A 57,671-nucleotide genomic window follows, 5' to 3' on the forward strand; every position below is an offset into this window, starting at 1 on the left:
GAATTACAATGATCTACATTTTGTATGTAAATACGACCAGTAGAAGTTCTCTCTTGCATAATTAAAGAGAATAAATCAATCGCTTTGATATTTTTTTTTCTTATAGCTTTATTTTTTTCATATTGAATATATATTGATTGAAATTTTTTTTGATCAGAAAAGAAAGCTTCATATAATTCTGGGACATCAGAAGGGCTAAATAATGTGATATCTTCCCCTAATAACATTCTTTGATACATTAATTTATTGATTTGAACAGCATAATCGAGATGACGAACTCTATTTTCTTCAATACCCCGATTGTTTTTTAAAACTAATAAATTTTCAATTTCAAGATGCCATATTGGGTAAAATACTGTTGCTGCACCGCCTCTAACACCTCCTTGTGAGCAAGATTTAACAGCACTTTGAAAATGTTTATAAAAAGGAATACATCCTGTATGAAATGCCTCTCCATTTCTAATTGAACTCCCTAAAGCTCTAATTTGACCAGCGTTAATTCCAATTCCTGCTCTTTGTGAAACATACTTGACAATGCAACTTGTTGTTGCATTAATAGAATTTAAATTATCTGCACATTCAATTAAAACACAAGAACTAAATTGACGAGTTGGCGTTCTTACACCTGACATTATTGGTGTAGGTAATGAAATTTTAAAAGTAGAAATAGCATTGTAAAAACGTTGAATATAATTCATTCGAATATTTTTAGGGTATTTAGAAAATAAACATGCAGATATTAAAATATATAAAAATTGTGCACTTTCATAAATTTTTCCAGTAATACGATTTTGTAATAAGTATTTTCCTTCTAATTGTTTTACAGCAGCGTAAGAGAAATTCATATCACGATGATGATCAACAAAAGAATTCATTATTTCATATTCTTTAAAAGAATAATCTCTTAATAAATTTTTATCGTATTTCCCTAAATTTACTAATTTTTTTACATGGTTGTATAGCATTGGTGGTTCAAATTGACCGTAAGCTTTTTTTCTAAGATGGAAAATGGCAAGTCTTGCAGCCATATATTGATAGTCAGGTGTTTCTTGAGATATTAAATCTGCTGCTGCTTTAATAATTGTTTCATGTATATTAACGGTCGTTATGTTGTCATAAAATTGGATGCGTGAGCATAACTCTACTTGAGAAACAGATATATCTTCTAACCCCTTAGCAGCCCAATTTAAAACTTTATGAATTTTATCTAAGTTTATTTTTTCTTTTTTTCCATTTCGTTTAGTCACAAATAGACTATTTTTCATATTTACTTAACCTGTTTTCACAAACACAATTTTATATAAAAATTTTTAAATTTTTAACATAAAATATCACTTTTTTATAATTTTTTTATTATCAATACATTATATTGCGCAATTTACTGTGTAGCTTATATAATTGGCTCTACAATTCTTTGTAAAGCAACAACTTTTTCATTTTTTGATGTTCTTATTAAAATTACACCTTGTGTATTTCTTTTTAACACTCCTATTTCAGAAACTCTAATTCTAACTAATGTTCCTGCGTTAGTAATCATCATAATTTGATCTTTTTCTACTACTTGTATAGCTCCAATAATTTTCCCTTTTTTTTTCGTTATTTTTATTGAAATAACACCTTGTGTTGCACGTGATTTAATTGGAAAATCAGAGATTTTTGTACGTTTTCCGTACCCATTATTAGTTGCTATTAAAATACTTTCTTTTTCGCTTGGTACAATTAATGAAACTACTTTATCGTTTTTTAAGATTTTTATTCCTCTTACCCCAGAAGCTGTTCTTCCCATCGTTCTTACACTGTTTTCTGAAAATTGAACCACCTTTCCATTTTGAGTAAATAACATAATATTATTATTTCCATTAGTCAGTGCAACTCCAATTAATTCATCATTAGATCTTAAATTAATAGCTATAATTCCAGTAGATCTAGGTTTTTGAAAATTTTTTAAAGAACTTTTTTTTACTACGCCTTGAGCTGTGGCCATAAAAATATTAAGGTTATCTTTATATTCGTGAAAAGGTAAAATAGCGGTAATTCTTTCTTTTCTAGTTAATGGTAATAAGTTCACTATAGGTCTACCTTTTGCATGTCTACTAGATTCTGGCAAATGATATACCTTCATCCAGTATAAAATGCCTCGACTAGAAAAACATAAGATAGTATCATGCGTATTTGCAATAACTAAATTTTGTATAAAATCTTCTTCTTTGGTTTTAGCAGCTAATTTTCCCTTTCCTCCTCTTTTTTGGGCATTATAATCAGAAATAGGCTGATATTTAACATATCCTGAATGAGACAATGTAACTACTACATCTTCCTGGTTAATTAAATCTTCAATGTTAATATCAGTGTGACGTTCAATTATTTCTGTTTTTCTTTTATCATGAAAGTTGTGTTGCACTAATAATAATTCTGATTTAATTACTGAAAGCATGCGATTTGGATTTTTTAAGATTTCTTCAAGTTCTATAGTTTTTTTTACTAAATTATTATATTCTAGAATAATTTTATCTTTTTCTAAATTAGTCAATCTTTGTAATTTTAAATCTAAAATTGATTGTACTTGTTTTTCACTAAAGTAGTAATAATTCTTTTTTTGATTTTTTTCTTTTGTTTCTATAGTTTTTTGATTATTATTTTTTATACTTTTATTTGTCCATTTTTTTTCTATAATAAGTTTTTTAGCTTCTATTGAATTTCTAGAGTTCTTTATCAAGTCAATAATCACATGAATATTCATTAAAGCAACATTTAGCCCTTCAAGAATATGAGTGCGTTTTAGTGTTTTTTTTAATTCAAAAATACTACGACGTGTTACAATTTCTTTTCTATGCAATATGAAATGTTTAATTATTTCTTTTAAAGATAAAGTTTTTGGTTGTCCTCGGTATAATGCAACCATATTTATCCCAAAAGATATTTGTAATTGAGTAAGAGCATATAATTGGTTTAAAATTATTTCTGATAAAGTTTCTTTTTTAATTTCAATTACAATTCTCATCCCATCTTTATCAGATTCATCACGTAAAGCTGTAATGCCATCAATTTTTTTATCTTTTACTAGTTCTGCTATTTTTTCTATTAAACGTGATTTGTTAACTTGATAAGGAATTTCATAAAAAATAATACTTTCTTTGTTGTTTTTTTGATTTCTTTCAATTTTATTGCGTGCTCGAATATAAATTTTGCCTTTTCCAGTACGATACGCTTCTTCAATTCCTTTTTTTCCATTAATAATTCCTGCAGTTGGAAAATCTGGACCCGGAATATGTTTTATTAACTCTTTTAAGGTGATATCTTTGTTTTCTATATATGCTAAACATCCATTAATTACTTCATATAAATTATGAGGAGGAATGTTTGTTGCCATTCCAACAGCTATTCCAGATGATCCATTAATTAAAAGATTCGGTATTTTAGATGGCAATATTTCAGGGATATATTCAGTTCCATCATAATTAGGTATGAACTCAACAGTATCTTTTTCAAGATCTGATAACAGCTCATGAGCAATTTTAGACATACGAATCTCTGTATATCGCATTGCTGCTGCCGCATCTCCATCTACTGATCCGAAATTTCCTTGACCATCTATTAACATATACCTTAATGAAAAATTTTGAGCCATTCGAACTATTGAATCATAAACTGCAGAATCTCCGTGTGGATGGTATTTCCCAATTACATCACCTACAATTCTAGCAGATTTTTTATATGACTTATTCCAATCATTGTTTAATATGTACATTGCAAAAAGTATTCTTCGATGCACGGGTTTCAGACCATCTCGAACATCAGGTAAAGCTCTTCCAACTATAACAGACATCGCATAGTCTAAATAAGAACTTTTTAATTCTTCTTCAATATTAACTTGTATGATTTCTCGTGCAAGTTCTTTCATAGTAACTATTTTCTCTTTTAAATTTGATGAAATTAAGTGAAAATTATAACATAATTAAAATATTAGATGCATTGAAAGAAATAAATTCTAAATTTAAAATATTTTTATTTAATTATTAATATGTTAAAAATATATTTTATATTGTTTATTTCAAATGAAAGTATTAAAATAATAGCTTATTAAAATTATTTTATTAATATTTATCAATATTAAAAATAATATTTTTTAAGTATAATTAAATATGAGATTTTTTTATGAAAGATGCAGAAAAAAAATTAATAGAAAATTTATTTTGTCGTTTAAAAAAAACTGAATTAAATTCTTTTGAACGAGATACTGAAGCAAATAGTTTAATTCAAGATTTAGTAAAAAATCAACCATATTCTTCTTATTACATGACACAAACAATTTTGATTCAAGAAACAGCAATAAAAAAACTAAGTTTAAAAGTTGAAGAATTAAATAAAAAGATATCAGATTTAAAATTAAATCAACCGAATAAAAAATCAAGTTTCTTATCTAATTTGTTTAAAAAAGAATCAATTCCTTCAGAAAGGTCTAACAATGTTTGGAAAAGTAATCAAAATATTACAGGATCGTATAATCCTTTACCAGTATCTCCTTCAACTATGAGTAATAGTGCAAGTAACAGTGGTGGTGCTAGCAATGGTTTTCTTAAAAATGCTTTGCAAACAGCAACTGGTGTAGCAGGAGGAATGGTTTTAGGTAATATGTTGATGAATATTTTTAATCATAGCAAACCTGAAGAAGAGGTATTTGATACCATTAATGAATCTTCTATATCTAATATAGAAGACAGTGAATTTCATAGCAATATTGAACACAATTTAGTTGATTATAACAATAATGATGAAAGCTCTTTTGATATCTCTGAAAATACATCTAATTTTAACGATGAGTATATTGATGAAATAAGCAATTCAGAAGGAAATAGTGATATAAATAATGATATAATAAGCGATATAAATGATGATAATTTTATTTAATTGTTAAAATATTTTACGTAGAAATTATTTTGCATTCAATAATTTAAATAAAGCCAGCATATTTTTTGCTGACTTTAAAATAAAAAATAATTTTTAAGAAAAATGTTTGTCTAAATATGAAGAAATTCCTTTTAAAGAAGTAGTTATTCCATCTTTTCCTGGTTCCCAATTCGCAGGACATACTTCTCCATATTTATTATGAAATTCTATAGCGTCTATCATTCGTATGATTTCATTTATATTGCGTCCAAATGGAAGATCATTAACAACCTGATGACGTATTGTCCAATTTGCATCGATTAAGAATGAAGCTCTTAGTGCTATATTAAATGTTGGATGTTCAATTCCATAAGCTTTTTGAATTTCATGTTTAATATCAGATATCATTGGAAATTTAATCTTTCCAATTCCACCATTTTTAGGCGCGGTGTTTTGCCATGCTTGATGAACAAAAACACTGTCAATAGAAACACCTACAATTTTTACATTTCGTTTATGAAATTCTTCATAAGATTTATTAAATTCCATGATTTCAGAAGGACATACAAAAGTAAAATCCATAGGCCAAAAAAACAATATCACTGATTGACCGTTAGAATATTTTTTAAAATCAAAAGTATTTGTGATTTCACCGTTACCTAAAATTGCTGGAGCTATAAAATTTGGTGCTTTTTTTGTGACTAAAACCATTTTTTTCTCCTTTTATTTTGAAATATAATTAAATTTCTACTTTTTTAAAAAATATTTTATTTAATTAATTGATAAAAGAGTTATTTATGAATACTAGTTTAACTTGGAAAGATATTTTATCTCAAGAAAAAAAAAAATATTTTTTTGATATGATTAATTACATTAAAAAAGAACGTTTAAAAAAAATAATATATCCTTCTTCAAAAGATATGTTTAATGCTTTTTTATTAACTTCTTTTGATGAAATTAAAGTAGTTATTATTGGTCAAGATCCTTATTTCTCAAAAAATCAAGCGCATGGTTTAGCATTTTCAGTGCCTAAAAATAAAAATATACCACCTTCTTTAAAAAATATATATAAAGAATTAAATAATGATTTTAAAAAAAGATATATATTTCACCATGGTTGTCTTGAGAATTGGGCAAAACAAGGAGTTTTTTTGTTAAATACTATTTTGACGGTTGAGTCAGGAAAACCAAAATCTCATAATAATATAGGATGGGAAATATTTACTAATAAAGTAATTTCTTGTATTAGCCAATATAAAAAATCTATTGTTTTCTTACTTTGGGGGGGCAATGCTCATAAAAAATATAACTTAATTGATATAAATAAACATTATATTTTAAAATCATCCCACCCATCTCCATTATCAGCTAATCGAGGTTTTTTTGGGTGCAAACATTTTTCTAAAACTAATAAAATATTAACTAAATGTAAAAAAAAAGAAATTAATTGGTTTGATATTTAGATTTATATGTAAAAATAGAAAAAATTTAAAAATTTTTTCTATTTTTTATCTTAAATAGTGTAATTTTTTTAATTAGAAATATAAATTTTTTAAATTTTAGAAATTTTTACTAATGCTTTTCGAATAACAATATTATTAAAGCTTAAACCTATTCGTTTTATTGAAATAATACGATCAGGTTGTATTTCTGTTGAATTTTCGGTTAATATAATATTATGAATTTTTGGATTAAAAATTTCATTTTTTTTGCCTTCTTTTTTTACTCCAAATTTATATATTATTTTAAATAAAGACTCTAATATTAATTTTATTCCTTGTACTAATGGTTTTTCATCTAAATTTAATTTCTTAGATAAAGATAAAGTATCTTCTAGCGCATCAATGATAGGAACAATTTTTTTAAAAAATTCTTCTTTTTTTATGTTTTTGATATTTTTTATTTTTATTTCAGCATCTTTTTTAATGTTTTCTATATGAGCTAAATGTCTTAATTGTATATCATGTATTTTTTTTTGATTATTAAATATCTTTTCTTTTAATTCGCTTAATTGATTTGTATTATTTTTTTCAACTTCAGAAGTATCATGTATTTTTTTTTCAATTTCTTTTTTTATGTCTTTTTTTTCGATATTTTTATTTTTTGGTTGTTTTTCTTCAGTATCCATAATATCACCGTTTTGAACATTACTGATTAGTTAAATATAGATTTATTGATATGTCTTTTAAGTTGATTCATGTATTAATTATATATATTCATTAGGAATTTTAATTTAATGAAACAATATTTTAATTGTATCGGTATTGTTGGACGCCCTCGTCATTCTAATGCATTAAAAACACATGAGATGCTTTATAGATGGCTAATTAAAAGAGGTTATAAAGTTTTTATTGAATATAATATTTCCAAAAAATTAAAGTTAAAAAACCCAAAAACTGCTACATTAATAGAAATTGGTCAACTTTGCGATTTAGCTATAGTAATTGGTGGAGATGGAAATTTATTATGTACTGCTAGAATTTTATCATATTTTAATATTAAAATCATTGGTATTAATCGAGGCAATTTAGGTTTTTTAACAGATTTAAATCCTGATAATCGATTTAAAAAATTATCAGAAGTTTTGTCTGGAAATTATTTTATAGAACATCGTTTCTTATTAGATGTAAAAATTTATAATAAAAAAAAGCTTTATAAATCTAGTATAGCTGTTAATGAGGTTGTTTTACATCCTAAACATGTAGCTCATATGATAGAATTTGAAGTTTATATTGACGAAAAATTTGCTTTTTCACAACGTTCAGATGGTTTAATTATTTCAACTCCTACTGGTTCTACGGGTTACTCGCTTTCTGCGGGAGGACCAATTATAGTAACTTCTTTAGAAGCAATATTATTAACACCCATGTTTCCTCATACTTTGTCAGCTCGACCATTAGTTATTAGCAGTGATAGTATAATTTGTTTAAAGTTTTCTGATTTAGAGAAAGGTTTAAAAATTAGTTGTGATAGTCAAATAGTTTTTCCGATCAATAAAAATGAATATGTTTTACTTCAAAAAAGCAATTATTATTTAAGTTTTGTGCATCCTAAAAGTTATAACTATTTTAAAACTTTAACTTCAAAACTAAATTGGTCTAAAAAATTTTTTTAAGAATTATATAATATTTTTAACATATGGAACATATAAAAATAATTTAATAAAAAATTTTTAATTATATTTTGTACAACAGCGTTACTATAAAAGTTTTAGTTGAAAATATTCGATATGAAATATTAGGAAATAATTGATTAATGAATATACAAGTTTCTATAATTAAAATATTATTAATAATTTTTTTGCTGACTAGTTGTTCATTTTTTGGCAATAAAAGTTATAATTCTAATAATATAGATGCATTATACTTAAATCTAAGCGAATTTAAAAAAAATTATAAAGGTATGACGAGAGAGCAAATAATTTATATTTTTGGTGATCCGATAGTTTCTGATTCTTTTGACAATGCTTATCATTATATTTTTTGTCAACGATTTAAAAAAAATATATGTAAAAAAATTGTATTAAATATTTTTTTTGAAAACGATAAAGTTTGTTATTTTAATCTAGAACAATTTAAATAATTTTAAAATTTTAAAATTTTGGAGCTGGCGGGATTTGAACCCGCGTCCAAAATTTCTATAAATAAAGATACTACATGCTTATTTTTTCTTGGTATTAAGTTCTTTTCCTAATTTAGAAAAACACAATTTTAGGAATATATCTTAAAAATATTTTTTCGTGTTATTATTAAGATTTATTTCACGTTTTCTCTTTAATCAATAAACCTTTAATAATTTCTCGTTATAAAAGAGATAATATTGAGAATAAAGGGCATTAGAACAGTTTTTTAAGCTGCTAATGCGTAGTTTTGTTTGTTATTTGCAGCTATTTTTTACGGCTTTTTACGAGGCAAACCGTTCCTCGGCATGCACTTTATTTTTTTGATAATTTTGTCGAATCCAGAACAGCCCCATATAATGAATACCATAAAATACTAACATAAATATGTATAAAGCATTAACCATCTAAGTATTACAAAAAAAAATAAACTTGTCTATAAAATATTTTAAAAAGCATTTAAACTTTGAAAGTTATTTTAATATTTTTTAGATTTATGAATTTTAAAATGGAGCAACGCGTGGATATCATTAAAAAAATAGAAAATCAAATCAAAAAAAACATTATTTTAATATATATGAAAGGAACGCCAGAAGCTCCTAGCTGCGGATTTTCTGCTCAAGCTGTGCAAGCTTTATCGGTATGTGGAGAAAAATTTGCATATGTAGATATTTTGGAAAATGAAGATATTAGGAGAGAATTACCTAAGTATGCGAATTGGCCTACATTTCCTCAGTTATGGGTAGATGGTGAACTTATAGGAGGTTGTAGTATTATAATGGAAATGTTGCAAGATGGAGAGTTACAGAAGATAATATCTAAAGCAGTTAACAAGCATAAAAATAATGTTTAATTTATCCTATTAGCTTAATAAAAGATATGATATCTAATAATAGATTTATTATTAATATCATATCTTTTGATAATTTTTAAAGATTATTATGATTTTGAGAAGAGCTATTTTTTTTATTCACCGGCCACCCACCTAAGTATTTCCAACGATTAACTAGCTCACAAAAAAGATTTGCAGTTTGTAACGTATCGTAGAGAGCAGAATGAGCTTGGTTATTATCAAATTTTAATCCAATGGCTTTACATGCCTTTGCTAAAACTGTTTCTCCAACTACTAACGCGCTTAATGTTGCAGTATCAAATGTAACAAATGGATGAAAAGGGTTTTGTTTAATTTGAACTCTTTGTATTGCAGACATTAGAAAATTATGATCAAAACTAGCATTATGCGCAACTACAATACCTTTTTTGCAGCCTTCTATTTTTATTCCTTTGTTTACTACATCTAATATTGATTTAATAGCTAATTTTTCACTAATAGCACCACGTAATGGATTAAATGGATCAATTTTATTAAACGCAATCGCATCAGAATTAATAATAGAGCCTTTAAAAGGTATAATATGAAAGTGAAGTGTATTTTCTATATGTAACCATCCTAATTTATCCATTTTTAATGTTATTAATGCAATTTCTAATAATGCATCAGTTTTTGGATTAAAACCAGCTGTTTCAATATCAATAACAACAGGATAAAAATTACGAAACCGATTACTTAATAAATTAAATTCTTGCGTTATAGACATTTACATCTCATTTAAAAAAACTGTTATTTTTATTGAAAAAAATTGATTTTTTAATTTTTATATTTTTAAAATACCATTTTATATATTTATTATCATTCTTGTTTATTACGCAATAATTGTACTATAATTTAATACAAAATTTAAAATGAAATTTTTTAATTTAATTTTTATATAAACTATACGTTACAATAGGAAAAAAAAATGACTTATCTTTTACCTTCTATGCCTTATTCATATGATGCATTAGAGCCTTATTTTGATGAGGAAACAATGAAAATTCATCACACAAAACATCATCAAAATTACATTAACAACACTAATGCTATTTTAGAAAATACAGCTTTTTCTTCTCTTTCAATTGAAGAGCTAATGTCTATATTTAATGAAATCAGTTTAGAAAATAAAATCGTATTGCGTAATAATGCTGGCGGACATATAAATCATTGTTTTTTTTGGGAATCTTTAAAAGCTAATACATTATTAAATAGAAATATAAAATTAGAATTAGAAAAAAGTTTTGGAACTTTTGAATCTTTTAAAAAGCAATTTGAAGAAATTGCTATGAAACATTTTGGTTCAGGTTGGGTTTGGTTAGTGAATCAAGATGGAAAGTTAAATATAGTATCTACTTCTAATCAAGATAATCCATTAATGGGAAAGTTAATATCTAATACTTATGGTGATCCTATTTTAGGTTTAGATATTTGGGAGCATGCATATTATTTAAAATATCAAAACAGAAAACTAGATTATGTTAAAGCATTTTGGAATGTAGTCAATTGGGATAAAATAGATAGTCGTTTACAAAGATAAAATTTTTATTAATTACGTTTTTTAACAAATAAAATATTTAAATTTATATTTTAAAACATATAATATTCAATATTATATGTTTTAATAAAATATTAAAGGATTATTTTTTGAGTATTATTAAAATGATTACAGGGTTATCTAATCCTAAAAATAAATATCATAATACACGTCACAACCTAGGTTCTTGGTATATTTATGCTTTAGCAAAAAAATTAAATATATTATTAAAAGAAGAAAAAAAATTTTTTGGTTTTATTGCTTCTGTCAATATACACTCTAATAATATTCGTTTGTTTATACCTAATATTTTTATGAATTTTAATGGTAGCGCGATATATAAAGTAGCTTCTTTTTATAATATTAATTTAAATGAAATATTAGTAGCGCATGATGATTTGGATTTAGAGTGTGGAAAATCAAAGATGAAATATAGTTATGGGCATAGTGGTCATAATGGTTTAAGAAGTGTTATCAATTATTTTAACAAAAAAATAAATTTTTATAGATTTAGAATTGGTATTAGTCGACCAAAAAATAAAAAAGAAATATCATCTTTTGTGCTTTCAGACCCTACAATTGAAGAAGTGAATTTAATTGATATATCTATTCAGTATGCTGTAAGAGAAACACTGATATTATTAAATAATATTTCTAATTAGATAAAAAATTTTTTATTATTTGCATCTAGAATAAAATTATTTATTTTAAGGTATATAAAAGTATGGGTTTTAAATGTGGTATTATAGGGCTTCCAAATGTAGGTAAATCTACTTTATTTAATGCTTTAACTAAAGGGAATTCTGCTGTTGCAAATTTTCCATTTTGTACTATTAAACCAAATATTGGAATAGTTTCAGTACCCGATACTCGTATCCATGAGCTTTCTAAAATTATTTCCGCAAAAAAGATAGTACATGCATATATAGAATTTGTAGACATTGCTGGTTTAGTTAAAGGAGCATCTAAAGGTGAAGGTTTAGGAAATCAATTTTTAAGTAATATTCGAGATACTCAAGCTATTGCACATGTCGTGCGTTGTTTTAAAGACGACAATATTAGTCATGTTTATAATGATGTTAAACCTAAAAATGATGTAGATATAATTAATTCTGAACTGATATTATCTGACTTTAATACTTGTGAAAGATCTATATTAAGACTAAAAAAGAATTTAAAATACAATACTAAAGAAACAGAAAAAAAATTAATTGTTTTAAATAAATGTATGAATCATTTAAAAAATTTTTTAATGTTAAAAACTTTGAAATTAAATGAAACAGAAAAAAACATAATTAATGATTTTCGTTTTTTAACTTTAAAACCAACGATGTATATTGCAAATATTAATGAAGATAAAAAATCTTTAACTTTTTTAAATGAATTAAATGAAATAGCAAAACAAGATAATTCTTTAGTTATTCCAATTTTTTCTAATTTAGAATTAGATTTAATTAAAATGAATAAAAAAGATCAAAAAGATTTTATGAAAGCTTTTAATATAGTAGATTTAGGATTAAATAAAATCATTAACTGTGGTTATAAAATACTTGATTTAATAACTTTTTTTACAGTTGGTACCAAAGAAATTCATGCTTGGCCTATATCTAATGGTAGCACAAGTATTCAGGCTGCTCATAAAATTCACAGTGACTTTAGTAAAGGTTTTATTCGTGCTCAAATTATTCAGTATTTAGATTTTATTCAATATAAAAGCGAAGTAAAAGTTAAAGAAGTAGGTAAATTTAGGATCGAAGGAAAAGATTATAAAATTCAAGATGGAGATATTGTTAATTTTTTATTTAATGTTTAAAACAATTTAATCATTTGCAAAGCTTATGATATTTTTCAATTTATTTTTTTCTTTAGAGAGGAAAATTATCCTCTCTAACTCTTTATTTTTTCAATAAAAATTTTTTCAATTTATTAAAATCTGGATTTATATTGTGAGATAATAATGGTAAATTAACTCTATATTTAATTTCATCTGGTAAGGTAATATTATTTTTTAAAATTTTTTCAACAGTATCTTTAAATTTAGATGGATGAGCTGTTCCTAAAAATAAACCGTATTCATCTTTTTCTAGTTGGTTGTTTAACAAGCGATATGCAATTGCAGCATGTGGTTCAGAGGTGTATCCTAATTTGAAAAGTTCTTTTATTGCTTCTTTAGTACTATGATCTGAAACGCTTCCAAATCTTAAATCATTTAAATTCCAATTGTTTCTACGAAATAATTCTTCTATTCTTGGCCAATTATTTGGCTGGCTAATATCCATGGCATTAGAAATCGTAGATATAGTTTTCTTAGGTTTCCATTGTTTACTTTTTAAAAATCTTGGAACAGTATCATTTTCATTGGTACACGCTATAAAAGATTTAATTGGTAAACCAAGAGATTTTGCCAATAGTCCCGCTGTTAAATTTCCAAAATTTCCACATGGAACAGCGATAACTAAATTTTTTCGTTGTGTTTCTGAAATCAATGAAAAAGCTTCAAAATAATAACATATTTGTGCTAATAATCGACTTATATTGATAGAATTAGCAGAATTTAAACCTATTAATTCTTTTAATTTTTTATCATCAAAAGCTTTTTTTACTAAATCTTGACAATCGTCAAAGCTTCCATTAATCGATATAGTTGTTATATTTTCACCTAATGTACAAAATAATTGCTCTTGTAATAGACTGATTTTCCCCTTTGGGTATAAAATAATTACTCGAATATTTTTCATTTTATAAAACGCATGAGCAACTGCAGCACCAGTATCTCCTGACGTTGCAGTTAAAATAGTAAAAGATTCGTTTTCTTTTTTTAAAGAAAATATCATTTGAGCCATAAAACGGGCTCCAAAATCTTTAAATGCTAATGTTGGACCGTGAAATAATTCAAAGCAACTTATATTTTTTTTAATTGAGACTTTTAATGGTGTTTTAAATGAAAATGCTTTTTTTACATTTTTATATAATTTTGTTTTAGATATTTCACCATCAATAAACTTAGAAAGTATTTCGGTACTTCTTGTAATAAAATTCATTTTCAGAATTTCTGATAATTCAAAAGGTGTAATTTTTGGTATTTTTACTGGAAAAAACAATCCTTGCTGTTGTCCTAGACCAAGTTTTATAGCAGTTTCAAAATTAACTTGTTCATTGTGATTTTTTAAGTTATAAAGTTTCATTTATTATCCTATTTTTCGAACACCTTTTGCATCTATATAACAAATATAAACAAATCCTGTGTTGTTTTGTAGGTAGTTTCTTTCCAGCCATAAAGATATTTTTTTAGCAATTTCAATATCTTCTGAAATTGCAAAAATAGTTGGTCCCGAACCAGATATACCACAACTGATAGCTCCTAATTTTTTAATTTTTTCTTTGTTTTTAAAAAAATTAGGTAGTAATTTGCTGCGATATGGTTCCGCTATAAACTCTTTCATAGATCTTGCTGCTAAATTAGACTGTTCAGTATATGAGGCATGAATAAAACTAGCTAAACAACGACTATTTTTAACGCAAATATCTCTTGTATATTTTTTAGGTAAAATTTTTCTTGCTTCTGCAGTAGATAATTTTATTCCTGGCCAAGCCACTATCCATAACCAATTTTTAAAGTTTGGTATTTTTTGACTAATTATATCAGTATCTTCTAGTATTAATTGAAGGCCTCCAAAATAAGATGGTGCTACATTATCATAATGAATACTTCCCGATATTTCCCCTTCTACTTCGCCCATTAGCAATAGTAGATCTTTTGAATTTAATGGATTATTACAAGCTTCATTAATCGCAACTAAGGTAGCAACAACAGAGCAAGCACTAGATCCTAGTCCTGATCCAATTGGTAAATTTTTTTCTAGAATGATAGAAACTGGAATATTTTTTTTTATTACATTACAAAATTTAGACCAACATTTCCAGACAATATTTTGTTCATTATTTACCGGTAATTGATTGGAAAAAATTCCTTTATTAAACAGTTGAAATTCTTCTGATAGTTTTATTGTTATGCAATCACCTAATAAATCACCATTTATTGGTTTGATAGCTGCACCTAAAATATCAAATCCAACTCCAATATTACCAATAGAAGCTGGTGCGTAAATTTTAATCATTACTGTGCTCCACACTGACGTTTATAGTATTGTACGTAGTAGGTCGGAAAATACTCCAGAAGCAGTAACATTGTTACCAGCACCATATCCTCTTAATACAAGAGGAATCGGTTGATAATAATTTGTATAAAATGTCAGTGCATTTTCGCCATTTTTAACTTTATATAATGGATGATTGCTATTTATTGCTTCGATTTTTACTGAGCATTTCCCTCCTTGTTCTATTGTTCCAACAAAACGTAACACTTTGCCTAAGTTTCTTGCTTTTTTTACTTTTTCCGAAAAAGTAGAATCTATTTCTTTTAGTTTATATAAAAATTCTTCAGTATTTTTATATTTTTTAAAATACTCAGGTAATATCGGTTCTATTTCAATATCTTCTAGCTCTATTTCATATCCCACTTCGCGTGCTAAAATTAACAACTTTCTAGCAACATCAATACCTGATAAATCATCGTATGGATTTGGTTCTGTAAAACCTAAATCTTTAGCTTTTTTAGTAGCATCTGATAATAAAACATTCTCTTCTAATTTACCAAATATAAAAGATAGAGACCCAGATAATACACCTTTAAAACAGATCAAATTATCACCTGTATAAAATAAATTTTGTAATGTTTGTATAACAGGTAATCCTGCTCCAACATTAGTTTCATATAAAAATTTTTTATTTTCTTGTAATGTAGTAGCTCTAATTTCATTATAATATTTTAATGAACTAGTATTAGCTTTTTTATTTGATGTAACAACATGAAATCCTTTCGAAAGAAAGTTAGTGTATTCTTTAGATAACATTTCATCAGAAGTACAATCAATTACAATAGAATTTACAAAATAATTATTTTTTAATAATTTATTTAAAATTTCAAGATTAAACTTTTCTTTTGATGCTTTAAAATATTTTTTCCAATTTTTTAATTCAATTGAATCATTTAAAAACAATATTTTTTTAGAGTTTGCAATAGCACGAATTTTAATTTCTATATTTTTATTTTTTAAAAAATTTTTTTGTTTTAATATTTGCGCAATTAATGATTTACCTACTCCGCCAATGCCAATTAAAAAAGCATTTATAATTTGTTTATTATGAAATAATTCATCATGAATAGTTTGTATACTTTGTAAAACGTTCTTTCTTTTGATTACTACTGACATAGAATGCGTTGAAGATCGTTGAGCAATGCCAAGAATGTTAATTTTAGATTTTCCTAAAGATGAAAAAATTTTTGAGGTAATATTATATTTTTGAAAAATATTTGAACCAACTATAGATAATATAGATAAATTTTTAATTATATTGATATCGCTGAACGATTTATCTTTTGATTCTAATTGATATAATTTATTTAGTAATAATAACGCTTTTCGTGTATCTTTTTCTGAAATACAAAAATTAAAATTATTTTTTGATGATTGAGTAATTAATATAATGTTAATATTTTCTTTTTTAAATAAATTTAATATAATTGAAATTAGATTGTCATTCTGTTGCGTCAAGTTACTAGGTATGGCAAACATTACAATGTCATCTAGATTAGTTATGCCCTTAAGAATATTTACGTCATAATTGTTTTTTTTACAAATTAATGTACCTTTAGATTTAATATTAAAAGTATTTTTAATAATACATGGTATATTAAAATCTTTAAGCGGCTTAATGGTACGTGGATGCAATACCTTTGCTCCAAAATAAGATAGTTCTATTGCTTCCTCATATGATATTGATTTTAATAAACAAGTATTAAATATTTTTTTCGGATCTGAAGTAAAAACACCGTCAACATCTGTCCATATTTCACATAAATTTGCATTTAAACAACAAGCTAATATTGCTGCAGAATAATCTGATCCATTACGCCCTAATATTACTAATTCGCCTTTCTCATTTCCTGCAATAAAACCTGCCATTAAAATAATGTGATTATTTTTTATATTTATTTTACTAATACATTTTTTAGATTTTTGTATATCAACTGTAGAATTTAAAAAACTTCCTTTAGCTATAATATTTTTAACAGGATCTATAATATCCACTAAATGAGATCGTGATATTAATATATTTTTCATAATCTCAATGGAAAGTATTTCTCCACGAGACATTATAATGGATTGTATATGTTCAGGGTATTTCTTTAATGATGTGAAATTATATATAATTTTTCTTAATTGATTAAATTCTTTTTTAATTATTTCTTTTGTTTCTTCATATAAAAAGCAAGATTGTATTTTTTTGATATTTTTTATAATGTTAATAAATATATTTTCTGCAAGTTCAGTTTGTTCTAATACTTGATTGATGTTAATATCGTTTTCGACAATATTCACTAGATAGTTGGTTATTTTAGCTGGAGCAGAAAGAACTATTGCAACTTGCTCATGATTTTTATTTTTTTCTATAATATCAGATGCATATAAAAATTTTTCTGCATCAGCTAATGAAGTTCCGCCGAATTTTAATAGTTTCATATTTTATGAATCCTTAAATTTATTTCATAAAAAATTTATATTATTTATAATTAATTTTTTATTAAAATATATTACTCCTAAATTATATATAAGTTCATTTATAGCAAACTAGAATAGTGATTCTATTAAGATAAGATTATAAATAGATATTAATATTCTCCTGTAATACCTTAAAAGGTAAAATTAATAAATGTTCAAAGTAATTTAATTGTTTTATTAGGTAGTTTTTAATAAGAATTAGATTTGTAATTGAAAATATATTTAAATTTTTTATTGTTAGTATAACTTATATGTTTTTAATTTTATCATAAATTTAGTTTATTTTTTTTAAATAATATTAGATAAATAATTTATCATTATGAATTTTTTTTATTTATGATCTTATTCTGAATAATAATGTTTTTATTAAGGATTTATATTGATGTTTTAAAAGTGTTTATTTTAAAATGTAGAATAAAATAAAATAATTATATGTAGTATTATTAGTATTATAATAATTTTTATAACATAATGATTATTATCATTGCAATAGTTAAAAAATAAATATTTAATTTTCAATTTCATATTGAAATCTTTTATTATAAATACTTTTATTTTAAATACAGATCAATTATTTGATTTTTAGTATAATAAAATTTAATTTAAATTAAAAACTTAGTTAATATTATGAAACATACTATTAAAGTAATTTTTTCTAAAGAAGAATTAGGTGTTCGTGTACGTGAATTAGGAGAAGAAATTACGAAAAAATACAGAAATAGTGAAAATAAAATGATATTAATTGCTTTATTGCGTGGTTCATTTGTGTTTATAGCAGATTTGTGTCGCAATATTCAAATTGAGCATGAAGTTGATTTTATGACTACTTCTAGTTATGGACGTGGAATTGTATCTAGTGGAGATGTGAAAATTATAAAAGATTTAGATGAAGATATTTACAATAAAAATGTATTAATTGTTGAAGATATTATTGACTCTGGAAAAACTTTGAGTAAAGTGTTAGGCATTTTAAAATTAAGAAATCCAAAATCTTTATCAATTTGCACACTTTTAGATAAACCTGAATGTCGCGAGGTAAACATTCATGTTGATTTTATAGGTTTCTCTATACCTGATGAATTTATGGTTGGATATGGAATAGATTATGCTCAATGTTATCGTTATTTACCATATATTGGAAAAGTAGTATTTCAGAAATAAAAAAATTTTTTAATTCAGTAATATAAACTTTTCATTATCAATGAGTCGAGTTTTACCTAACCACACAGACGCAAGAATGATGTTATTTTTGCTTTTTTTAGAGAAAACATCTAACGTTTCAGAATTGTATACATCAAATATATCAACTAGAAATCCTTTTTTCCTCAGAGATATTTTTGAAGAACAAATTATTTCATATATTTTTTTACCATTATTTTGTATAATAATATTGATTGTTTTTTTTATAATTTTGTATAAAAAAGGTGCTTTCTTGAATTCTAAATCATTTAAATGTTTATTTCTCGAGCTAAAAGCTAATCCGTTTTCCAAGCGAACTGTAGGTACGCTAATTATATTTATTGGATAATTTAATTCTTTAACAAGAGTTTTTACGATCAATAATTGTTGATAATCTTTTTCTCCAAAAAATGAAAAGTGTGGCTGTATTAAGTTAAATAGTTTCCCAATTATTGTTGTTACCCCTGTAAAATGTCCAGGTCGTGATTTTCCTTCAATAGTTTTAGATAGCTTAGGAACGTCTATATATGTATGCATTTTTATACCATCTGGATAAACTTCAGATATATCAGGTGCGAATAAAATATCTATTTTTTCTTTCTTCAATATTAGACAATCTTCTAGAAAAGTTTGAGGATATTTTTTTAAATCTAATGCACTATCAAATTGTATAGGATTAACAAAAATACTTACAATAACAATATCCGCATATTTTTTAGCTAGTAAAATTAATTTTATATGGCCTTTATGTAAATTGCCCATAGTAGGAACTAATCCTATTTTCTTTTGTTTTTTTTTAAAAAATTGAATTTTTTTATATAAAGAATCTATTGTTTTTATTATGTGCATAATGCTCTCATTTCTTAATATTTGAACTTTTTAAAAACTATGTTTTTTATCAGGGAAAATACCTTGTTTAACGGAATGAATATACGCCTTAATTGCATTTTGAATACTGCCGTTATTTAAAAGAAAATTTTTTGTGAATTTTAATTTTTTTCCTTCAGTAATTCCTAATAAATCCTGCATTACTAGTATTTGTCCGTCGGTGTGATTTCCAGCTCCTATTCCAATTACAGGGATAGATAATCTTTCGGTTATTTTTTTTGATAATATTGCAGGCACGCATTCTAATACTAGCATTTTAATTCCTGCTTCTTCCAGTGATAAAGCTTCTTCTATAATTTTGTTTGCACCTTTTTCAGTTTTTCCTTGAATTTTATACCCACTCAAAAAGTTTATATATTGCGGTGTTAGCCCTATATGTCCGCATACTAATATTGAATGATTCGATAATTCTTTAACAATATGAACTAAATTTTTTCCGCCTTCTATTTTAACCATATTAGCACCGGATTGAATAATTTTAGAAGTATTTTTTAGTGCTTGGCTAATTTCATAATAAGACATAAATGGTAAATCAGATATTAAAAAAACATTTGGCGCACCTTTTCTAACTGCTTTTGTATGGTATTCGATGTTTTTAACTGTAACAGGTATTGTTGAATCATGACCTTGAATTGTCATACCAAGAGAATCTCCGACAAGTATAACTGGAATTCCTGCGTTTTCAAATAATCTAGCAAAGCTAAAGTCATATGCTGTGATTGCTGCGAATTTATTTTTTTTGTTTTTCCAGTTTTGTAATGTAGAAATATTAATATATGTCATATTAGACCTAAGTTTTAAAAGTAAATGTAAATATAAATAAATTGAAAAGGATACTCGAGATAATTTGATATATCAATCGAATATCCTATTCTATATATACTAACCAGCCATTTGTTTTTCTCTGATTTCTGCCAATGTTTTACAATCAATACATAAACTTGCAGTTGGTCTGGCTTCTAATCGACGTATTCCAATCTCAATTCCGCAAGAATTGCAATAACCAAAATCATTATTTTTTATTTTTTTTAAAGTAATTTCAATTTTTTTAATCAATTTTCGACTTCTATCTCGGTTTCGTAATTCTAAGCTAAATTCTTCTTCTTGCGCTGCTCTATCAATAGGATCTGGAAAATTAGTCGATTTATCTTGTATATAAAGTAAAGTATGATTAACTTCAAATTTTAATTGATGTTTCCATGTTTCAAGAATTTTTTTAAAGTGTAACATTTGACTTTTATTCATATATTGTTCATCTGTTTTTTTTTGATAAGGTTTTAGCCCAGCGATAGAAAGAACATTCAAAGAAGATTTTTTTTTTTGTTTTTCTTTTTCCATAATTTTTTCCAATTAAAAATTTTAGTTTAAAATGCAAAAGATATTATTCTTTTTTTCAGTAAGTATATATTATAAATAATTTATAAATATTTTATATGTAATATGTTTTATTTTTTTGTAAATGTTTTTTTAATAAGTAGAATATTTTTTAGAAATTATTTAATCTTGATTTTAACACAAACTTTAATTAAACATCTTTTTATAAAATTATAGATTTATAGATTAAAATTTACTTGAACTACTGATATATGAAAAGGATGATTTCAAATGATAGAGAAAGAAATAAAAAAATTTGCTTTAGGAGTAGAATATGATGGAGAATATTACCATGGTTGGCAACGTCAAAAAAATTGTGATTCTGTCCAAGAAGAGATAGAGCGGTGTTTATCTAAAATTGCGAATCATAAAGTACATGTTGTTTGTGCTGGAAGAACTGACGCTGGTGTGCACAGCATAGGACAAGTTATTCATTTTGAAACTGTTTCTATTAGAAGCAAACATGCTTGGACAGTAGGGGTGAATACTTATTTGTCTAAAAATATTTCAATAAAATGGGCTTTAGAAGTTCCTAGTCATTTTCATGCTCGCCATAGCGCTATTAAACGAAGTTATCGATATTTAATTTATAATTCTATTTGCCGTTCTAGTATTTTATATAAAAAATCGAGTCATGTTTATAAAAAGTTAAACATTTTGAAAATGCACTCTGAAGCACAGTGTTTATTAGGTAATCATAATTTTTCTTCTTTTCGAGCATTAGGTTGTCAATCTGATTCAGCTCAAAGAGAAATTAAAAAAATTAATGTTTATTCTGTTAATGATTTTGTTGTTATTGATATCACAGCAAATTCTTTTTTATATCATATGGTTCGCAATATTGTTGGTTCTTTAATACAAATTAACTTCATAAAAAAAGAAAATATGATGAAAAACTTATTAAAAAAAAAAAATCGAAGTTATGCGGGACCTACTGCTCCAGCTAAAGGTTTATATTTATTATCCGTTCAGTATCCAGACTATTTTAATTTACCAAAATTTAAAGATTTTTTATTAAAATATAATAATGATTTCTAAAGTAAAATATACTTGTAAAATTTGTATTAATTTTAAAAAATATATTTTTTAATATAAAATATTTAAATCAATAAAATTTTTAATATGCATGAATAAAAAAATAAAATCATCAAAAAATTTTCATTCTAACGTTGATTTTAATCATTTTTTGTGGTTTTTTTATACATTAAAATCAATTATTTGATAAATGTTAAAGTATAGAATTTTCCTGCTTTAATATATAGTTGAATAATAAATTTAGAACCAGGCAGTTTATTTTTTCAAAAAACTAAAATTTTTCTACAAAGTACAATATATAAAAAAGTTAATAGAATTATGTTACTTTTTGAATACAGTGTAAAAGATAAAAATATAGAATTTATATATCGTTTTTTAATTTGATAGATATTAATAAAAACGAACTTTATATAAGATTAGTTTTTAATAAAAATTCTTTATTAAAAACTCAAAATATTGAAAATAATGGTGATTTTAATTTTTTTCGATTAGAGCTAAAATTAATTAGCATACTAAACTCCTCTAAAAGGAATAACGTATTGTTCTTCGATTAAATATTATTCTATGGTGTTAATTGAAACGTTATTAGCAATTGAAGATAGAAATTTTTATAACAATGACGGTATTAATACATCATCTATTATGAGTTCTATATTAGTTAGTATTGTAGCAAAAAAATATAAAAAGGTGGTACTGTAAACCAACCGTTAGTTAAAATCTTTTTTTGACAAATGCTTGTTCGGTATGGAGAAAAATAAACGAAATGTATATGGTGTTAATTTTAGATTCGTTTTATAAGAAAGATTGTATTTTAGAGTCATATTTAAATGCAGTCTATTTATGGCAAGATGGTGATGAACAGATTCAAGGTTTTTCACTTGCTAGTCTTTATTGTTGTGGCCTACCAATTGATAAATTAAATTTGGATCAATATGTTTTAATAGTTGATATGGTTAAAAGTGCTTCTTTATATATTTCTTGGCGCAATCTAAAACTAGATTTGAATAGAAGAAATTTAGTTTTATTAAATTTTTATCATCAAGACGTAATTGAAAAAAAAACTTATTTACAATTGTTTAAAAGACCTTTAAAATTTTTTATTTTAGAAAATTCAAACTTTTTACAACTTTTTCAAATAGAAGTAAAAGAAAAATTAAAAAATCAAGATAAAACCTTATCAGATTTAAGAATATTCACTACTTTAGAGAATTTATTTCACAATTTCTTTGGAAAAACTACAAAGGTAAGCATACCTGAATTAAAAAAGAAAAAAAAATTAAAAGATTTCGAGATTAAAACAATTATAGTAGATAAATCTATCGTTGATATCAATGCTCTAGTTAGTAGTTTTTATTTAATGCTATACGCTTATAAATGTGTTTTAAAAGTTCGTCGTTTTATTGATTTTTTATATAAACCATTGATTTACTTAAAATTTTTATTTAATCATAAAAAATATCATTTGAATATCTGGGTATCTAATTATCCTGTTTCAATTAATCTAGAAGATGATACATATTGTACACCTAAAAATAATAATTATCAGTTTAATAAACGAGTTTTTCTTTTAGATTCATTAACTCATTATATCAATATACCCATAGTTAATTTCATTTTATACAAAGGTTTAGATTCGTTGATAGAAAATTGGATTCATTTAGATTTTTCTAAGAAATATTTAAATCGTCTTTCTTCTATCTCACTAGGATCTATTAATTTAACACCTATTAAAAGCGCTCAAGATTTTCAAATTTCTTCAAACCAAGAATATAAGTCATTCTCATCTTTAGTAAGATTTATCATTTTTGATGATAAAAAGATACTATATCAAAGTTTAGTGCAATCTAAAAAAACAGTCTCTTCTAAAGCGTTATATTTAACAGTATATGCTATGCAAAAATTTATCACTTTTCGAACAGATAAATTTTTAGATGATTTATTTGAAAATTTATCTTTAACTAGAAAAACTGGTATTACAAATAATTTAGTAAATAGTTGGTTTGTATGAATAATAATAAAAAATTATTCCACAAAAAACGATAAACATACAGAATCGAGACCAATATGGTTTTAAATACTCAGAATTTACATAATAAAAACATACTTAATAATACTAGGAAAATAGTAAGTATAAAAAAATTTTTTGTTTTAAATAAAATTATTTTTTATATACATTTACTTGTAATTTTTTTCAATTAATAAATATAGAATTTAATGAATGTTTTAAAATACATAAATTTATTTATTATAAATTATATAAAAATTGCTAAATTAAAATAAAAATATAATTTGAGAAATATAATATGTTAATTAAATTTTTAAAGAAAATTTTTGGAAATTATAATGATCGTATTTTAAAAAAATACAATAAAATTGTTTCTGAAATTAATTATTTAGAAAAAACTTTCGAAAAATTTTCTGATATTCAGCTTAAAGAGAATACAAAATTATTTCAATTGCGATTAAAAAAAGGAGAATCTTTAAATAATTTATTAGTAGAATCTTTTGCTACTGTTCGAGAAGCAAGTAAACGTGTTTTCAACATGCGCCATTTTGACGTTCAAATTCTTGGCGGAATAGTTTTAAATAAACAATGTGTTGCAGAAATGCGAACAGGAGAAGGAAAGACTTTAACATCAACGCTTCCAGCTTATTTAAATGCTTTGTCTAAGAAAGGTGTACATATAGTTACGATGAATGATTATTTGGCGGAACGAGATGCTAAAAAAAACTCTTTATTATTTGAATTTCTTGGATTAACAGTAGGTTTAAATTTATCTGATATGTCTTTTTCTCAAAAAAAATACGCCTATTCTTGCGATATTACTTATGGTACAAATAATGAATATGGATTTGATTATTTGCGAGATAACATGGTTTTCTCTAATGAAGAGAGAGTTCAACGTAAATTGAATTATGCATTAATAGATGAAGTAGATTCTATTTTAATAGATGAAGCTAGAACACCTTTAATTATCTCAGGACCTTCAGAAGATAGTTCATTTTTATATCAAGAAATTAATAAAATAGTGCCATTATTAATTGCTCAAAAAAAAGAAGATTCTGATGATTTTCAAGGACAAGGTCACTTTTCAGTAGATGAAAAAGAAAAACAAATTTACTTAACTGAGAGGGGGTTAATTAAAATTGAAAAATTATTAATCAACAAAAAATTAATGAAGAGCAGTGAATCATTATATTCCTCTAATAACATCATACTAATGCATCATGTTATATCAGCTTTACGTGCTCATACATTATTTATTAGAGATGTAGATTATCTTGTAAAAAATCAAAGTGTCATAATCGTAGATGAACATACAGGAAGAACTATGCCAGGAAGGAGATGGTCAGATGGATTGCATCAAGCAATAGAAGCTAAAGAACAAGTTAATATAAAAAACGAAAATCAAACTTTAGCATCTATTACATTTCAAAATTATTTTCGTTTATACAAAAAAATAGCAGGTATGACAGGTACTGCAGAAACCGAAGCATTTGAATTCAGCTCTATTTATAATTTAGATACAATTGTTATACCTACGAATAAACCAATGATTAGGAAGGATATGCCTGATTCAGTTTATATGACTGAGAAAGAAAAAATACATGCTATTTTAAAAGATATTCAGATATGTGTTCAAAATAATCAGCCTGTTTTAGTCGGAACAGTATCTATTGAGAAATCTGAAATTATCTCGAAAAAGCTAAAGGATTTAAAAATTAAACATAATGTATTAAATGCAAAATTTCATGCAAAAGAAGCTGAAATTATAGCTCAGGCTGGAAAAGCTAAATCGGTTACGATTGCTACTAATATGGCTGGAAGAGGTACTGATATAGTTTTAGGTGGTAGTATAGATTTTCAATTGAACAAAAAAATGTCTTTGCAAGAAGTTAAAAAAGCACAAATAAGATGGAAAAAAGAACATGACTTAGTTGTATCGTCTGGTGGTTTACATATTATTGGTACTGAGCGCCATGAATCACGTCGCATTGATAATCAATTAAGAGGGCGATCCGGTCGACAAGGAGATAGTGGTTCTTCTCGTTTTTATTTATCTATGGAAGATTCGTTAATGAGAATTTTTATATCCGAAAAAATTATTAATATGATGCGGAAATTAGGACTTTCTAAAAATGAGGCTATCGAACATCCTTGGGTTACTAAAGCAATTGAAAATGCTCAAAAAAAAGTAGAAAACAGAAATTTTGATATCAGAAAACAATTATTAGAATATGATGATGTTTATAATGAACAACGTCGTATAATTTATGCTCAACGTAATAAGTTAATTAATTCAGAAAATATAAAAAGGATTATTAATGATATTTTAATAGATGTATTAAGTTCTATTATAAAAAAACACATTAATAAAAAAGTTGGGAAAAATAATTGGAAAGTTTTGGATTTAGAAAATAAATTAAACATTGAATTCAATATATATATATCTATTTCAGATTGGATAAACAAAGACTCTAATTTAACTGTCGATAGCATTATAGAGAAAGTTGTCAACATTGCGAAAAAAAATTATGAAGATAAAGAAATTTTAATAGGCGGTTCTAATGTTAGAATTATAGAAAAAGCTATTATGTTGGAAACGTTAGATGATCTTTGGAAAGATCATTTATCAGCCATGAATTATTTAAGACAAGGAATTCATCTTCGTGGTTATGCGCAAAAAGATCCTAAACAAGAATATAAAAGAGAATCTTTTAATATGTTTTCTAGCATGTTAGAATTTCTTAAATATGAAGTTATATCTTTTCTTAGTAAATTAAATGTATCCGATGCAAAAAAATATTTTAATTTTAAAAAAAATTCAGATAAATCATTAGATGATGTTAAAATTGGAAGGAATACATTATGTTTTTGTGGTTCTAATAAAAAGTATAAATATTGTCATGGTATTATATAATTGTATAATATAGATATATTATTTTAATTTATATTATATTTTATGAATTATAAAAAAGTAGCAATTGGAATTATTTTAAAAAAAAAAATTTATATTACTAAAGCAAATAAAATGAAATATAAGAAAAATATTTGGGAATTTCCCGGTGGAAAAATAAAAAAAAATGAAAATATTATATGCGGGTTAAAACGTGAATTATTAGAAGAAGTAGGAATAAAAATATTAAAATTTCAACTTTTTCAAGTCAAAAAACTTTTTTTTAAGAAAATTAAATTATATTTTTTTATAATTAAAAAATGGCAAGGTAGACCATTTAGCCAAGAAGGTTATAATTATATCTGGATTGATTTGAAAAGATTAAAATTTAAAAAGTTTCCAACTGCTAATTTTATTGTAATAAAAAAATTAAAAACACTGAGTAAATATTGATATTAACTAGTATAATTTAGTTAAATAATTTTTCTTAAAAATTGGTGTTTTATAATTTTTTAGTTTATATTTATTAAATAAATATGTATAAAAATAGTTTAAATAATAAACATATTGATCCAACGTTTTTATGTTTTTATTCCCATTTAAAATAATATCATCTGAAATTAAAATTCTTTTATTTCTATTAGTTTGTTGGTAAATTATTTTTTTTGCTTGATATAAGCTAATTTTATCTCTTATCATTATGCGTTTTATTTGAGTTTTTACAGGTGCATCAACTAAAAGAACTCGATCTGCTATTTTATCTAGTTTCTTTTCAATCAGCAATGGAACGACCCATAAACACCAAATGGAATTTACAGATTTTATTTGTTTTTTGCTTTCTTTATAAATTTCAGGAATTAATATATTTTCTAACCATAATTTAGTTTGTTTATCGTGAAAAACATATTTTCTAAGTAGTTTTCGATTTATTGACTGATTTGAATTTAATATGCTATTTCCAAATTTTTTTTTAATAGAATTAAATATTTTTATATTTTTTTCTATTATTTTTTTTCCAATAATATCAGTATCAATGATATTTATACCTATTTTTTTGAAGCTATTAGAAATAGTAGTTTTTCCGCTACCAATGCCTCCAGTAAGTGCTACAATATAAGTCATAATTATTTTTTATTTAAATTATTTTTAGTATATAAAATATTTATTATTTTAATTAAAATATACAATATTTCAATAATAACATCTAATATTTAACAATATTATGTTATATGTTCTATACATAATGATTTTTAGGAAATCAATTAAATGCGCATAGAAGAAGATATTAAATTAGGTTTTAAGGATGTTTTAATCAGACCTAAGCGGTCTATTTTAAAAAGTCGTTCTGAAGTTGATCTTATTCGCTCTTTTACTTTTAAGTATGCTCATAATAAATGGTCTGGTATTCCGATTATCGCTGCAAATATGGATACAATTGGAACATTTGAAATGGCTTTTTCTTTGTCAAGTTTTAAGATTTTAACTGCGATACATAAATATTATTCCTTTGATGAATGGAAAGTGTTTGTGAGTAAATCAACAGAAAAAACACTTGAACATGTCATTGTATCAATTGGAACATCTGATTTAGATTTTTTAAAAATTCAAAAAATTTTATCATTATCTTCTAAATTGAAATATATTTGTATTGATGTTGCTAATGGTTATTCTGAATACTTTGTTTCTTTTTTAAAAAAAGTAAGAGATGCATATCCCAATGCAATTATTTGTGCTGGAAATGTCGTTACTGGAGAAATGGTTGAAGAACTAATTTTATCCGGAGCCGATATAGTTAAAGTTGGTATTGGACCAGGATCAGTTTGTACTACAAGAATAAAAACAGGTGTAGGTTATCCTCAACTTTCAGCCATTATAGAGTGTGCGGATGCTGCACATGGATTGAATGGTCAAATTATTAGTGACGGTGGATGTATTGTTTCTGGTGACATTGCAAAAGCTTTTGGAGGTGGATCAGATTTTGTAATGTTGGGAGGTATGTTATCAGGACATTATCAATGTGCAGGAAAAATTATTAAAGAAAATTTAAAAAAATTCATGTTGTTTTATGGTATGAGTTCTACTTCAGCCATGAAGCGTTATTCAGGGAAGATAAGAGGATATCGTGCTTCAGAAGGTAAAATAGTGAAAATACCTTTTCGTGGAAATGTTGATATAACTGTACGAGATATTTTAGGGGGCCTTCGATCTGCTTGTACTTATGTAGGTGCTCAAAAATTAAAAGAGTTAACTAAGAGAACTACTTTTATAAGAGTAAATGAGCAAGAAAACCGTGTTTTTAATGATTTTACATATTGATATCAATTATATATCATTTTAAAAAATTTAAAATAATAAAATCAATAAAATTAATTATTTATAGTTGATTTTGTTGATTTTTTTTATAAATTAATAATTCATTACTTGTAAAATAGACAAAATTTTTTTTAGAAAAATTTTATTATGTCTTCAGTAATAATTCATTTAATATTTTTAATTTAAATTTTATTATTAAAAATAATATATAAGGAACTTGTACCATGTCAGAAAATTTATATGATGACGTGGATCCAATTGAAACTAATGATTGGGTACAATCAATTGAATCTGTTATCCAAAAAGAAGGTATTAGAAGAGCTCGTTTTTTAATTGAAAAAATTTTAGAACGATCTCAAATAAATAAATCAGATTTTTTTAAATGTTTTTTTACTAGTAATTATATTAATACTATAAACGAGCAAGATGAAATTGAATACCCCGGGGATTTAATTCTAGAAAAAAAAATTCGTTCTGCCATTCGATGGAATGCTATTATGATGGTATTGCGTGCATCAAAAAAAAATTTAGAATTAGGCGGTCATTTATCGTCTTTTCAATCATCCGCTACTATATACGAAGTTTGTTTTAATCATTTTTTTCGCGCTAAAAATCATTATGATGGAGGTGATTTAGTATATTTTCAAGGTCATATTTCTCCTGGAATTTATGCACGATCATTTTTAGAAGGACGTTTATCTATAAAACAAATTGATAATTTTAGACAAGAAGTTGATGGAAATGGATTATCTTCTTATCCTCATCCTAAATTAATGCCTAATTTTTGGCAATTTCCCACTGTTTCCATGGGACTTGGTCCTTTATTTTCTATTTACCAAGCTAAATTTTTAAAATATCTTCATAATCGAGATTTAAAAAATACTTCTAAACAAACAGTTTATGCTTTTTTAGGTGATGGTGAAATGGATGAACCAGAATCTAAAGGAGCTATCTCTATTGCGGCTCGTGAAAAACTAGACAATTTAATTTTTATAATTAATTGTAATTTACAAAGATTAGATGGACCAGTTGTAGGAAATGGTAAAATTATAAATGAATTAGAAAGTTTTTTTTATGGAGCAGGATGGAAAGTAATCAAGGTAATTTGGGGTGGGAAATGGGACATTTTATTAAAAAAAGATAAAACTGGAAAGTTAATTCAATTAATGAATGAAACAATAGATGGTGATTATCAAACATTTAAATCTAAAAATGGCGCTTATGTTAGAAAGTATTTTTTTGGAAAATATAAAGAGACATTAGAATTAGTTGAAAATATGACAGATGAAGAGATATGGAGTTTAAATCGAGGTGGTCATGATCCTAAAAAAATGTTTAATGCAATAGTACAAGCAAAAAAAACTAAAGGAAAACCTACAGTTATTTTAGCGCATACTATAAAAGGGTATGGTATGGGCATGATTGCTGAGGGTAAAAATATTGCGCATCAAATAAAAAAGATAAATATGAATGGGATTATGTATATTAGAAATCGTTTTCACATTCCTATATCTGATAAAGAAGTAGAAAAATTACCTTATATTACTTTTGAAAAAAATTCTAAAGAATATTGCTATATGCAGAATCAAAGAAAAAAATTAGGCGGTTATATTCCTTTTCGTTTATCTAGATTTACTCAAAAATTAAATCTTCCAGATTTAACAGATTTTAAATCGTTGTTAGAAGAACAAAATAAACACATTTCCACTACAATAGCTTTTGTTCGAGTCTTGAATTTAATTTTAAAAAATGATTCTATTAAACATTTAATTGTACCTATTATTGCTGATGAAGCGCGTACTTTTGGAATGGAAGGTTTATTTAGAAAAATTGGAATTTATAGTCCTAATGGACAAAAATATGTTCCCCAAGATCGTGAACAATTAGCATATTATAAAGAAGAGAAAAAAGGACAAATATTGCAAGAGGGAATTAATGAATTAGGAGCCGCTTCATCTTGGCTTGCTGCTGCAACTTCCTATAGTACTAATGATTTTCCTATGATTCCTTTTTATATTTATTATTCAATATTTGGTTTTCAACGAATTGGTGATCTTTTTTGGGCTGCAGGTGATCAACAAGCAAGAGGTTTTTTAATCGGTGGCACATCTGGAAGAACAACTTTAAATGGTGAAGGTTTACAACATGAAGATGGCCATAGTCATATACAGTCTTTAACAATACCAAATTGTATTTCTTATGATCCTTCTTTTGCTTATGAGGTTGCAGTTATTATACAAGACGGGTTACGAAGAATGTACGGACCTATACAAGAAAATATATATTATTATATTACTACAATCAATGAAAATTATTACATGCCAGCTATGCCTAAAGGAATAGAAAAAGGAATTTGCAAAGGAATTTATAAATTAAAAACATTATATTCTACTCAATTAAAAATACAATTAATGGGTTCTGGAGCTATTTTACGTTGTATATGTGAAGCTGCTGAAATTTTATCTAATGATTATTCTATTACTACTGATATTTATAGTGTAACTTCTTTTACCGAATTAGCTAGAGATGGAGAAGAGTGTTTAAGGTGGAATATGTTGCATCCGAAAAAAGAAAAGAAAATTGCCTATATAAAAAAAGTTATGAATTCCGCTCCTGCTGTTGCAGCCACTGATTATATGAAATTGTTTGCAGAGCAAATACGTAATTATATTCCTTCAAAAGAGTATTTTGTATTAGGTACAGATGGTTTTGGGCGATCAGATAGCCGTGAAAAACTACGCAATCACTTTGAAGTTAGCGCCCATTATATAGTTTTAGCTGCTTTAAGTTTATTAGTAAAATCAAATCAAATGAATCAACAGGTAGTAGAAGATGCAATTATTAAATTTAATATCAATGCAGATAAAATTAATCCACGTTTAGCCTAAGAGGTGAGATAAAGTGCATATTGAAGTTAAAATGCCTGATGTTGGTTTAGATGAAGTAGAAGTAACAGAAATATTAGTGAAATTAGATGAAGAGGTAAAAATAGAACAAGGATTAATTACTGTTGAAGGTGATAAATCTTCTATGGAAATACCTTCTCCGATATCTGGAATTATAAAAAAAATAGATGTAAAAGTTGGAGATAAAGTTTCTACTGGTTCAGTTATAATGATTTTTATGACTAATCAAACAAATTCTATTAATCAAGAAAAAGAAAGTGTTGATACTTTTGAAATTAAAAAATCAACTATTAAAAAAGATATAATACATGCAACACCGTCTGTAAGAAGATTGGCACGTGAATTAAATATTAATTTAAGTGATGTTTTAGGTTCCGGAAGAAAAAATCGAATTTTAAAAGAAGATCTTGAATCCTACACAAAAAAATTTTTTCATGATGAATACAAATTAAAAGTGGAAAAGATCGAAATAAATCATTTACAAAGGAACGTTGGAAAAAATTTGTCTAATAATTGGATAAATATACCTCATGTCACGCAATTTGACGAAGTAAATATTACTACATTAGAAGAATTTCGTCAAAACTATAATAATGAAGAATGTAAAAAAAATATTGATTATAAGAACGTTACTATATTAGTTTTTGTTATAAAAGCAGTATCGCACGCACTATTAAAGTTTCCAATTTTTAATAGTTCTTTATCAAAAGATAAAAAAACAATTATTCTTAAAAAATACGTGAATATTGGTGTTGCTGTAGATGTTTCAAATGGATTACTAGTTCCGGTATTAAAAAATGTTAATAAAAAAAGTATTGTTCATTTATCATCTGAATTAATATTGATTTCTGACAAAGCTCGTAAAAATAAATTAGATCGATTAGATATAAAAGACAGTTGTTTTACAATTTCAAATTTAGGAAGTGTTGGAGGTTATTGGTTTACACCAATTATTAATTCTCCTGAAGTTGCAATTCTTGGAGTTTCAAGAGCAGTAATTAAACCAACTTGGGATGGCAAAAATTTTATTCCATCTTTAACCTTACCTTTATCTCTATCTTATGATCACCGCGTTATTAATGGGGTAGAGGCAGCTCGTTTTATTTGTTTTCTAAAAAAATTATTGTCTGATGTACGATTTTTAATTATGTAATTTTGTATAAATGAAGTATTTTTTTGCAACATTCATTATCAAAAGAGGTTTATATGCATCAAAAAATTCAAACAGAAGTAGTTGTTATAGGTTCAGGACCTGCTGGTTATTCCGCGGCTTTTAGATGTTCTGATTTGGGATTAGATACAGTTTTAATAGAACGTTATGACAAATTAGGTGGTGTTTGTTTAAATGTGGGATGTATTCCTTCAAAGTCTTTATTACATATAGCAAAAATTATTAAAGGCGCAAAAGATTTATCTAAATCAGGAATTTTTTTTAATGAACCTTCCATTGATATTAAAAAAATTCAAGATTGGAAAAAAAGTATTGTTAATAAACTTACAACTAGTTTGTATAATATAAGTAAAAAAAGAAATGTAAGATTTATTCAAGGTTTAGCTCATTTTGAAAGTGATCACAATATCATTGTAGAAAATAATGAGAATCAATTTGATATTTCTTTTAAAAATGCCATTATTGCTACTGGTTCGAACTCAATTAAAATGTCTTCATTAACAATACAAGATCATAGGATTTGGAATTCTACAGATGCTTTATTGTTAAGAAATATTCCAGATCGTTTTTTGATTATAGGAGGAGGAATTATTGGTTTAGAAATGGCTACAATATATAGTGCATTGGGATCAAATGTAGACATTGTAGATCGTTTTGATACCTTTTTGCCTTCAGTGGATAAAGACATCTCTGAAATGTATACAAAATCGATTAATAAAAGATTTAATCTATTTTTAAATACACATGTTACAAACGTAGAGCCTAAAGAAAATGGTTTAATTACTTCTATGTTAGTCAATAATATAAGTCATGATATTCGTTATGACAATATCCTAGTAGCGATCGGACGAAAACCTAACATTAAAAATTTAGCATTAAATAAAATTGGCATAAAATTGAATGATTTTGGTTTTATTGAAATAAATAACCAATTAAGAACTAATATACCTAATATTTATGCGATTGGTGATGTTACAGGTTTTCCAATGTTAGCTCATAAAGCTATTCACGAGTCACATATCGTTTCTGAAGTTATTGCTGGTAAAAATCATTTTTATGAACCTAAAGTAATACCATCTGTAGCTTATACTGATCCTGAAATTGCTTGGGTAGGTTTTAGCGAAAAAGATGCCATAAAGTCAGAAATAGATTATGAGGCTTCTGTTTTTCCTTGGAACTCTTCTGGAAGAGCACATGCATCAAATTGCACAATAGGCATGACAAAATTAATTTTTAATAAAAAAAATAAACAGTTAATTGGAGGTGCCATAGTAGGTGAAAATGCTGGCGAGTTAATCAATGAAATTACATTAGCAATTGAGATGGGATGTGATGCAGAGGATCTTTCCTTGACTATTCATGCTCATCCGACTTTAAGTGAATCAATTTGTTTAGCATCCGAAATTTTTCAAGGTACAATAACAGATTTATTAAATGTCAAAAAAAACAATTTTATATAATATTTAATATAATTCTTTTAGAACAAGAAAAGATTATAGAAATTATATTTCTATAATCTTTTCTTGTTCTAAAAGAATTATATTAAATATTAATTTTTTAGAAATGTATAAAATTGTTTTAATTTTATACTAGTTATATTACTGGAATATTTCTTCCATGATATATTTCTCTCATTTCTTTCCATAATAAATCTTCAATATATGAATGTTCTTTTTTTGATAAATCTTTAATACTAGTATTAAATAGATAATTTTGTAAATGAAATTCTCTTAATAGCATTCGAGTGTGAAAAATGTTTTCTTGATATACATTTACATCAACCATTTCATACATAGATTTAATATGATCAGACATAAAATTTTGAATAGAATTGATTTTATGATCAATAAAATGTTTCACTCCATCAACATCTCTAGTAAATCCTCTAACACGATATTCAATTGTTACTATATCTGATTCTAACTGATTAATGAGATAATTTAATGCATTAAGTGGAGATATTATACCACAGGTTGAAACTTCAATATCTGCTCGAAAAGTACAAATTCCGCTTTGGGGGTGGCTTTCTGGGTATGTATGGACACAGATATGACTTTTGTCTAGATGAGCTAAAACAGAAGACGAAATAATATTATTATTTTTTTTTTCAATATTGACTGTATCTAGATTTATCGGTTCCTCACATACTAATATAGTTACACTAGCGCCTTGTGGATCATAATCTTGATGAAATATATTTAGCACATTAGCACCAATAATTGAACATGTTTTTTTTAATATCTTTGTCAATCGGATAGCATTATATTGTTCATCAATATATGCAATATAGCTATTTCTTGAATTATTAGTATTTGCATAACAAATATCATAGATACAAAAACTTAGGCTTTTTGTTAAATTATTAAAGCCATATAATTTTAGTTTTTGCAATTTAATTACTCTCCTATGAAAGTATTTCTAACTTTCATCTAACGTATTGATTATATATTGAGGCAAAACAAAGCTGCTTATGTGTATTTGAGGGCTGTAATAATTAAAAATTAATTTTGTTTTTTTTATGCGAAATTTTAATTTTTCAAGATCAATCAAGCGTAGCTCTATATTATCAGACCCCCATGCAAATATCATTATCCCTCCATAATAACTAGGAATTGCTGCTTGATAGAAACTAGTATCATAAAAATATTTTTTTAAATTTTTATGAGTTGAAATAATTTCATTTTTTTGAAAAAAGGGAATGCCGTTTTGTGATACAAAAATTCCATTTTTTTTAAGAATTTTTTTACAATATAAATAAAACTTTGAAATAAATAAGTTTTTTCCAGGTCCAACTGGATCAGTTGAATCAGATATAATTAGATCAAATTTTTCATTAGTTTTTTTTACGAAAGATAAGCCGTCATCAATAATTAGTTTTAAACGAGGGTCTTCATATGCATTATTGCTATGTTTCGGAAAATATTTTTTACATAAATTAACAATGTTAACGTCAATTTCTACCATGGTAATATTTTTAATATTTTTATGCTTACATATTTCTCGTAATATACCTCCATCGCCCCCACCTATTATCAATACATCTTTTATATTTCCATGAGAAAATATAGGAACATGACTTAACATTTCATGATATATAAATTCATCTTTTTCTGTTGTTTGGACAATGTCATCTATAGTCATTATGTTGCCCATAACTGAATTATTAAATATTTTAATATCATGGTGTTTATTTTTTTTCTGATATAACATTGTATCAATTAAAAAATATTGCCCAAGATGACAATGAAGTTTTTCATGCCATATTTTGTTATTAATCATGGTATTTTTTACCTTTAAATATATTAATAATAAATTATTTAGTAATTGATTTTAAGTGTATTGAAATAATAGAATTTATTTTTAGATTTTTTAAAGAAGGATAATGATTTTTTTTAAATATTTTAAGTATTGCATCATGGATTACTATTTAAAAATATTTTAATTTAGTAAAGATTACCAAAAATATTAAAACAATGCTATTATTTATTCAATAGATTTATACAACTGTGTATTTTCTAATATTAATTGAACTAAATTAAAAGATTGTAATGATGCAAGAGATATATTTTTTTTAAAATTTGATGTAGCCTGTGTATCAGATAAATCAGATATTGATTTTATAACAATCAATGGAGTGTTAAATTGATAACATACTTGAGCTATTGCTGTAGATTCCATTTCCACTGCAATAGCACGAGAAAATTTAAATTTTAGTTTCTCAATGAAATCTTTCCCTCTAACAAATGAATCCCCAGTGATAATTAGCCCTGTATAAAATTTAACATTGAATTTTACAGCAGTTTCTATAAGTATATGATATAAAAATTTATTTATTTTAAAATTTTTTGGATATTGAGGTATTTGACCTATAAAATACCCAAAATTTGTTAAATTTACATCATAATAGCATAATTTGTTAGGAATAATGATATCTCCTATAGCTATCTTAGGATCTAAACTCCCTGCTGAACCGCTGTTAATAATGATATCAATTTGAAATATGTTTATAAGTAGCATTGCTGCAATACTGGCTGAAACTTTTCCAATTCCTGATTTTATTAAAAAAATATTATTTTTTTTAAATTTTCCTATGTAAATTTTAAATTTTCCAATATTTTTTGTTTCTTGATAATGTATAATCTTTTTAAATATTTTAATTTCTTGATCTATAGCTCCAACAATTCCAATATTTATATTCATATTAATTAATTTTTATTATTTTCAAATATTAAATGACGAACCGCATCCACATGTATTTTTTGCATTGGGATTATGTACTACAAACTTTGATCCTTCTAAATTTTCTATATAATCTATTTGACCACCATCTAAGTATTGCAAACTAATAGGATCTATAATTAAATAAACATCTTCTTTACGAATTAATATATCATCTTTATTTATTTTTTCTTCAAAAACAAATTGATATTGAAAACCACTACATCCGCCACCAAGAATGTATATTCTTAGTTTTAAATTTTTATTTTTTTTTATTAAAGTAAAATTTTTAATTTTTTTAACAGCATTTTTTGTTAATTTAATATGATTATTAATAACTTTTTTCACTGTAGATATATTCTCAAAACATTTAGATGTTGTTTAAAATAATATGCTATATTTTATCATAAAATAAATAATTTAAAGAAATTAATAAAAATTAATTGTCAACAACTTATTTTATTCCTTGCGCCGATAGGATATTTTTTTATTGGCGCAGGTTAATTATATAATAAAAAATATAAAAAGTAATATAATTAAATTATATTTTTAGTGAATTTTTTTATTTAAACAATTAATCAGATCTTTTTCTAAGAAATGCAGGAATATCTAAATATTCTGGTTCTTTGCGTTTTGCATGCTCTGTTTCTTTGACTTCATTTTTTATATGTTTTTTATCTATTGTAGTAGAAGAGCTATTTAAATATTGATAGCGATAATCCATTAATGTTTCTTTAGAAGATTTTTTTTTAATTTGATTAATATCTGAGTATTTTTCCATTCCAATACCAGTTGCTACTACTGTGACTCGAAGTGTATCATTCATATCAGGATCTAAAGATGTTCCTATTACAACTGTTGCATTATCTGAAGCAAAAGATCTAATAGTGTTTCCTACAGTTTCAAATTCATCTAATTTTAAATCAAAACCAGCAGTAATGTTCACTAAAACACCTCTAGCTCCTGATAAATCTATATCTTCTAGTAAAGGGCTAGATATTGCTATTTCTGCAGCCTCCTCAGCGCGATTTTCTCCTGAAGATATTCCTGTTCCCATCATCGCATATCCCATCTCTACCATAACAGTTCGAACATCAGCAAAATCTACATTCATAAGACCAGGTCTTGTAATTAGCTCAGCAATACCCTGTACAGCGCCTTTTAAGACATTGTTTGCAGCTCCGAAAGCATCTAACAAGGAAATACCTCGACTGAGTACTTTAAGTAATTTATCGTTCGGTATCGTAATTAAAGAATCAACATACTTAGATAACTCAATAACACCTTGGTCAGCTACAATCATTCTTTTTTTACCTTCAAAATTAAAAGGTTTTGTTACTACAGCAACAGTTAGAATACCTAACTCTTTTGCGATCTCTGCTACTACTGGTGCAGCTCCAGTTCCAGTTCCTCCTCCCATTCCAGCGGCTATAAATACCATATCGGAACCATCTAGTGCTGATTTTAGTAATTCTTTATCTTCTTCTGCTGAGTTTCGTCCAATTTCCGGATTTGCTCCAGCTCCGAGTCCTTTAGTAATATTATTTCCTATTTGAATAGTTTGTCCTACTTCTATTTTTCTTAAAGCTTGGGCATCAGTGTTAATGGCAAAAAATTCTACACCTTCAATGCGCTCTCTAACCATATATTCAACTGCATTTCCACCGCCTCCACCTACTCCAACTACTTTAATTATTGCATTGTTACTTAATTCTACAGGTTCAAACATAATTTAATTCCATTGTATATCTTGAATTTTAGAGATGTGTAAAATTGATTTAAAATTCTTTTTTAAACCAATTATTAATTTGTTTAAACCATTTTTCAATAAAAGAACTTTCTTTTTTCAAATTTTGAGATTGTAAGTAAAATTCTTTTCCATAGTGTAATAAGCCCACTACTGTTGAATAATGTGGTTCATTTATATTTTCTGTCAACCCTGAAATATTTATAGGTTTAGCAATGCGAATTTTATTTCTAAAAATTTTTTCTGCGCATTTTTTTATTAATGAAATACTTGAAGCGCCTCCTGTTAATACTATACCACTTGATAACTGATTTCTTCTTCCTTCTTTATAAAGTTTCTTTTGTATATAAATAATTCTATTGTTAATCAAAGTTAACAATTCATTATACCTTGATTCAATTACTTCTGATACAGCACCAAACTGTATGTTTTGAAATAAGTTCTGATGCTTTTCAGATAATTCAATATTACTTGATGACTCTATATTTGTTTTTAATGCCGATTCATAGTTTATTTTTATAATCTCTGAATCAGAATAAGAAGTATTGAAAGCATATGAAATATCTTTAGTAACAATATTTCCTGCATATGGAATAACTTGGCTATCTTGTATAAATCCATCGATATATGTAGTGAAATCTATCGTTCCCCCCCCTATATCAATCATACATACACCTAATTTACACTCTTCTTTACTTAATACAGATTTACTAGATGCTAAACCTGAGAAAATAACTTGATCAACCTTTATATTACATGTTTCTACTGCTTTGATAATATTTTTAGCTATATTTTGATGACATGTAATTAGATGAACTCTTACTTGCATTCTTGTTCCCGATAAACCTATTGGATTTTTTATTCCAGATTGTTGATCAATTGAATATTCCTGCGGAATAACATGTAATATATGATGTTCGTTAAGAATTTTAACTGATTTAGCAGTATGTATTACGTTTTCTATGTCTTCTTTTGTAACTTCGTCTTCAGAAATAGGAACTATTCCAATTTCATTTTGACAATTAATATATTTGCTAGATAAAGAGAGATACACGGAAGTAATATTGCAATTAGCCATGGTTTCAGCTTGATAAATAGATTTTTGTATACATGAAACAACTGAATCTAAATTATTAATTCTTCCTTTATCTATGCCTTTTGATTTACAAATTCCAACTCCAATTATTTTTATTTTACTATCTATTGAAATTTCGCCCACTAAAGTCACTACTTTAGTAGTTCCTACTTCTAGTCCTACTACCAATTTTTTATTTGTTGATATAATCATTCTTTCTTAGCCTATACTATATTTTTTAAATTATTAATTTTTATTCTAAATTAGAATTTCGCATATTTTATATTATAGTTATTTGACATCAACAATGTTTTTAAAATTTTTTATTTAGACAGAAATAAGTTTTAAAAATCTAATTTTTTAAAAATTTTTTGTATCAGATGCATTTTAAAAAAAAGTAAATTTTTAAATTTATAAATATCATTAAAACAACATTCTTAATTGATTATACTTTATAAGTAATAAAATATTGATTTAAATAAATTTTTTAAGTAAAAATAAATATTTTACGTTACTTTGATATCTTAAATATATTTGAAAATTGTAATATTAATAATTTTTTTAACTAGATGAGATAATAGTTTTATTTAGAATTTTTAGCACCAGTTCATCAAATGATATACCTATAGTATTTGCAGATATTGGAAGTAAACTACGATTTGTCATCCCAGGAATAGTATTTATTTCTAATAACCAAAATTTGTTGTTACTATCTAATATTATATCGATTCTACCACATCCATTACATCCTATTGTATTCCAGGCTTTTTTTGCTATTTTTTTTAATTTTTCTTCCTGTTTTAAATCTAATTCGCTTGGGCATAAATATTTAGTAGAAGATAGCTTATATTTTGCAGTGTAATCATAAAAATTATTTTTTGTAAGAATTTGAATAGAAGGTAATATTTTTTCACCAAGAATTGAAACTGTATATTCTGTTCCTTTTATAAATTTTTCCACTAAAATGTTATTACTATAATTAAATGCTATTTTAATTGCATTCTTTAATTGATCTTTTGAGTGAACTAATGTAATACCTATACTTGAACCTTGATTATTTGGCTTGACTAAAATGGGATATTCTAATTTATAAAATTTTCTTATTAAGAAGATATCTAAATTTTTCAAAATATCTTCTTTTTGAATATATATATCTGGTAACACAGAAAGACCAGCAGATTTCCATAATAATTTGGTTTTTTTCTTATCGAAAGCAATAGAGGACGCCATAATTCCACTGCCAGTGTAAGGAATATTTAAATATTCTAAAATCCCTTGAATACTACCATCCTCTCCTCCTTTTCCGTGAAGCGCTATATATGCAATATCAAATTTTTGTCGTTTTAGATGCATAATAGGAAAGTCACGTGTATCAAATGGATGCGCGTTAATACCAGATCGAATTAAACTCTTTAAAATAGCACGTCCTGATGCTATTGATATCTTTCTTTCTTCAGAGTTACCGCCTAACAATACTGCTACTTTTTTTTTCATATTGTCACTTTCTTATTTTTTAATGAAAATTTTATTAGCTATTTGTTCTATATCTCCAGCGCCTTGTATCAAAATAATATCATTTCCCTTTAAATAAGGAATAATTACATTTAATATTATTTTATAATTTTTGATTAAAATTATATCCATGTTTTTTTTTTTTTTTATATCACTTAAAAGTGATTCACTATCTGCTCCAGAAATAACATTTTCATTTGCAGAATAAACATCTAATATTAATAATGTATCTACTTGTGATAAAATTTTAACAAAGTCATCATATAAATTATATGTTCTTGTATATCGATGAGGTTGAAATATCATTATTAAATTTTTTTTAGGCCAACTAGTTCTTATTGTTTTAATATTCTCGGATAGTTCAGTAGGATGATGACCATAGTCATCTATTAACATAATATTTTTTTTTAAAATGTTATTTTTTTTAATTGATATTTTTCCAAGATACTCAAACCTTCTACAAGTACCTTGAAAATTTTTTAGTGATTTTAAAATTGTTTGATCAGATAGTTTTTGATATGTAGCGACAGCTATTGCAGCTGCTGCGTTTAGAGCATTATGTTTTCCTGCCATTTTTAAAGTTACCTCTAAATTCAATTCTTTCTTCCGAGATAAAGTAAAATGTGATATGAAGTTATTTTGTTTATAGCAAGAAATATAAAATTCAGAATTTTTATTGAATCCATACGTAATTATTTTGCATTTTATTTTTGGAATTATTTCTTGTATAGCAATATTATCTAGACATACTATAGCAGTACCATCTGACGGGATTGCGTTGATAAATTTTAAGAATGAGTATTTTAATAGATTAAAATCGTTATTGTAATAATCCATATGATCAGGTTCAATATTTGTTACAATAATAATTTTTGGAGTTAAGTAAAGAAATGAACTATCACTTTCATCTGCTTCTGCAATAAGGTAATTAGAATATCCTAATTTAGAATAAGAATTAATTGATTTAATTAAACCCCCATTGACAATAGTAGGATCTAATTTATTTTCATTAAATATATCAAAAATCATTGCAGTAGTAGTTGTTTTTCCATGTGTTCCAGAGACAGCTATTCCAAATTTGTCTTGCATTAAAATTTCCAGCATTTCTGCTCTTAATAATATCGGAATGTTTTTTTTTTGCCTTCTACAATTTCTGGGTTAGTCGATGGGATTGAGCTAGATATGACAATCAAGTCAACATTGTTAATATTTTTTTTAGCATGATTCAAATAAATCACTACACCTAATTTTTTTAATTTTTCTGTAATTTCGCTTTTTAGTATATCTGAACCGCTAATTTTATATCCTAATTGTAACAAAATCGAAGCAATTCCATTCATTCCAGAGCCTCCAATTCCTATGAAATGAATTTTATTAAATTTTTTGTTTTTTAAGAAGTTGTTTTTTTTTATATGTATAATGTTCATTTTATATATTTAATTGTTAAAAATTTATTTTTCAGAAATATTTTTAATTATTTTAAAAATTTTTTTTGTAGAATCTTTAACTCGGAAAGAAAGCGCTTTCTCTGCCATTGTGAGCAATTTTTTTCTATTTAAAGAACTTAATATTTGTAATATTAAATTTATATTAAATTTAGATTGATCAATAATTTTTGCAGCACCATTTTTTTCCAAGTCTTTTGCGTTTAATAATTGTTGTTGATCTTTATGTGGATATGGTATAAAGATTGCCCCAATTCCTACAGTAGTTATTTCACTTATAGTTAATGCACCAGAACGAGATATAATGATATCAGCCCATTTATATGCAGAAGCTATATCTTCGATAAAAGCATTAACTGTATGTTGGTGTGATCCGTATTTTTGATATTTTTTTTTTGTTGTTTCTAGTTCATTTTTTCCTGTTTGATGCCAAATAATAACTTTTGATTTTAAAAAAAATGATATTTTAGGTAAAATACTATTAAAAATAGATGCACCTTGACTCCCTCCAATAATTAATATTCGTAGAGGACCAGATCTATTTTTAAAACGATAAATAGGTGGTGGAATATTTATAATATCTTCGCGTATTGGGTTTCCTACCACTTCAGCATTCGGCAAAGAACCTGGAAAAGCTTGCATGTTTTTTGTTGATATTTTAGATAATAATCGATTTGTAATACCTGGAATTTTATTTTGTTCATGTAAAATAAAAGGGATATTTGAAGTCCAAGCTGCTAATCCACCAGGACCAGATACATACCCACCCATTCCTAATATAATATTTGGTAAATAATTTTTAATAATTTTCTTTATTTTTAAATAAGATTTAAATATATGTATTGGAGAAGAAATTAATGTTTTTAAATTAGCATTTCTTAATCCGTTTACGTGAATAAAATGCATCTTAATGTTATATTTTGGAACAATATCTGATTCTATCTTATTTTTTGTTCCTATCCATTTTACATGCCATCCATGTTTAATTAAATGTTTTGCTATAGAAATACCTGGAAATACATGCCCACCGCTTCCTCCTGCTATAATTATAATTTTTTTAGAAATCATTTAATCTTCCTTAGGTAGAGCTTGATTTTGACTTAATCTTAATTCAAAATCAATTCTTAATAAAATACAAATAGCAATTAAATTTACAATTAAACTTGAACCTCCATAGCTTATTAATGGCAAGGTTAGTCCCTTGGTTGGTAATATCCCAGTAACAGCGCCAATGTTAATTAATGTTTGAAAACTAAACCATAATCCAATAGAACAAGCTAAAAAACCTGGAAAAATTTCTTTTTTCTCTAAAGATTTTTGTCCAATGTACATAGCTCGAAAAGCAATAATAAAAATACCTAATAGTATTAAAAAACAACCTACATAACCTAATTCTTCCCCTATAATAGAAAATATAAAATCACTATGAGCTTCTGGTAAGTAGTTTAATTTTTGTATCGAATTCCCTAAACCCTGCCCAAAAAAATGACCTCTTCCTAAAGCGATTAATGATTGTGTTAATTGATATCCATTACCAAAAGGATCTTTCCAAGGATTCCAGAATGATAATATTCTATTAATACGATATGGTTTTGTTAATATTAAAGATATTATTATTATTAAAACTATCACAATAATTGAAAAAAATTGTTTTATTTTTGCTCCAGAAAGAAATAAAATTGACAAAGTAGTAAGAAACAAAACAACTACAGTTCCTAAGTCAGGTTCTGCTAATAAAAGAGCTGATTGCACAGTAATAATACCCATGGGTTTAAAAAACCCCCAAAAATTGTTATTTACTTCTTTAATTTTTCTTGAAAGATAATTAGAAATATAAAGAAAAGAAGAAATTTTGCATATTTCAGAAGGTTGTATATGCAATATACCTATACTTATCCATCTATACGATCCATGTACTGATTTTCCTAATAATAGTACAAAGATGAGCGATAAAGTTGACAATATTAGTATAAAATTACTATATTTTTTCCAAAAAACAACAGGAATTCTCAAAAAAAATAGAGATAATAAAAATATCGAAATAAAATAAAATACTTCCCTTTTCGCAAAAAAAAATGGGTCTTTATATAAACTTTGCCCTATTGGTATAGATGTAGATATTACCATTATTAATCCAGTAACACATAAAGCTAAAGTTAACCATACTAATAATCTATCATATAATATAATATTTTTTTTTGTATTTTTTTTTTAGAAACATTAACTTATTTCCTTTAATAATTTTATAAAAAGATTACCTCTTTCTTCAAAATTTTTAAATTGATCTTTACTACTACAACCAGGCGATAAAAGTATTACATCATTTTGTTTTGCTTGTTTTGAAATTAAAATAATTGCGTCTTTTAAATTTTCAACATAAATAGATTTTTTTTGAAATATTTGAGCTATATTTATACCGTCTTTTCCAAAACAATAGATTTTAATTTTTAACTGTTCTAAATAATTTTTTAAGATATTAAAGTCAGCGGATTTTTTATCCCCCCCTAATAACAACCATATTGTTCCTTGAGTTGAAATATTTTTTAAAGCTATTTCAGTACTGCTAACATTAGTAGATTTTGAATCATTAATCCAAGATATATTATTATGTTTATGTACTATTTGGAATCGATGTGGTAAGTTTTTAAAATTTTTAAGCACATTTTTAACTACATCTCGGGGAAATTTCATAGCATCTGAAATTGCTAACGCAACTAAAGCATTTTCATAATTTTGATATCCATATAGTAAAGTTTTTGATGCATTAATTATTTTTTCTTTTTCATGACACAAAAAATTGTTACCTTGTATATTTTTAATACAATAATTACTGTTGCTTGTTCCAAAAGTAATATATTTTTTTTGTTTATTTTTAAAAAAGCAATTTTTTTCTTTTAGATTTACTAAGCATATTTCTGTATTTTTATAAATAGATAATTTAATTTTTTTATACTGCTTAAATCCTTTTGGATATCTATCTAAATGATCCTCATTAATATTAAGTACTACAGCTATTTTTGATTTTAAGCTAAATATATTTTCAAGCTGAAAACTAGATAATTCTAGTATATATAAATCAGCTTTTTTTGATAATATATTTAAGACTGGAAATCCAATATTACCTATTAAATAAGTTTTATATCCTGATTTTTTTGCAATTTCTTTCACCATTGTTGCTACAGTACTTTTTCCATTAGTACCGGTAATAGAAATAATTGGAGATTCTACTTCTCTAGCAAATAATTCAATATCACTAATGATTTCAATACCTAGCATACGAGCTTCTATCAAAATAGGTTTATACGAAGAGATACCAGGGCTTATAACAATTAAATCTGATTCTAAAATCCATTTTTTTTCCAAACCTCCTAACTTATATTGAATATTTTTAGGAACTTTGTTTAAATAATTAGGTTTTTCAGATTCATCAATTATTTTAGGAATTGCTCCTTTTTTTAAAAAAAAATTAATGCAAGATATACCAGTTAATCCTATACCTAAAATTAATATTTTCTTTTCTGAATACTTATATGGCATTATGCATCCTTAAAGATATAATTCCTATCAGTAACAATATAAAAGATATTATCCAAAATCTAATAGTAATCAAAGTTTCTGATAAACCTTTTATTTCGTAATGGTGATGAATTGGAGCCATTTTAAATATTCTTTTTTTTTTAAATTTAAAGTAGAAAATTTGCAATATTACAGATATAGTTTCCATAACAAAAATGCCACCCATGATTATTAATAATAACTCCTGATGTAATAATATAGATATAATTCCTAATGCACCACCTAACGACAAAGAACCAACATCGCCCATGAATATTTTAGCAGGATAAGTATTAAACCATAAAAAACCTAGTCCAGAACCAACAATTGATGCGCATAAAACACTTAGTTCATTTGCTTGTTTTGAGTAAAAAACATTTATATAGTTAGATAAATAAATTTCAGAACTAAGAAAAGAAATTAAACCCAACCCGAATGATATTAGGATTACTGGCATAATCGCTAGCCCATCTAATCCATCTGTTAAATTTACACTGTTACTTGTTCCTACCATAACAAAATAAGATAAAAATATATAAAAATAATTTATTTTTACTATTGCTTTTCTATAAAAAGGAATTATTAACTCAATATTAATTTTGTTTTCTCTATTGATATACATAATATAAATAATTAATATAGCAATGATTGATAACCAAAAAAATTTATATAATATTTTTAATCCACTTGAGTTGTTAAACTTAATTTTTTTATAATCATCTAAAAATCCGATTAAACCATACCCTAATATAATAGACATAACATACCAAATATATATATTACATAAATCACAATAAAGAAAAACAGATAAACATATTGATATTATAATTAATATCCCTCCCATAGTAGGGGTTTTATTTTTTTTTAAATGTTCAATGGGCCCGTTAGTTCTTATGATTTGAAATTTTTGTAATTTTTTAAAATAAGATATAATATATGGGCCAATAAATAAATTTACAAAAAATGATGTTAGCAAACTAAACATTATGCGGTAAGAAATAAAATTAAATATTTTAAAATTTAAATATTTGTTAATTAAAAATATCATTTTTTTTATACTCTTTTATTAAATATTTTATAATTGTTTCCATTTTCATATTACGTGATCCTTTAATTAGAATTGTAGTTATATTTTTTTTTGCAATCTTTTCTTTTAATTTTTTCTTTAATATATGTTTTTGTTTTTCTGAAAAATGTTTTCCATTTTTACATATTTTAAAGATTTCACGACTATACTTTCCTAAGCTTAAAATATGATCAATATTTGATAAATTAGCAATATTTCCTATAATTTTGTGATATAGAATGCTTTTTTCGCCTAATTCGGCCATATCTCCTACAACTAGTATTTTATAACCTGGCATCTTTTCTAAAATTTTAATTGCTATGATCATAGAAGCAACGTTTGAGTTGTATGTGTCATTAATTAAAATTTTATTTTGACTCAATTTTATAGGTTCTAATCTTCCTGGTATAATAGGGGATTCTGATAAACCAATCTGAATTTGCTGTAATGGTGTATTCACTGAAAATGCAAGAGCGCTAGCAGCTAGAGCATTGGATATGCTTTGATATCCTATATATGGTAGTCTAATGTTTATTTTTCCAGCTGGTGTATGCATGATAAAACATGTTTGATATGAATAAATCTTAATATTAGTAACAAAAAAATTGCTTGTTTTTTTTTTTCGATAGAAAAATAAAATATTTTTTTATTTTTAATTTTTTTTTTCCATTGTGAAAGATGATGACTATCTAAATTAATAATTACTATGCTATTTTTTTTTAAATAAGAAAATATTTCTGATTTTTCTTTTGATATGCCTAATAATGATTTAAAACCTGCTAAATGTGAGTGATAAATATTATTTATTAACGCTACATTTGGTTCAGAAATATTTGAAATATAACGAATATCACCAGGATTATTAGCCCCTAATTCAATTAATCCATATTTATCTATTTCTTTTAATTTTAATAAAGTAATAGGCACTCCTATATGATTGTTTTCATTGTTCATAGTATATATTATGTTATTTTTTTTCTGAAGTATAGAAGCTGTCATTTCTTTTACAGAAGTTTTTCCACAAGAACCAGTGATAGCCAATATTTTTGGTTGAATTGTATTTCGAAGTGAATTAGCAATTTGCCCTAAAGCAATAGTAGTATTTTCTACTATGATATAAGAAATGAAAGATATAATTTTCTGGTTAGTTATGACTGCACAACATCCTTTTTTAATGGCTTCTTCGATAAAAACATTCCCATCAAATTTGTCACCTTTTAATGCAATAAATAAAGTATTGGGTACTATTTTTTTGCTATTTATGCTAATATGATGTATTGTGATATTTTTTCCATATAGTTCACCGTTTGTGATACTAGCAATTTTTTTTAACGACATAGGAATCATGTTGTTCTTCCAATAAATTTAAAACTGTTTCTTGATCTGAATGATAAATACATTTATCACCAACTATTTGATAATTTTCGTGTCCTTTACCAGAAATAAAAATTATATCATTAATACTTGATTGAAAAAAAACATAAGCAATCGCTTTTTTTCTATCTGGGATAATTGTTATTTTTTCTTTTTTTCTACATCCAGTGATAATTTCGTTAATAATTATATTTTGATTTTCATTTCTAGGATTATCATTAGTAATGATGACTTTATCTGCTATTTTTTCCGCAATTTTCCCCATTAACGGTCGTTTTTTTTTGTCTCTTTCCCCTCCGCACCCGAATATACACCATATTCTCTTTTGAGAATATTGTAATTTAATAGTTTTAAGCGCTTTTTTTAAAGCATCAGGAGTATGAGCGTAATCTATAATAAAAATTGGTTTTTTAGAAAAAACCAGTTTTTGCATACGTCCATATATTGGTTTAAGTTGGATAGATGTTTTAATTAGATCAGGTAATTTATAATTCATTTCTAACATACATGCAAGTGCTAATAATAAATTTTCTACGTTAAAATTTCCTATTAAACAAGTAGACAATGTACCATTTCCCCAGCTAGATTCAAATTTTATATTAGTTTTACTGCTATAAATTTTAATATTAGTCGCATTTATCCATTTTGTAGCATATTTTTTTTGTTGAGGATCTTTAATTGTTACTGCTACTGTATACTTATTAGAAAAATTTTTTAACCAATTTTTTGCATATCTATCGTTAGCATTTAATATTATTTTTTTGACTTGATGATTAGTGAAAAGAGAAAGTTTAGCTAATGCATATTCTTTTATACTTCCATGATAATCTAAATGATCTTGTGTTAAATTAGTAAATATTGCAATATAAAATAAAACATTTTTCACACGATTCTGAACTAATCCATGCGAAGACACTTCTATAGTGACTAACTTCACTTTATTTGACACTGAATGTAAAAATGATTGTATATCAATAGCTGATGAAGTCGTGTTGATTGTGGGTTTTAAGAAGTTGTAAAAACCATTTCCAAGAGTTCCCATTGTTGCGGTTTTATTACCTAATAATTCACTCCATTGATTTATTAGTTGTGATACTGTAGTTTTTCCGTTTGTCCCAGTAATTCCAATTACTTTTAATCGACTGCTTGGTTCACAATAAAATCTTCCAGCTAAGATTGAAAGTTTTTCAGAGATTTTAAAAAAAGATATTATAGGAATATTATTAATATAATTTATTTTCCCATGTTGTTTTTTTTTTGTAGTTTCAGATAATACTGCTGTTATTTTTTTAGAAAGCGCATCAAAAATAAAGTCATGTCCGTCTTTTTTCTTGCCTTTTATAGCTATAAATACATCTTTTGATGTTAATTTTCTACTATCTAAAACTAGATTATTAATATTGATTTTCGGAAGATTTTTAACCCAAGGTGATAAAAAATATTTTAAGTTTTTTTCTTTCATTGCATTATATTTAAATTTATTTTTTATAAGTTATCCGGTGTAATATTCATTCTCTTTAACACTGATATTATGATTTTATTGAAAACTGGAGTAGCAACTGCACTTCCGTAGTACTTGTTTCCTTTAGGATTATTAATGACGATAATTAGAGCGAATTTCGGATTGTGAGTTGGAGCAACACCAGCAGTATATGCTATGTACTTTTTAATATAATGTCCATCAATTCCAACTTTTTTTGCTGTACCGGTTTTCACAGAAACACGATACTTTTTTATATCTTTTTGATTAATATTTTCATCTATTTCTATAGTTTTTTCTATCATGTTAAGCACTTCTTTTACATATTTTTCAGGGAAAACTCTTTTTTCATATAATGGATGATTAATTTTAATAATAGATAACGGTTTATAAACTCCATAACTTCCTATCGTTGCATATAATCCAGCTAATTGCAGTGGTGTTACCATCAATCCGTATCCAAAAGAAAATGTTGCTTTGTCTAAATTTGATAAGGTTTTCTTTTTAGGTAAAAATCCTTGGCTTTCCCCAATTAATCCTAAATTTGTTTTTTGACCTAATCCGAATTTTAAATATGCATTAATTAAATTTTTACTCTCCATAGAAAGTGCAATTTTTGATACACCAACATTACTGGAATTTTTTAGTATTCCAGTGATATCTAATTTTTCATGATATGAAACATCCTTAATTTGATGTTTTTGAACAAAAAAAGGTTTAGTATTTATTACTGAACTTCTTTTAATAATACCCTCTTTCAACCCCTCTATAATAACTATAGGTTTAATTGTGGATCCTGGCTCAAAAACATCTGAAATTGCTCGATTTCTAAAATTTTCTGAAACTGTATATTGTTTTTCATTTGGATTGTATGCAGGACTAGTTGCCATTGATAATACTTCTCCGGTTTTGATATCAACTAATACAGCAATTCCAAAATCTGCATTATTTTTATTTACACCTTCACATAACTTTTGATAAGTAATAGTTTGTAGTTCTTTATCAATACTTAATATTAAATTTTTAGAATTAAATTTTTGAATTAAAGACTCATTTTCAATGACATGGCCTTGATTATCTTTTCTTATCTTTCTTTTTCCCGGTTTTCCTGTTAAGTAATTATCAAAACTTTTTTCAACACCTTCTATTCCTTCATCATCTATATTATTAAACCCAATGAGTTGTGCAGCAATTTTTCCGGAAGGGTAATAACGTTTCCCTTCTTCTTGTAAATATATTCCAGGTAATTTTAGTTCTTTAATATATTCACCAACTTCAGGAGTAATTTGACGTGCTAAGTAAATAAATTTTAAATTTTTATTAAAGTTTGCATGAAAAACGATTTTTTTTAGCGGAATAGAAAGAATCTCAGACAATGCTTGCCATCTTGCATTGTTTTCAATATCTATATCTTTTTGAATCATACTGGGGTCTATAAAAACTGCATTTACCGGAACAGTCACAGCTAATGGATACCCAAATCGATCATTAATAATGCCTCTAGTATTTGTTACAGGTTGTATTCTTAAAGTTCTACGATCTCCTTCATATGAAAGTTTTTTTGAATCAATTACTTGAATAAACATTGTACGCAATGTTAAGATAATCAAAAATGAAAAAACAACAATACATAGCGCTATAAAACGCCAATTTATGTAATTTTTTTTTCTTGTGTTTTTTGGTTTAAATAATTTTATATTTTTTTTAATTTCCATTTTATGATTATTTTATTTCCAAAATCTTTAAAAATTTAGTGTAGTATATATTTTATTAGAATAGTTTTTAGTTTAAAATAATGAAACATTCTCTAATTGATTAGAGGTGGAGATAGAGTATTTTTTTCAATAATCAAATTTCTCCATTCATCATTTTTTTTTTTTGTTCTATACGTAATTGTTCTTGTTCAGCAATCAGCATTCTAGTTTTATAAACTACTATTACGATAGAATTAGCAGATAATATTATTGCAAACAAAAGAATTAAGTGTATTTTTCCATATAAAAGGAAATCATTTTTGATAATTATCGGTAAATCGTAGTGTTTTTTTTTATTCATGTTTTTTTAATTCTGCTGTACGTAATATAGAACTACGGGATTTAGGATTTTTTTGAATTTCTTCACAAGTTGGTAATATTCGATGTATAATTTTTAATTTGCAAATTTTTAGTTTATCTATTTCTTTTTCTGTTATAGGCATACCATATGGAACTGATGCTTTTGAACTATGTTTAATCATAAATTTTTTAATGATTCTATCTTCTAATGAATGAAAACTAATAACTGTAATACGTCCACCTGGTTTTAATATTTTTAATGAATCTTCTAACGCGTTTTTAATTTCTTCTAACTCTTGATTAATATAAATTCTAATTGCTTGAAAAGTGCGTCTAGCTGGATGTTTAAAAATATTTTTTTTTGGTATCGCTTTGTTAATGATGTTTACTAACTCTAAAGTTTCTGTGATTTTTTTCTTTCTGTTGTAGTCTTTAATTGCATATGCAATTTTTTTTGCAAATCGTTCTTCTCCGAAATTCTTTAAAACAAAAATAATTTTTTCAGTATTTGCTTGAAAAATCCAATCTGACGCTGTAATACCACAAGTCTGATTCATTCGCATATCTAGAGGGCCATTTCTTTTAAATGAAAACCCTCTTTTATAATCTTCTATTTGCAATGAAGATATTCCTAAATCAAATAATATTCCATCTACTTTTTTAATGATTTTTTCAGATCTAGCATAATTTAAAATTTTTGAAAAATTATTATGTGTTATATAAAAACGTTTATCTTGAATTTTTTTGCCTATTAATACGGAATTAAAATCTTTATCAATAGCATATAATTTACCTTTTTCCCCTAATTTTTTTAAAATTTCTAAAGAATGCCCGCCCATTCCAAATGTACTATCAATGTAAATACCATTTTCTTCTATTTTTAACGATTCAATTAATTCTTTTTTCATTACAGGAATGTGTTTTATATTTTGATTCATATTGGAATTTTATAAGATATAGATAAAATAGAAACATGATCATTTTAAAATATCAATGACCATGCTTGATGAATAATAAAATTTTGATAAATATGCTTTATTTAAATTATCCTCGAGAAATTCCCACTATTCCTGAGCGAGTCATCTCAATAACTTCAGATATATTTCTAATAATTTTAAGAAAAGAATCTAATTTTTTTGTTGTCCCTGAAAGTTGTAGTACATATGTAGTCGATGTAACATCTACAATTTGTCCTCGAAAAACTTCGGTAATATGCTTAATGTCATTTTTACAATTATTTGTTTGTACTTTTATTAACATAATTTCACGTTCTATATGAGATATTTGTTCAATTTTAATAACTCTTAAAACGTCAATTAATTTGTGTAGTTGTTTTTCAATTTGTTCAATAGATTTTTCATTACCCACTGTTTGTATAGTCATTTTTGATAAAGAAGAATCTTCTGTAGGAGCTACTGTGACTGTTTCTATATTGTAACCTCTTTGTGCAAATAAACCTATAACACGTGATAATGCACCTGATTCATTTTCTAAGAGAATAGATAAAATTCTTCGCATATTTTTTATTAGAAAACCTCTTTTTTCCTTAACCACATTTCATTCATACCCCCTCCTTGAACTTGCATAGGATAAACGTGCTCAGTATTGTCTATTTGGATATCTAAAAAAACTAAATTTCCTTCAGATAATTTTTTTAATGCCAATATTAATTTTTTTTCTAATTTTTCTATTTTATCTATACGTAACCCAATATGTCCATATGATTCTACTAATTTAACAAAATCTGGAAGCGAATCCATATATGAATGAGAGTGTCTCCCAGAATAGATCATATCTTGCCACTGTTTAACCATACCTAAAGAAGAGTTATTTAAATTTAGTATTAAAACAGCTAAATTGTATTGTTTTGCAGTTGATAATTCTTGAATATTCATTTGAATACTACCATCGCCCGTCACACAAATTACAGTGGATTTAGGTATTGCTAATTTTACACCTAGTGCTGCAGGTAATCCAAATCCCATAGTACCTAATCCACCAGAATTAATCCAACGTCTAGGTTTATTAAATTTATAATATAATGCTGTAAACATTTGATGCTGACCAACATCGGACGTAACAAAGCATTTTCCTTTAGTCAGTTTAAAAATAGTTTCAATAACATGTTGAGGTTTGATTTGCGTGTTTTTTATATCATATTTTAAGCTTTTTATTTGTTTCCATTCTTCGATAGTATTCCACCATTTTTCTAAAGAGTGAATTTTTTTTTCTTTTTCTATCAGCTTGATTAGTTCTTTTAAAACATATTTTGCATCACCTACTATTGGTATGTCTGCTGGAACAGTTTTAGAGATAGATGTAGGATCGATGTCAATATGTAAAATAGTAGCATGTGGACAGTATTTTTTTAGATTATTTGTCGTTCGATCATCAAATCTCACTCCTATTGCGAAAATAACATCCGAATGATGCATCGCCATGTTAGCTTCGTAGGTTCCATGCATTCCTAACATAGAAATACTTTGAGGATGATTCCCTGGAAAACCTCCTAATCCCATTAGAGATGTTGTAACAGGGCAATTAGTTTTTTCTGCAAATTTTATTAACTCATTACTACTATTAGAACTAATAACTCCACCACCTGCATAAATAACAGGTTTTTTTGCTTTCAATAATATGCTTAATGCCTTTTTAATTTGTTTTTGATGGCCCTTAGTAGTTGGTTGATAAGATCGTATATGCACATTTTTGGGCCATATAAATTCAGACTTACTTTTTTGTCTTAAAATATCTTTAGGTAAATCAATAACTACTGGACCAGGACGTCCTGTAGATGCTATCCAGAAAGCTTTTTTAAAAACATTAGGTATATCTTCAGTTTTTTTAACTAAAAAACTATGTTTTACTATAGGTCGAGAAATTCCAATCATATCGCATTCTTGAAACGCATCATATCCAATTAAAGATGATGCTACTTGTCCTGAGATTACGACCATTGGAATTGAATCCATATAAGCTGTAGCAATTCCAGTAATTGCATTAGTGGCACCTGGCCCAGAAGTTACTAATACTACACCTGTTTTTCCAGTAGATCTAGCATATCCATCAGCCATATGAGTAGCTGCTTGTTCATGTCTTACTAAAATATGTTCAATTCCACCAATAGTTTTTAGAGCATCATAAATATCTAGTACCGCACCACCAGGATAACCAAATATATGTTGTATTCCCTGATTAATTAATGATCTAATAACCATTTCGGCTCCTGATAATATTTCCATTTTTTCCTCCAGGATGCTATTTTATTAGGTTTATTCCTAGTTTTATTTGTAGTTTATCCTGATAGTTTATCTAGATAAAGTAAGAATAATAAAATTTAAAAAAATTAATTGATATTAGTTATTGTTTTTATTATTACAAATATATTAAATATTATCAATAAATTGAAAATAAATTAAAACAATTATATGTTTTATCAAAATTATCATCTTTAAAATACTTATTTTAAAAATAAAAATTTTTTAAATTTAGGTGAAATCCATGTGACAAAAATATCTTTCTTTTTAGTTATTAAACAAACAGCTAAATTTTCATTGATAGATAATTTTTTAGCTTTTTTAAAACCTAACAAGAGTAACCCAGTATCCCAACTATCTGCTTCTAATGCATGAGAAGATATAACGCTTACAGATACTAAATTATTTTTTACAGGGATACCACTTTCAGGATCAATAATATGCGAAATATTTTTTCCATGAATAGTATAGTAATTCAGATAAGTTCCAGCTGTACTAATAGATTTGTTTTTTAGATGAATAAGTAATTGAATTAGTTGTTTTTTATCAGTAGGTTTTTGAATTGCAATAATTTTTGATTTTTTTTTATTATTCATCTCGACTAAAACTGTACCTCCTATTGAAATTATATAATTTTTAATTCCTTTTTTTTTTAGTACACATGATAAATGATCTGCAGCAAATCCTTCACCTAATGTAGAAAGATTTATTTTTATATCTATATTTTTTTTTAAATATATACCATGTAAATTGTTAATAATTTTTAAATGTTCAATACCTGAAAGACTTATATTTTTTTTTATTATACTCATCGAAGGATAATTATGAGGTTTTTTTTCAGTACCAAATCCCCATATATTGATTAAACTACCAATAGTTATATCTAGTTTTCCAGTGGTTTTTTCGTGAATATTAAGCGCCGTTAAAATAATCTTTAAAAACTTTTTATCAATCTTTAATAATGTATTTTTTTTTAATTGATTAAATTTGTGAACCAAAGATTTTTTTTTCCATGGAGATAAGATTTCTTCATCTGAATCTAAATTTTTTTGTATTAATTTTTTTAGATTTTTTATATTTTTTATTTGTATATTGGGAATTTTTACTCGCCAGTATGTTCCCATTGTTTTTCCTTTTAACTCTATTTGTTTTTTTATTTTTTCACTTTTACTTTGATATGTTGTATAAAAACAAATGAAGAATAATAAAAAGATATTAATTATTCTATTAAATATCATAAATGAGAAACCATTTCTTTAAATGAGAAGAATATTTTTTATGAAAATTTTTTATAAATATTTGTTTATATTAACAGGCAATAAGGATTTATAAAATTACAATTTTCAATTATTTTTTCTAGTGCTTTTCTCATTTTCTAAGGATCAATGGAGTTAATAAGTCATGAAGTGTATACTAAGATTTAATTTTAATTAAAAATTTTGGGTTTTTACTCGTTTTTTATCTATTTAAGATTAAATTGTAATTTATGAGAAAGAAATAATGAAAAGAATAAATATAGTATTATACCGGACAGTATTTATTTTAAATCTATTGCTTATCTTAGGAATGTCTTGGGGAAATAAAAAT

50 protein-coding genes, 1 other RNA gene and 2 pseudogenes (2 of these 53 only partly in view) are annotated in these 57,671 nt (G+C 25.5%); 19 read left to right on the forward strand and 34 right to left on the reverse strand.

Annotated features, from left to right (window positions below; translation table 11 throughout):
• Positions 1-1,265: the 5' portion of a class 1a ribonucleoside-diphosphate reductase subunit alpha gene (gene nrdA, locus HU701_RS01115; RefSeq protein WP_178919071.1), read on the reverse strand. The gene continues 1,024 nt to the left of window position 1, outside the view; the window shows 1,265 of its 2,289 coding nt (coding positions 1-1,265); it begins with the start codon at positions 1,263-1,265; its stop codon lies beyond the left edge, outside the window.
• A gap of 125 nt (positions 1,266-1,390) precedes the next feature.
• A complete protein-coding gene (gyrA, locus tag HU701_RS01120; RefSeq protein ID WP_178919073.1) occupies positions 1,391-3,901 on the reverse strand; it encodes a DNA topoisomerase (ATP-hydrolyzing) subunit A in 2,511 nt (836 codons plus the stop codon).
• Between the two features lie 254 nt (positions 3,902-4,155).
• Between gyrA and HU701_RS01125 the strand changes: the two genes are divergently transcribed.
• Positions 4,156-4,908 (forward strand): DUF2076 domain-containing protein, encoded by a 753-nt coding sequence (locus tag HU701_RS01125; protein WP_178919076.1) that lies wholly within the window; start codon positions 4,156-4,158, stop codon positions 4,906-4,908.
• Between the two features lie 93 nt (positions 4,909-5,001).
• On the opposite strand, the gene HU701_RS01130 is transcribed toward HU701_RS01125, so the two are convergent.
• Entirely contained in the window at positions 5,002-5,598 is a 597-nt protein-coding gene (locus HU701_RS01130) for a peroxiredoxin C (protein ID WP_158346165.1), read from the reverse strand.
• An 86-nt stretch (positions 5,599-5,684) separates the two neighbouring features.
• Between HU701_RS01130 and ung the strand changes: the two genes are divergently transcribed.
• Complete coding sequence (ung, locus tag HU701_RS01135) at positions 5,685-6,350, forward strand: uracil-DNA glycosylase (RefSeq protein ID WP_158346167.1); 666 nt, start codon at positions 5,685-5,687, stop codon at positions 6,348-6,350.
• An 89-nt stretch (positions 6,351-6,439) separates the two neighbouring features.
• Here the strand turns inward: ung and grpE are convergent, their stop codons facing one another.
• Positions 6,440-7,015, reverse strand: a complete 576-nt coding sequence (grpE, locus tag HU701_RS01140; RefSeq protein WP_178919078.1) for a nucleotide exchange factor GrpE — start codon at positions 7,013-7,015, stop codon at positions 6,440-6,442.
• Between the two features lie 108 nt (positions 7,016-7,123).
• Here grpE and nadK point away from each other — a divergent pair, with 108 nt between their 5' ends.
• Together nadK and bamE are read left to right on the forward strand one after the other, a co-directional pair.
• Positions 7,124-8,002, forward strand: a complete 879-nt coding sequence (nadK, locus tag HU701_RS01145) for an NAD(+) kinase (RefSeq protein ID WP_158346171.1) — start codon at positions 7,124-7,126, stop codon at positions 8,000-8,002.
• A 140-nt stretch (positions 8,003-8,142) separates the two neighbouring features.
• The gene (bamE, locus tag HU701_RS01150) at positions 8,143-8,469 is read left to right on the forward strand and encodes an outer membrane protein assembly factor BamE domain-containing protein (protein WP_178919080.1); all 327 of its coding nucleotides are present in this window, start codon (positions 8,143-8,145) and stop codon (positions 8,467-8,469) included.
• Positions 8,470-8,485: 16 nt separating this feature from the next.
• Here the strand turns inward: bamE and ssrA are convergent.
• Positions 8,486-8,860: a transfer-messenger RNA gene (ssrA, locus tag HU701_RS01155) on the reverse strand.
• Positions 8,861-9,026: 166 nt separating this feature from the next.
• Between ssrA and grxD the strand changes: the two genes are divergently transcribed.
• Positions 9,027-9,359, forward strand: a complete 333-nt coding sequence (gene grxD / locus HU701_RS01160; protein WP_178919082.1) for a Grx4 family monothiol glutaredoxin — start codon at positions 9,027-9,029, stop codon at positions 9,357-9,359.
• A gap of 76 nt (positions 9,360-9,435) precedes the next feature.
• Here grxD and rnt read toward each other — a convergent pair whose 3' ends face one another.
• Positions 9,436-10,104 carry a ribonuclease T gene (gene rnt / locus HU701_RS01165; RefSeq protein WP_178919084.1) on the reverse strand — a complete coding sequence of 223 codons (669 nt, stop codon included), beginning with the start codon at positions 10,102-10,104 and terminating at the stop codon, positions 9,436-9,438.
• Between the two features lie 201 nt (positions 10,105-10,305).
• Here rnt and HU701_RS01170 point away from each other — a divergent pair, with 201 nt between their 5' ends.
• The 3 genes from HU701_RS01170 to ychF all read left to right on the forward strand — a co-directional run bounded on the left by HU701_RS01170 (position 10,306) and on the right by ychF (position 12,727).
• Positions 10,306-10,917, forward strand: coding sequence for a Fe-Mn family superoxide dismutase (locus HU701_RS01170; RefSeq protein ID WP_178919086.1), 612 nt, complete (start codon positions 10,306-10,308; stop codon positions 10,915-10,917).
• Between the two features lie 122 nt (positions 10,918-11,039).
• Positions 11,040-11,576 carry an aminoacyl-tRNA hydrolase gene (gene pth, locus HU701_RS01175; protein WP_178919485.1) on the forward strand — a complete coding sequence of 179 codons (537 nt, stop codon included), beginning with the start codon at positions 11,040-11,042 and terminating at the stop codon, positions 11,574-11,576.
• 62 nt (positions 11,577-11,638) lie between these two features.
• Positions 11,639-12,727 (forward strand): redox-regulated ATPase YchF, encoded by a 1,089-nt coding sequence (gene ychF / locus HU701_RS01180; protein ID WP_158346183.1) that lies wholly within the window; start codon positions 11,639-11,641, stop codon positions 12,725-12,727.
• An 82-nt stretch (positions 12,728-12,809) separates the two neighbouring features.
• Here ychF and thrC read toward each other — a convergent pair whose 3' ends face one another.
• Genes thrC through thrA form a run of 3 tightly spaced genes read right to left on the reverse strand, consistent with a single transcriptional unit; the run spans position 12,810 to position 17,498 of the window.
• The gene (gene thrC, locus HU701_RS01185) at positions 12,810-14,099 is read right to left on the reverse strand and encodes a threonine synthase (protein ID WP_178919088.1); all 1,290 of its coding nucleotides are present in this window, start codon (positions 14,097-14,099) and stop codon (positions 12,810-12,812) included.
• A 3-nt stretch (positions 14,100-14,102) separates the two neighbouring features.
• A complete protein-coding gene (gene thrB, locus HU701_RS01190; protein ID WP_158346187.1) occupies positions 14,103-15,032 on the reverse strand; it encodes a homoserine kinase in 930 nt (309 codons plus the stop codon).
• A gap of 21 nt (positions 15,033-15,053) precedes the next feature.
• Complete coding sequence (gene thrA, locus HU701_RS01195; RefSeq protein ID WP_178919090.1) at positions 15,054-17,498, reverse strand: bifunctional aspartate kinase/homoserine dehydrogenase I; 2,445 nt, start codon at positions 17,496-17,498, stop codon at positions 15,054-15,056.
• 666 nt (positions 17,499-18,164) lie between these two features.
• Here thrA and hpt point away from each other — a divergent pair.
• On the forward strand, positions 18,165-18,698 hold the full coding sequence (gene hpt, locus HU701_RS01200) for a hypoxanthine phosphoribosyltransferase (protein ID WP_158346191.1): 534 nt from the start codon (positions 18,165-18,167) through the stop codon (positions 18,696-18,698).
• Positions 18,699-18,707: 9 nt separating this feature from the next.
• Here hpt and panC read toward each other — a convergent pair whose 3' ends face one another.
• The 3 genes from panC to dksA all read right to left on the reverse strand — a co-directional run bounded on the left by panC (position 18,708) and on the right by dksA (position 20,942).
• Positions 18,708-19,565: a pantoate--beta-alanine ligase gene (gene panC, locus HU701_RS01205; RefSeq protein WP_178919092.1), complete on the reverse strand. Its 858-nt coding sequence runs from the start codon at positions 19,563-19,565 to the stop codon at positions 18,708-18,710.
• Positions 19,566-19,595: 30 nt separating this feature from the next.
• The gene (panB, locus tag HU701_RS01210) at positions 19,596-20,387 is read right to left on the reverse strand and encodes a 3-methyl-2-oxobutanoate hydroxymethyltransferase (protein WP_178919094.1); all 792 of its coding nucleotides are present in this window, start codon (positions 20,385-20,387) and stop codon (positions 19,596-19,598) included.
• A 99-nt stretch (positions 20,388-20,486) separates the two neighbouring features.
• A complete protein-coding gene (gene dksA / locus HU701_RS01215) occupies positions 20,487-20,942 on the reverse strand; it encodes an RNA polymerase-binding protein DksA (protein ID WP_158346197.1) in 456 nt (151 codons plus the stop codon).
• Between the two features lie 267 nt (positions 20,943-21,209).
• On the opposite strand from dksA, the gene truA reads away from it, so the two are divergent.
• The 5 genes from truA to HU701_RS01240 all read left to right on the forward strand — a co-directional run bounded on the left by truA (position 21,210) and on the right by HU701_RS01240 (position 27,364).
• Positions 21,210-22,016 (forward strand): tRNA pseudouridine(38-40) synthase TruA, encoded by an 807-nt coding sequence (truA, locus tag HU701_RS01220; protein ID WP_178919096.1) that lies wholly within the window; start codon positions 21,210-21,212, stop codon positions 22,014-22,016.
• A gap of 561 nt (positions 22,017-22,577) precedes the next feature.
• The gene (locus HU701_RS01225; RefSeq protein WP_178919099.1) at positions 22,578-22,712 is read left to right on the forward strand and encodes a transglycosylase domain-containing protein; all 135 of its coding nucleotides are present in this window, start codon (positions 22,578-22,580) and stop codon (positions 22,710-22,712) included.
• 70 nt (positions 22,713-22,782) lie between these two features.
• A complete protein-coding gene (locus HU701_RS01230) occupies positions 22,783-24,021 on the forward strand; it encodes a transglycosylase domain-containing protein (protein WP_256868550.1) in 1,239 nt (412 codons plus the stop codon).
• A 295-nt stretch (positions 24,022-24,316) separates the two neighbouring features.
• A complete protein-coding gene (gene secA, locus HU701_RS01235) occupies positions 24,317-26,935 on the forward strand; it encodes a preprotein translocase subunit SecA (RefSeq protein WP_158346203.1) in 2,619 nt (872 codons plus the stop codon).
• A gap of 42 nt (positions 26,936-26,977) precedes the next feature.
• Positions 26,978-27,364, forward strand: a complete 387-nt coding sequence (locus tag HU701_RS01240) for an NUDIX domain-containing protein (RefSeq protein WP_256868551.1) — start codon at positions 26,978-26,980, stop codon at positions 27,362-27,364.
• 6 nt (positions 27,365-27,370) lie between these two features.
• On the opposite strand, the gene coaE is transcribed toward HU701_RS01240, so the two are convergent.
• Entirely contained in the window at positions 27,371-28,033 is a 663-nt protein-coding gene (coaE, locus tag HU701_RS01245; protein WP_178919103.1) for a dephospho-CoA kinase, read from the reverse strand.
• Between the two features lie 144 nt (positions 28,034-28,177).
• Between coaE and HU701_RS01250 the strand changes: the two genes are divergently transcribed.
• From HU701_RS01250 to lpdA, 4 genes are all read left to right on the forward strand, one after another.
• Positions 28,178-29,227, forward strand: coding sequence for a GMP reductase (locus tag HU701_RS01250; protein WP_158346206.1), 1,050 nt, complete (start codon positions 28,178-28,180; stop codon positions 29,225-29,227).
• A 221-nt stretch (positions 29,228-29,448) separates the two neighbouring features.
• A complete protein-coding gene (gene aceE, locus HU701_RS01255; RefSeq protein ID WP_178919106.1) occupies positions 29,449-32,112 on the forward strand; it encodes a pyruvate dehydrogenase (acetyl-transferring), homodimeric type in 2,664 nt (887 codons plus the stop codon).
• A gap of 13 nt (positions 32,113-32,125) precedes the next feature.
• Positions 32,126-33,283: a 2-oxo acid dehydrogenase subunit E2 gene (locus HU701_RS01260; protein ID WP_248594362.1), complete on the forward strand. Its 1,158-nt coding sequence runs from the start codon at positions 32,126-32,128 to the stop codon at positions 33,281-33,283.
• Positions 33,284-33,336: 53 nt separating this feature from the next.
• Entirely contained in the window at positions 33,337-34,761 is a 1,425-nt protein-coding gene (lpdA, locus tag HU701_RS01265; protein WP_158346210.1) for a dihydrolipoyl dehydrogenase, read from the forward strand.
• 133 nt (positions 34,762-34,894) lie between these two features.
• On the opposite strand, the gene speD is transcribed toward lpdA, so the two are convergent.
• The 21 genes and pseudogenes from speD to HU701_RS01365 form a co-directional block, all read right to left on the reverse strand.
• Positions 34,895-35,692 carry an adenosylmethionine decarboxylase gene (gene speD / locus HU701_RS01270; RefSeq protein WP_158346212.1) on the reverse strand — a complete coding sequence of 266 codons (798 nt, stop codon included), beginning with the start codon at positions 35,690-35,692 and terminating at the stop codon, positions 34,895-34,897.
• 27 nt (positions 35,693-35,719) lie between these two features.
• Positions 35,720-36,580 carry a polyamine aminopropyltransferase gene (speE, locus tag HU701_RS01275; RefSeq protein ID WP_158346214.1) on the reverse strand — a complete coding sequence of 287 codons (861 nt, stop codon included), beginning with the start codon at positions 36,578-36,580 and terminating at the stop codon, positions 35,720-35,722.
• Between the two features lie 204 nt (positions 36,581-36,784).
• Positions 36,785-37,495: a 5'-methylthioadenosine/adenosylhomocysteine nucleosidase gene (locus HU701_RS01280; RefSeq protein WP_178919492.1), complete on the reverse strand. Its 711-nt coding sequence runs from the start codon at positions 37,493-37,495 to the stop codon at positions 36,785-36,787.
• A gap of 27 nt (positions 37,496-37,522) precedes the next feature.
• Complete coding sequence (gene erpA / locus HU701_RS01285) at positions 37,523-37,867, reverse strand: iron-sulfur cluster insertion protein ErpA (RefSeq protein WP_178919108.1); 345 nt, start codon at positions 37,865-37,867, stop codon at positions 37,523-37,525.
• Between the two features lie 226 nt (positions 37,868-38,093).
• Entirely contained in the window at positions 38,094-39,248 is a 1,155-nt protein-coding gene (gene ftsZ / locus HU701_RS01290) for a cell division protein FtsZ (protein ID WP_178919110.1), read from the reverse strand.
• Between the two features lie 49 nt (positions 39,249-39,297).
• Positions 39,298-40,554, reverse strand: coding sequence for a cell division protein FtsA (ftsA, locus tag HU701_RS01295; protein ID WP_158346220.1), 1,257 nt, complete (start codon positions 40,552-40,554; stop codon positions 39,298-39,300).
• Positions 40,555-40,902: 348 nt separating this feature from the next.
• Complete coding sequence (locus HU701_RS01300) at positions 40,903-41,835, reverse strand: D-alanine--D-alanine ligase (protein WP_158346222.1); 933 nt, start codon at positions 41,833-41,835, stop codon at positions 40,903-40,905.
• A gap of 12 nt (positions 41,836-41,847) precedes the next feature.
• A pseudogene (murC, locus tag HU701_RS01305) lies at positions 41,848-43,280 on the reverse strand (UDP-N-acetylmuramate--L-alanine ligase).
• 24 nt (positions 43,281-43,304) lie between these two features.
• The gene (gene murG, locus HU701_RS01310) at positions 43,305-44,366 is read right to left on the reverse strand and encodes an undecaprenyldiphospho-muramoylpentapeptide beta-N-acetylglucosaminyltransferase (protein WP_158346224.1); all 1,062 of its coding nucleotides are present in this window, start codon (positions 44,364-44,366) and stop codon (positions 43,305-43,307) included.
• A pseudogene (gene ftsW, locus HU701_RS01315) lies at positions 44,367-45,488 on the reverse strand (cell division protein FtsW); the annotation flags it as partial.
• 30 nt (positions 45,489-45,518) lie between these two features.
• Positions 45,519-46,835 carry a UDP-N-acetylmuramoyl-L-alanine--D-glutamate ligase gene (gene murD / locus HU701_RS01320; RefSeq protein ID WP_158346228.1) on the reverse strand — a complete coding sequence of 439 codons (1,317 nt, stop codon included), beginning with the start codon at positions 46,833-46,835 and terminating at the stop codon, positions 45,519-45,521.
• A complete protein-coding gene (mraY, locus tag HU701_RS01325) occupies positions 46,825-47,901 on the reverse strand; it encodes a phospho-N-acetylmuramoyl-pentapeptide-transferase (RefSeq protein WP_158346230.1) in 1,077 nt (358 codons plus the stop codon). The genes murD and mraY overlap by 11 nt, the downstream gene beginning before the upstream one ends.
• Complete coding sequence (locus HU701_RS03095) at positions 47,885-48,475, reverse strand: glutamate ligase domain-containing protein (protein WP_226856609.1); 591 nt, start codon at positions 48,473-48,475, stop codon at positions 47,885-47,887. Before HU701_RS03095 ends, mraY begins: the two co-directional genes overlap by 17 nt.
• Positions 48,451-49,266, reverse strand: a complete 816-nt coding sequence (locus HU701_RS03100; protein ID WP_226856610.1) for a UDP-N-acetylmuramoyl-tripeptide--D-alanyl-D-alanine ligase — start codon at positions 49,264-49,266, stop codon at positions 48,451-48,453. The genes HU701_RS03095 and HU701_RS03100 overlap by 25 nt, the downstream gene beginning before the upstream one ends.
• Positions 49,235-50,755: a UDP-N-acetylmuramoyl-L-alanyl-D-glutamate--2,6-diaminopimelate ligase gene (gene murE, locus HU701_RS01335; RefSeq protein ID WP_178919112.1), complete on the reverse strand. Its 1,521-nt coding sequence runs from the start codon at positions 50,753-50,755 to the stop codon at positions 49,235-49,237. The genes HU701_RS03100 and murE overlap by 32 nt, the downstream gene beginning before the upstream one ends.
• 23 nt (positions 50,756-50,778) lie before the next feature.
• Complete coding sequence (ftsI, locus tag HU701_RS01340; protein ID WP_178919114.1) at positions 50,779-52,488, reverse strand: peptidoglycan glycosyltransferase FtsI; 1,710 nt, start codon at positions 52,486-52,488, stop codon at positions 50,779-50,781.
• Positions 52,489-52,621: 133 nt separating this feature from the next.
• Positions 52,622-52,747: a cell division protein FtsL gene (locus tag HU701_RS03105; RefSeq protein ID WP_256868553.1), complete on the reverse strand. Its 126-nt coding sequence runs from the start codon at positions 52,745-52,747 to the stop codon at positions 52,622-52,624.
• Between the two features lie 73 nt (positions 52,748-52,820).
• A complete protein-coding gene (gene rsmH / locus HU701_RS01350) occupies positions 52,821-53,765 on the reverse strand; it encodes a 16S rRNA (cytosine(1402)-N(4))-methyltransferase RsmH (RefSeq protein ID WP_158346236.1) in 945 nt (314 codons plus the stop codon).
• 106 nt (positions 53,766-53,871) lie between these two features.
• Complete coding sequence (ilvN, locus tag HU701_RS01355) at positions 53,872-54,345, reverse strand: acetolactate synthase small subunit (protein WP_158346867.1); 474 nt, start codon at positions 54,343-54,345, stop codon at positions 53,872-53,874.
• 8 nt (positions 54,346-54,353) lie between these two features.
• On the reverse strand, positions 54,354-56,069 hold the full coding sequence (locus tag HU701_RS01360; protein WP_178919116.1) for an acetolactate synthase 3 large subunit: 1,716 nt from the start codon (positions 56,067-56,069) through the stop codon (positions 54,354-54,356).
• A 218-nt stretch (positions 56,070-56,287) separates the two neighbouring features.
• Complete coding sequence (locus HU701_RS01365) at positions 56,288-57,322, reverse strand: FAD:protein FMN transferase (protein ID WP_158346238.1); 1,035 nt, start codon at positions 57,320-57,322, stop codon at positions 56,288-56,290.
• 262 nt (positions 57,323-57,584) lie between these two features.
• Here HU701_RS01365 and degP point away from each other — a divergent pair, with 262 nt between their 5' ends.
• A protein-coding gene (degP, locus tag HU701_RS01370; RefSeq protein WP_158346240.1) for a serine endoprotease DegP crosses the window boundary here: on the forward strand, positions 57,585-57,671 show its 5' portion. Its footprint extends 1,347 nt past the window's final position; only the first 87 of its 1,434 coding nucleotides appear in the window; the start codon lies at positions 57,585-57,587; its stop codon lies beyond the right edge, outside the window.

Source organism: Buchnera aphidicola (Aphis gossypii) (assembly GCF_013394915.1).
Taxonomy (GTDB): domain Bacteria; phylum Pseudomonadota; class Gammaproteobacteria; order Enterobacterales; family Enterobacteriaceae; genus Buchnera; species Buchnera aphidicola_AZ.

Bases quoted from the DNA above. Each gene is read 5' to 3' on its own strand.
- gyrA (WP_178919073.1), bottom strand. From the start codon at position 3,901: ATGAAAGAACTTGCACGAGAAATCATACAAGTTAATATTGAAGAAGAA.
- HU701_RS01125 (WP_178919076.1), top strand. From the start codon at position 4,156: ATGAAAGATGCAGAAAAAAAATTAATAGAAAATTTATTTTGTCGTTTA.
- HU701_RS01130 (WP_158346165.1), bottom strand. From the start codon at position 5,598: ATGGTTTTAGTCACAAAAAAAGCACCAAATTTTATAGCTCCAGCAATT.
- ung (WP_158346167.1), top strand. From the start codon at position 5,685: ATGAATACTAGTTTAACTTGGAAAGATATTTTATCTCAAGAAAAAAAA.
- grpE (WP_178919078.1), bottom strand. From the start codon at position 7,015: ATGGATACTGAAGAAAAACAACCAAAAAATAAAAATATCGAAAAAAAA.
- nadK (WP_158346171.1), top strand. From the start codon at position 7,124: ATGAAACAATATTTTAATTGTATCGGTATTGTTGGACGCCCTCGTCAT.
- bamE (WP_178919080.1), top strand. From the start codon at position 8,143: ATGAATATACAAGTTTCTATAATTAAAATATTATTAATAATTTTTTTG.
- rnt (WP_178919084.1), bottom strand. From the start codon at position 10,104: ATGTCTATAACGCAAGAATTTAATTTATTAAGTAATCGGTTTCGTAAT.
- HU701_RS01170 (WP_178919086.1), top strand. From the start codon at position 10,306: ATGACTTATCTTTTACCTTCTATGCCTTATTCATATGATGCATTAGAG.
- pth (WP_178919485.1), top strand. From the start codon at position 11,040: ATGATTACAGGGTTATCTAATCCTAAAAATAAATATCATAATACACGT.
- ychF (WP_158346183.1), top strand. From the start codon at position 11,639: ATGGGTTTTAAATGTGGTATTATAGGGCTTCCAAATGTAGGTAAATCT.
- thrC (WP_178919088.1), bottom strand. From the start codon at position 14,099: ATGAAACTTTATAACTTAAAAAATCACAATGAACAAGTTAATTTTGAA.
- thrB (WP_158346187.1), bottom strand. From the start codon at position 15,032: ATGATTAAAATTTACGCACCAGCTTCTATTGGTAATATTGGAGTTGGA.
- thrA (WP_178919090.1), bottom strand. From the start codon at position 17,498: ATGAAACTATTAAAATTCGGCGGAACTTCATTAGCTGATGCAGAAAAA.
- hpt (WP_158346191.1), top strand. From the start codon at position 18,165: ATGAAACATACTATTAAAGTAATTTTTTCTAAAGAAGAATTAGGTGTT.
- panC (WP_178919092.1), bottom strand. From the start codon at position 19,565: ATGCACATAATAAAAACAATAGATTCTTTATATAAAAAAATTCAATTT.
- panB (WP_178919094.1), bottom strand. From the start codon at position 20,387: ATGACATATATTAATATTTCTACATTACAAAACTGGAAAAACAAAAAA.
- dksA (WP_158346197.1), bottom strand. From the start codon at position 20,942: ATGGAAAAAGAAAAACAAAAAAAAAAATCTTCTTTGAATGTTCTTTCT.
- truA (WP_178919096.1), top strand. From the start codon at position 21,210: ATGATAGAGAAAGAAATAAAAAAATTTGCTTTAGGAGTAGAATATGAT.
- HU701_RS01225 (WP_178919099.1), top strand. From the start codon at position 22,578: ATGGTGTTAATTGAAACGTTATTAGCAATTGAAGATAGAAATTTTTAT.
- HU701_RS01230 (WP_256868550.1), top strand. From the start codon at position 22,783: ATGGTGTTAATTTTAGATTCGTTTTATAAGAAAGATTGTATTTTAGAG.
- secA (WP_158346203.1), top strand. From the start codon at position 24,317: ATGTTAATTAAATTTTTAAAGAAAATTTTTGGAAATTATAATGATCGT.
- HU701_RS01240 (WP_256868551.1), top strand. From the start codon at position 26,978: ATGAATTATAAAAAAGTAGCAATTGGAATTATTTTAAAAAAAAAAATT.
- coaE (WP_178919103.1), bottom strand. From the start codon at position 28,033: ATGACTTATATTGTAGCACTTACTGGAGGCATTGGTAGCGGAAAAACT.
- HU701_RS01250 (WP_158346206.1), top strand. From the start codon at position 28,178: ATGCGCATAGAAGAAGATATTAAATTAGGTTTTAAGGATGTTTTAATC.
- aceE (WP_178919106.1), top strand. From the start codon at position 29,449: ATGTCAGAAAATTTATATGATGACGTGGATCCAATTGAAACTAATGAT.
- lpdA (WP_158346210.1), top strand. From the start codon at position 33,337: ATGCATCAAAAAATTCAAACAGAAGTAGTTGTTATAGGTTCAGGACCT.
- speE (WP_158346214.1), bottom strand. From the start codon at position 36,580: ATGATTAATAACAAAATATGGCATGAAAAACTTCATTGTCATCTTGGG.
- ftsZ (WP_178919110.1), bottom strand. From the start codon at position 39,248: ATGTTTGAACCTGTAGAATTAAGTAACAATGCAATAATTAAAGTAGTT.
- ftsA (WP_158346220.1), bottom strand. From the start codon at position 40,554: ATGATTATATCAACAAATAAAAAATTGGTAGTAGGACTAGAAGTAGGA.
- HU701_RS01300 (WP_158346222.1), bottom strand. From the start codon at position 41,835: ATGAAAAAAAAAGTAGCAGTATTGTTAGGCGGTAACTCTGAAGAAAGA.
- murG (WP_158346224.1), bottom strand. From the start codon at position 44,366: ATGATTTCTAAAAAAATTATAATTATAGCAGGAGGAAGCGGTGGGCAT.
- murD (WP_158346228.1), bottom strand. From the start codon at position 46,835: ATGCCATATAAGTATTCAGAAAAGAAAATATTAATTTTAGGTATAGGA.
- mraY (WP_158346230.1), bottom strand. From the start codon at position 47,901: ATGATATTTTTAATTAACAAATATTTAAATTTTAAAATATTTAATTTT.
- HU701_RS03095 (WP_226856609.1), bottom strand. From the start codon at position 48,475: ATGCATACACCAGCTGGAAAAATAAACATTAGACTACCATATATAGGA.
- HU701_RS03100 (WP_226856610.1), bottom strand. From the start codon at position 49,266: ATGATTCCTATGTCGTTAAAAAAAATTGCTAGTATCACAAACGGTGAA.
- murE (WP_178919112.1), bottom strand. From the start codon at position 50,755: ATGAAAGAAAAAAACTTAAAATATTTTTTATCACCTTGGGTTAAAAAT.
- ftsI (WP_178919114.1), bottom strand. From the start codon at position 52,488: ATGGAAATTAAAAAAAATATAAAATTATTTAAACCAAAAAACACAAGA.
- rsmH (WP_158346236.1), bottom strand. From the start codon at position 53,765: ATGAATCAAAATATAAAACACATTCCTGTAATGAAAAAAGAATTAATT.
- ilvN (WP_158346867.1), bottom strand. From the start codon at position 54,345: ATGCGAAGAATTTTATCTATTCTCTTAGAAAATGAATCAGGTGCATTA.
- HU701_RS01360 (WP_178919116.1), bottom strand. From the start codon at position 56,069: ATGGAAATATTATCAGGAGCCGAAATGGTTATTAGATCATTAATTAAT.
- HU701_RS01365 (WP_158346238.1), bottom strand. From the start codon at position 57,322: ATGATATTTAATAGAATAATTAATATCTTTTTATTATTCTTCATTTGT.